The 57,671-nt window shown below is 37.1% G+C and carries 45 protein-coding genes and 1 other RNA gene (1 of these 46 cut by a window edge); 32 read left to right on the top strand and 14 right to left on the bottom strand.

Annotated features, from left to right (window positions below):
• Positions 1 to 164 precede the first annotated feature (164 nt).
• The 6 genes from rpsG (at position 165) to rimI (ending at position 7,220) form a co-directional block, all read left to right on the top strand.
• The gene (gene rpsG / locus MTO68_RS18720; RefSeq protein WP_004655203.1) at positions 165 to 635 is read left to right on the top strand and encodes a 30S ribosomal protein S7; all 471 of its coding nucleotides are present in this window, start codon (positions 165 to 167) and stop codon (positions 633 to 635) included.
• A gap of 187 nt (positions 636 to 822) precedes the next feature.
• Complete coding sequence (gene fusA / locus MTO68_RS18715; protein ID WP_004723654.1) at positions 823 to 2,961, top strand: elongation factor G; 2,139 nt, start codon at positions 823 to 825, stop codon at positions 2,959 to 2,961.
• A 93-nt stretch (positions 2,962 to 3,054) separates the two neighbouring features.
• Positions 3,055 to 4,245, top strand: coding sequence for an elongation factor Tu (tuf, locus tag MTO68_RS18710; protein WP_004723653.1), 1,191 nt, complete (start codon positions 3,055 to 3,057; stop codon positions 4,243 to 4,245).
• A 102-nt stretch (positions 4,246 to 4,347) separates the two neighbouring features.
• Positions 4,348 to 5,564 (top strand): IS3 family transposase gene (locus MTO68_RS18705; RefSeq protein WP_244013906.1). Its coding sequence is split into 2 segments (ribosomal slippage): positions 4,348 to 4,693 and positions 4,693 to 5,564, totalling 1,218 coding nucleotides; the frame shifts between segments, so codons are not numbered across the junction.
• 205 nt (positions 5,565 to 5,769) lie between these two features.
• Positions 5,770 to 6,651: a metal-dependent hydrolase gene (locus MTO68_RS18700; protein ID WP_224964184.1), complete on the top strand. Its 882-nt coding sequence runs from the start codon at positions 5,770 to 5,772 to the stop codon at positions 6,649 to 6,651.
• Between the two features lie 110 nt (positions 6,652 to 6,761).
• Positions 6,762 to 7,220: a ribosomal protein S18-alanine N-acetyltransferase gene (gene rimI, locus MTO68_RS18695; RefSeq protein ID WP_004723651.1), complete on the top strand. Its 459-nt coding sequence runs from the start codon at positions 6,762 to 6,764 to the stop codon at positions 7,218 to 7,220.
• A gap of 38 nt (positions 7,221 to 7,258) precedes the next feature.
• Here the strand turns inward: rimI and MTO68_RS18690 are convergent, their stop codons facing one another.
• The 4 genes from MTO68_RS18690 to trxB all read right to left on the bottom strand — a co-directional run bounded on the left by MTO68_RS18690 (position 7,259) and on the right by trxB (position 11,512).
• A complete protein-coding gene (locus tag MTO68_RS18690) occupies positions 7,259 to 8,074 on the bottom strand; it encodes an arginyltransferase (protein ID WP_244013904.1) in 816 nt (271 codons plus the stop codon).
• 23 nt (positions 8,075 to 8,097) lie between these two features.
• On the bottom strand, positions 8,098 to 8,829 hold the full coding sequence (aat, locus tag MTO68_RS18685) for a leucyl/phenylalanyl-tRNA--protein transferase (RefSeq protein ID WP_239045015.1): 732 nt from the start codon (positions 8,827 to 8,829) through the stop codon (positions 8,098 to 8,100).
• A gap of 68 nt (positions 8,830 to 8,897) precedes the next feature.
• Positions 8,898 to 10,448, bottom strand: coding sequence for a class I SAM-dependent methyltransferase (locus MTO68_RS18680; protein WP_234623079.1), 1,551 nt, complete (start codon positions 10,446 to 10,448; stop codon positions 8,898 to 8,900).
• A gap of 110 nt (positions 10,449 to 10,558) precedes the next feature.
• Positions 10,559 to 11,512, bottom strand: coding sequence for a thioredoxin-disulfide reductase (trxB, locus tag MTO68_RS18675; protein ID WP_244013902.1), 954 nt, complete (start codon positions 11,510 to 11,512; stop codon positions 10,559 to 10,561).
• Between the two features lie 312 nt (positions 11,513 to 11,824).
• Between trxB and MTO68_RS18670 the strand changes: the two genes are divergently transcribed.
• Positions 11,825 to 14,947: a DNA translocase FtsK gene (locus MTO68_RS18670; protein ID WP_244013900.1), complete on the top strand. Its 3,123-nt coding sequence runs from the start codon at positions 11,825 to 11,827 to the stop codon at positions 14,945 to 14,947.
• 46 nt (positions 14,948 to 14,993) lie between these two features.
• Here the strand turns inward: MTO68_RS18670 and MTO68_RS18665 are convergent, their stop codons facing one another.
• Positions 14,994 to 15,527, bottom strand: a complete 534-nt coding sequence (locus tag MTO68_RS18665) for a hypothetical protein (protein ID WP_244013898.1) — start codon at positions 15,525 to 15,527, stop codon at positions 14,994 to 14,996.
• 219 nt (positions 15,528 to 15,746) lie between these two features.
• Between MTO68_RS18665 and rhtC the strand changes: the two genes are divergently transcribed.
• Complete coding sequence (gene rhtC / locus MTO68_RS18660; protein ID WP_034614094.1) at positions 15,747 to 16,367, top strand: threonine export protein RhtC; 621 nt, start codon at positions 15,747 to 15,749, stop codon at positions 16,365 to 16,367.
• 71 nt (positions 16,368 to 16,438) lie between these two features.
• Here the strand turns inward: rhtC and MTO68_RS18655 are convergent, their stop codons facing one another.
• Positions 16,439 to 16,930 carry a copper resistance protein NlpE gene (locus MTO68_RS18655; protein WP_004817543.1) on the bottom strand — a complete coding sequence of 164 codons (492 nt, stop codon included), beginning with the start codon at positions 16,928 to 16,930 and terminating at the stop codon, positions 16,439 to 16,441.
• A 175-nt stretch (positions 16,931 to 17,105) separates the two neighbouring features.
• Here MTO68_RS18655 and MTO68_RS18650 point away from each other — a divergent pair, with 175 nt between their 5' ends.
• From MTO68_RS18650 to MTO68_RS18630, 5 genes are all read left to right on the top strand, one after another.
• Positions 17,106 to 17,459, top strand: a complete 354-nt coding sequence (locus tag MTO68_RS18650) for a hypothetical protein (RefSeq protein ID WP_244013897.1) — start codon at positions 17,106 to 17,108, stop codon at positions 17,457 to 17,459.
• Between the two features lie 176 nt (positions 17,460 to 17,635).
• A complete protein-coding gene (locus tag MTO68_RS18645) occupies positions 17,636 to 18,229 on the top strand; it encodes a 1-acyl-sn-glycerol-3-phosphate acyltransferase (RefSeq protein WP_004817539.1) in 594 nt (197 codons plus the stop codon).
• 354 nt (positions 18,230 to 18,583) lie between these two features.
• Positions 18,584 to 20,158 (top strand): amidohydrolase, encoded by a 1,575-nt coding sequence (locus tag MTO68_RS18640; RefSeq protein WP_244013895.1) that lies wholly within the window; start codon positions 18,584 to 18,586, stop codon positions 20,156 to 20,158.
• Between the two features lie 45 nt (positions 20,159 to 20,203).
• Positions 20,204 to 21,211: a GTP-binding protein gene (locus MTO68_RS18635; RefSeq protein WP_244013894.1), complete on the top strand. Its 1,008-nt coding sequence runs from the start codon at positions 20,204 to 20,206 to the stop codon at positions 21,209 to 21,211.
• A gap of 126 nt (positions 21,212 to 21,337) precedes the next feature.
• Positions 21,338 to 22,729: a cytosine permease gene (locus MTO68_RS18630; protein ID WP_244013892.1), complete on the top strand. Its 1,392-nt coding sequence runs from the start codon at positions 21,338 to 21,340 to the stop codon at positions 22,727 to 22,729.
• A gap of 302 nt (positions 22,730 to 23,031) precedes the next feature.
• Here the strand turns inward: MTO68_RS18630 and MTO68_RS18625 are convergent, their stop codons facing one another.
• The 4 genes from MTO68_RS18625 to MTO68_RS18610 all read right to left on the bottom strand — a co-directional run bounded on the left by MTO68_RS18625 (position 23,032) and on the right by MTO68_RS18610 (position 26,873).
• A complete protein-coding gene (locus MTO68_RS18625) occupies positions 23,032 to 23,370 on the bottom strand; it encodes a hypothetical protein (RefSeq protein WP_034614080.1) in 339 nt (112 codons plus the stop codon).
• A gap of 144 nt (positions 23,371 to 23,514) precedes the next feature.
• A complete protein-coding gene (locus MTO68_RS18620) occupies positions 23,515 to 24,246 on the bottom strand; it encodes a sulfite exporter TauE/SafE family protein (RefSeq protein ID WP_004817531.1) in 732 nt (243 codons plus the stop codon).
• Between the two features lie 245 nt (positions 24,247 to 24,491).
• Complete coding sequence (locus MTO68_RS18615) at positions 24,492 to 26,198, bottom strand: flotillin family protein (RefSeq protein ID WP_151803199.1); 1,707 nt, start codon at positions 26,196 to 26,198, stop codon at positions 24,492 to 24,494.
• 30 nt (positions 26,199 to 26,228) lie between these two features.
• Positions 26,229 to 26,873, bottom strand: a complete 645-nt coding sequence (locus MTO68_RS18610; RefSeq protein WP_004817527.1) for a YqiJ family protein — start codon at positions 26,871 to 26,873, stop codon at positions 26,229 to 26,231.
• Between the two features lie 964 nt (positions 26,874 to 27,837).
• On the opposite strand from MTO68_RS18610, the gene pnuC reads away from it, so the two are divergent.
• The 3 genes from pnuC (at position 27,838) to MTO68_RS18595 (ending at position 30,643) form a co-directional block, all read left to right on the top strand.
• Complete coding sequence (gene pnuC, locus MTO68_RS18605; protein WP_244013890.1) at positions 27,838 to 28,422, top strand: nicotinamide riboside transporter PnuC; 585 nt, start codon at positions 27,838 to 27,840, stop codon at positions 28,420 to 28,422.
• Positions 28,423 to 28,444: 22 nt separating this feature from the next.
• Positions 28,445 to 28,741 carry a hypothetical protein gene (locus MTO68_RS18600; protein WP_244013888.1) on the top strand — a complete coding sequence of 99 codons (297 nt, stop codon included), beginning with the start codon at positions 28,445 to 28,447 and terminating at the stop codon, positions 28,739 to 28,741.
• 759 nt (positions 28,742 to 29,500) lie between these two features.
• The gene (locus MTO68_RS18595) at positions 29,501 to 30,643 is read left to right on the top strand and encodes a GGDEF domain-containing protein (RefSeq protein ID WP_244016003.1); all 1,143 of its coding nucleotides are present in this window, start codon (positions 29,501 to 29,503) and stop codon (positions 30,641 to 30,643) included.
• Here MTO68_RS18595 and MTO68_RS18590 read toward each other — a convergent pair.
• Together MTO68_RS18590 and MTO68_RS18585 are read right to left on the bottom strand one after the other, a co-directional pair.
• Positions 30,640 to 31,914, bottom strand: a complete 1,275-nt coding sequence (locus MTO68_RS18590) for an MFS transporter (protein ID WP_244013886.1) — start codon at positions 31,912 to 31,914, stop codon at positions 30,640 to 30,642. The genes MTO68_RS18595 and MTO68_RS18590 overlap by 4 nt on opposite strands.
• A 194-nt stretch (positions 31,915 to 32,108) precedes the next feature.
• Positions 32,109 to 32,312, bottom strand: coding sequence for an amino acid transport protein (locus MTO68_RS18585; RefSeq protein WP_244013884.1), 204 nt, complete (start codon positions 32,310 to 32,312; stop codon positions 32,109 to 32,111).
• Between the two features lie 204 nt (positions 32,313 to 32,516).
• Here MTO68_RS18585 and def point away from each other — a divergent pair, with 204 nt between their 5' ends.
• A complete protein-coding gene (gene def, locus MTO68_RS18580) occupies positions 32,517 to 32,996 on the top strand; it encodes a peptide deformylase (RefSeq protein ID WP_004817516.1) in 480 nt (159 codons plus the stop codon).
• 74 nt (positions 32,997 to 33,070) lie between these two features.
• Here def and glpK read toward each other — a convergent pair whose 3' ends face one another.
• Positions 33,071 to 34,552: a glycerol kinase GlpK gene (gene glpK / locus MTO68_RS18575; protein ID WP_244013882.1), complete on the bottom strand. Its 1,482-nt coding sequence runs from the start codon at positions 34,550 to 34,552 to the stop codon at positions 33,071 to 33,073.
• 130 nt (positions 34,553 to 34,682) lie between these two features.
• On the opposite strand from glpK, the gene ssrA reads away from it, so the two are divergent.
• From ssrA to MTO68_RS18505, 14 genes are all read left to right on the top strand, one after another.
• Positions 34,683 to 35,041, top strand: a transfer-messenger RNA (tmRNA) gene (ssrA, locus tag MTO68_RS18570).
• 396 nt (positions 35,042 to 35,437) lie between these two features.
• Positions 35,438 to 38,902: a type I restriction-modification system endonuclease gene (hsdR, locus tag MTO68_RS18565; RefSeq protein WP_244013880.1), complete on the top strand. Its 3,465-nt coding sequence runs from the start codon at positions 35,438 to 35,440 to the stop codon at positions 38,900 to 38,902.
• Between the two features lie 61 nt (positions 38,903 to 38,963).
• Entirely contained in the window at positions 38,964 to 40,526 is a 1,563-nt protein-coding gene (locus MTO68_RS18560; RefSeq protein WP_004817391.1) for an N-6 DNA methylase, read from the top strand.
• Positions 40,523 to 41,881 (top strand): restriction endonuclease subunit S, encoded by a 1,359-nt coding sequence (locus tag MTO68_RS18555; RefSeq protein ID WP_244013878.1) that lies wholly within the window; start codon positions 40,523 to 40,525, stop codon positions 41,879 to 41,881. Before MTO68_RS18560 ends, MTO68_RS18555 begins: the two co-directional genes overlap by 4 nt.
• 79 nt (positions 41,882 to 41,960) lie before the next feature.
• Positions 41,961 to 44,279 carry an AAA family ATPase gene (locus MTO68_RS18550; protein ID WP_244013876.1) on the top strand — a complete coding sequence of 773 codons (2,319 nt, stop codon included), beginning with the start codon at positions 41,961 to 41,963 and terminating at the stop codon, positions 44,277 to 44,279.
• Between the two features lie 13 nt (positions 44,280 to 44,292).
• A complete protein-coding gene (locus MTO68_RS18545) occupies positions 44,293 to 45,624 on the top strand; it encodes an McrC family protein (protein WP_244013874.1) in 1,332 nt (443 codons plus the stop codon).
• A 483-nt stretch (positions 45,625 to 46,107) separates the two neighbouring features.
• Positions 46,108 to 47,007, top strand: coding sequence for a transcriptional regulator (locus MTO68_RS18540; RefSeq protein WP_244013872.1), 900 nt, complete (start codon positions 46,108 to 46,110; stop codon positions 47,005 to 47,007).
• Between the two features lie 9 nt (positions 47,008 to 47,016).
• Positions 47,017 to 47,214 (top strand): hypothetical protein, encoded by a 198-nt coding sequence (locus tag MTO68_RS18535; protein WP_244013870.1) that lies wholly within the window; start codon positions 47,017 to 47,019, stop codon positions 47,212 to 47,214.
• Positions 47,215 to 47,251: 37 nt separating this feature from the next.
• Complete coding sequence (locus MTO68_RS18530) at positions 47,252 to 49,717, top strand: dynamin family protein (protein WP_244013869.1); 2,466 nt, start codon at positions 47,252 to 47,254, stop codon at positions 49,715 to 49,717.
• Positions 49,714 to 50,625, top strand: a complete 912-nt coding sequence (locus MTO68_RS18525; protein WP_244013867.1) for a YjcZ-like family protein — start codon at positions 49,714 to 49,716, stop codon at positions 50,623 to 50,625. The genes MTO68_RS18530 and MTO68_RS18525 overlap by 4 nt, the downstream gene beginning before the upstream one ends.
• On the top strand, positions 50,618 to 51,718 hold the full coding sequence (locus tag MTO68_RS18520) for a patatin-like phospholipase family protein (RefSeq protein ID WP_244013865.1): 1,101 nt from the start codon (positions 50,618 to 50,620) through the stop codon (positions 51,716 to 51,718). The genes MTO68_RS18525 and MTO68_RS18520 overlap by 8 nt, the downstream gene beginning before the upstream one ends.
• Before the next feature lie 508 nt (positions 51,719 to 52,226).
• Positions 52,227 to 53,210 carry an amidohydrolase family protein gene (locus MTO68_RS18515; protein WP_244013863.1) on the top strand — a complete coding sequence of 328 codons (984 nt, stop codon included), beginning with the start codon at positions 52,227 to 52,229 and terminating at the stop codon, positions 53,208 to 53,210.
• A 63-nt stretch (positions 53,211 to 53,273) separates the two neighbouring features.
• Positions 53,274 to 54,620: an aromatic acid/H+ symport family MFS transporter gene (locus tag MTO68_RS18510; protein WP_244013861.1), complete on the top strand. Its 1,347-nt coding sequence runs from the start codon at positions 53,274 to 53,276 to the stop codon at positions 54,618 to 54,620.
• 87 nt (positions 54,621 to 54,707) lie between these two features.
• Positions 54,708 to 55,970: an OprD family outer membrane porin gene (locus MTO68_RS18505; protein ID WP_244013859.1), complete on the top strand. Its 1,263-nt coding sequence runs from the start codon at positions 54,708 to 54,710 to the stop codon at positions 55,968 to 55,970.
• Between the two features lie 52 nt (positions 55,971 to 56,022).
• Here the strand turns inward: MTO68_RS18505 and MTO68_RS18500 are convergent, their stop codons facing one another.
• Positions 56,023 to 56,910: a LysR family transcriptional regulator gene (locus MTO68_RS18500; RefSeq protein WP_244013857.1), complete on the bottom strand. Its 888-nt coding sequence runs from the start codon at positions 56,908 to 56,910 to the stop codon at positions 56,023 to 56,025.
• 684 nt (positions 56,911 to 57,594) lie between these two features.
• Here MTO68_RS18500 and MTO68_RS18495 point away from each other — a divergent pair.
• On the top strand, positions 57,595 to 57,671 hold the beginning of the coding sequence (locus tag MTO68_RS18495; protein WP_244013855.1) for a Fic family protein. 1,114 nt of this gene lie beyond the right edge of the window; 77 of the gene's 1,191 nt are visible here — the first part of the coding sequence; the start codon lies at positions 57,595 to 57,597; its stop codon lies off the right edge, out of view.

Here is a 57,671-nt window from a genome sequence, read left to right as displayed (position 1 = left end):
CTTCTTAAGAATATAGAGCCGCAATCCTTTATCGTCTCGCTTGTCTGATTTCTGCATTAATTTTGTGAAATTCAAGCGACGTGTAGTAAGGCCAGCGAATAGCACACGACACTTTGTGCTGATGCTGGATAAACCTGAAGTGTCATATTTATAGGTAGATTAAAATGCCAAGACGTCGCGTAGTCGCTGCTCGTGAAATCCTTCCGGATCCTAAGTTCAGTAGCCAAACAATCGCTAAATTCATGAACCACGTAATGCAAGATGGTAAAAAGTCTATTGCTGAAAGTATCGTTTACGGTGCTTTAGACCGCGTTCAAGAAAAAAATAAAGTAGACCCAGTTGAATTTTTCGAGACTACTCTTGAAAAAGTTCGTCCTATGGTCGAAGTAAAAGCACGCCGTGTTGGTGGTGCTACTTATCAGGTACCTATGGAAGTACGCCCATCCCGTCGTACTGCCCTAGCTATGCGTTGGTTGGTAGATGCTGCTGCTAAGCGTTCTGAAAAAACTATGGCGTTACGTCTTGCTGGTGAGTTGCTTGATGCAGCTGAAGGTAAAGGCGCAGCGATCAAAAAACGTGAAGATGTGCACCGTATGGCTGAAGCTAACAAAGCCTTCTCTCACTACCGCTTCTAAGCGGCTAAAACAGTCCCTAATCAGGAGAATACTCATGCGTACTGCAGCACGATTTAACATCGCCCTCTACCAAAGTGGGGGATTTGCGGGTATTTAAGTTGCCCATTACGTATCGAGTATCCGTACGCATCAATGCTTCATTGATGCGTCCTGTTTTAAACAACAAAATTTAGGAATGCAAGAAATCATGGCTCGTCAAACCCCAATTTCTCGTTATCGTAACATTGGTATTTCTGCGCACATTGATGCCGGTAAAACTACAACTACTGAACGTATTTTGTTCTACACAGGTGTATCTCACAAAATTGGTGAAGTACATGACGGTGCAGCAACAATGGACTGGATGGAACAAGAGCAAGAACGTGGTATTACAATCACTTCAGCTGCTACGACTTGTTTCTGGTCTGGTATGGGCAAGCAGTTCCCTGAACACCGTATCAACGTAATTGATACACCGGGACACGTAGACTTCACAATCGAAGTTGAACGTTCTATGCGTGTTCTTGACGGTGCGTGCATGGTTTACTGTGCTGTAGGTGGTGTTCAACCTCAGTCAGAAACTGTATGGCGTCAAGCAAATAAATATAAAGTGCCTCGTTTAGCATTCGTGAACAAGATGGACCGTACTGGTGCAAACTTCTTCCGTGTTGTTGAACAAATGCGTACTCGTTTAGGTGCTCATCCTGTACCTGTAGTGATTCCAATTGGTGCTGAAGAAAATTTCCAAGGTGTTGTTGACCTGATCGAAATGAAAGCAATCATTTGGGATGAAGCTTCTCAAGGTATGCAGTTCGAATATGGTGATATTCCTGCTGATCTTCAAGCATCTGCTGAAGAATGGCGCACCAATATGGTTGAAGCTGCTGCAGAAGCATCTGAAGAGTTGATGGACAAATACCTAGAAGAAGGTGATCTTTCTAAAGAAGACATCGTTGCAGGTATTCGTACGCAAACTTTGGCTGGCGAAATCCAACCAATGCTTTGTGGTACAGCATTCAAAAACAAAGGTGTTCAACGTATGTTGGATGCTGTAATTGAATTCTTACCATCGCCTACAGAAGTTAAGCCTATCGAAGGTATTCTTGACGACAAAGCTGAAACTAAAGCGATTCGTGAAGCATCTGATGAAGCGCCGTTCTCTGCATTAGCGTTCAAAATCATGAACGATAAGTTCGTAGGTAACTTGACTTTCGTACGTGTTTATTCTGGTGTTCTTAAACAAGGCGACCCAGTATATAACCCAGTTAAGTCTAAACGTGAACGTATTGGCCGTATCGTACAAATGCACGCAAATGATCGTCAAGACGTTGAAGAAATTCGCGCTGGTGACATCGCTGCATGTGTAGGTCTTAAAGACGTAACAACTGGTGATACGCTTTGTGATGAGAAAAACATCATTACACTAGAGCGTATGGAATTCCCAGAGCCAGTAATTTCTCTTGCTGTTGAGCCTAAAACTAAGGCTGACCAAGAAAAAATGTCTATCGCTCTTGGTCGTTTGGCTAAAGAAGATCCATCGTTCCGTGTACGCACAGACGAAGAATCTGGTCAAACGATTATTGCGGGTATGGGTGAGCTTCACCTTGACATCCTTGTTGACCGTATGAAGCGTGAATTTAACGTTGAAGCGAACATTGGTAAACCAATGGTTGCTTACCGCGAAACAATCAAAAAGAGTGTTGAGCAAGAAGGTAAATTCGTACGTCAAACAGGTGGTAAAGGTAAATTCGGTCATGTATATGTTCGTTTAGAGCCTATGGATGTTGAAGAAGCTGGTAAAGAATACCAATTCGCTGAAGAAGTTGTAGGTGGTGTAGTACCTAAAGAATTCTTCGGTGCGGTTGACAAAGGTATTCAAGAACGTATGAAGAATGGTGTATTGGCTGGTTACCCTGTTGTGGGTATCAAAGCGACATTATTTGATGGTTCTTACCATGATGTCGATTCTGACGAATTATCGTTCAAAATGGCAGGTTCTTACGCATTCCGTGATGGTTTCATGAAAGCAGATCCTATCTTGCTTGAACCAATCATGAAAGTTGAAGTAGAAACTCCAGAAGACTACATGGGCGATATCATGGGTGACTTAAACCGTCGTCGTGGTATGGTTCAGGGTATGGACGACTTACCTGGCGGTACTAAAGCAATTCGTGCTGAAGTTCCACTTGCTGAGATGTTTGGTTACGCGACTCAAATGCGTTCTATGTCTCAAGGTCGTGCGACATATTCTATGGAATTTGCTAAATATGCTGAAACTCCACGTAACGTGGCTGAAGGCATCATTTCTAAATTCCAGTCTGGCGGTAAAAAAGGTGACGACGAGTAATCTTTCGATTACTATAAGCCCAAACTAATTCATAGTTAAAAACCAAGTGCTCATGCAGTGACCCTGCATGAGTAGTTTAAAAAGGAAGCTCTCATGGCTAAGGCTAAGTTTGAACGTAATAAGCCACACGTAAACGTGGGTACAATTGGTCACGTCGACCATGGTAAAACAACTTTAACTGCTGCAATTGCAACAATTTGTGCAAAAACTTACGGCGGTGAAGCTAAAGACTACGCAGCAATCGATTCTGCACCAGAAGAAAAAGCACGTGGTATTACAATTAATACTTCACACGTAGAATACGATTCTCCAATTCGTCACTACGCTCACGTAGACTGCCCAGGTCACGCCGATTATGTTAAAAACATGATCACTGGTGCTGCTCAGATGGACGGTGCGATCCTTGTATGTGCTGCGACTGATGGTCCAATGCCACAAACTCGTGAACACATCCTTCTTTCTCGCCAAGTAGGTGTACCTTATATTCTTGTATTCCTTAACAAGTGTGACCTTGTTGATGATGAAGAATTACTTGAATTAGTAGAAATGGAAGTTCGTGAACTTCTTTCTACTTATGACTTCCCAGGTGATGACACTCCTATCATCCGTGGTTCAGCACTTGCTGCACTTAATGGTGATGCTGGTCAATATGGCGAATCAGCTGTACTTTCACTTGTTGAAGCGCTTGACTCTTATATCCCAGAACCAGAACGTGCTATCGATAAAGCATTCTTGATGCCAATCGAAGATGTATTCTCTATTTCTGGTCGTGGTACAGTGGTAACAGGTCGTGTAGAATCTGGTATCGTTAAAGTCGGCGAAGAAGTTGAAATCGTTGGTATCAAAGATACAGTTAAAACAACTGTAACTGGCGTAGAAATGTTCCGTAAACTTCTTGACGAAGGTCGTGCGGGCGAGAACTGTGGTGTTCTTTTACGTGGTACTAAGCGTGAAGACGTACAACGTGGTCAAGTACTTGCTAAACCAGGTACAATCAAGCCGCACACTAAATTCGACGCAGAAGTATATGTACTTTCTAAAGAAGAAGGTGGTCGTCATACTCCGTTCCTTAACGGTTACCGTCCACAGTTCTACTTCCGTACAACTGACGTAACTGGTGCAATCCAATTACAAGACGGCGTTGAAATGGTTATGCCAGGTGACAACGTTGAAATGTCAGTAGAACTAATTCACCCAATCGCAATGGACCCAGGTCTACGTTTTGCGATCCGTGAAGGTGGTCGTACAGTTGGTGCTGGTGTAGTTGCTAAAGTAACTGCATAATCGCTGATTGTGTAAAAAGAGCGCTCCTTTGGGGCGCTTTTTTTATGGATGTCCCGTCCTAGATAAGGTTGACACTTTCTAAACTTAAATTTGGAGAGTGTAATGAAAACAATAGTTAAAAGAACACAAAGAGATTACAGCTTAGCTTTTAAATTATCAGTCGTAGATCAAGTTGAAAAAGGTGAAATGACTTATAAACAAGCTCAGAGTAGATGTGGTATTCAAGGGCGTTCAACTGTTTTAGCTTGGTTAAGAAAGCATGGTAGATTAGATTGGAGTCAAGGCACCCCATTACGTCATGGAGAAAAACAAATGTCTGATCCTTTACCACTCATACCCGAACAAAGAATCAAAGAGCTTGAACAACAGTTATATGAAACAAAAAGAAAAGCAGAGTTATTTGAATCCATTATAAATATACTCGAACGAGATTACGGAGTAAGCACTACAAAAAAGCCACAAGGCAAGCCATTAAAGAAAAACAAGCGATAGGTTTTAGTATCACTGAATGTTGCCATTATCTTGATATCACTCGACAAGCTTATTACAAACAATGCCAGCAATCGAACCTAAGATATAGATATGAACAAAATGTATTAAAGCAAGTTCGACAAGAAAGAATGTTTCAGCCTCGTATTGGAACAAGGAAACTCCATTATTTACTGAATACGATAATAGGTATCACTATTGGTAGAGATCGATTGTTTGATTTACTCAGAGATCATCGTTTATTAGTACAACCTAAACGCGCATATCATAAGACAACAAATAGCCACCATCGTTTTCACAAGCATCCTAACTTGGTTAAGTTTGGAATTGGGCAAGTGATACCACAGAAACCAGAGCAACTTTGGGTTGCAGATATAACCTATCTTCCTATAGAAACAGGAGAAGCTTATCTGAGCCTAATCACTGATGCTTGGTCTAGAAAAATAGTGGGTTATCATGTGGATGACAATTTAGGTGCGGAAGCTGTTAGCCAAGCATATATCAAGGCATTAAAGGAACGTAAAGCACCACAATATTCACTAATTCATCATTCAGATCGAGGCATACAATATTGTTCAAAGAAATATCAGGAATTACATCAGAAACATAATATTCGATGTTCTATGACCGATGGATATGATTGTTATCAGAATGCTTTAGCTGAAAGGGTCAACGGTATATTGAAGAATGAATATTTACTTCATAAACCAAAGAATCTTGAAGAAGCTAGGCGAATGGTTGCAGAGTCTATAGAAATTTATAATGTCCGTAGACCGCATATGTCGCTAAAATACAAAACGCCCGATGAAATGCATCGAGCGTTTGTATGAAATAAGTGTCAACCTATTTCAGGACTAGACAGGATAAAATAAACCACCTATAAATTGTTAGACAATACCTATCAAAAGCTGTCCTTAACTGATATTTGTGTGACCTAATCTGCAATTATTAAACTTTCATAAAAACGTAATATAAAGAAAGAGAAAAACAAACATAAAGAATTTAAGTGAAACTCACTTAATAGGAGGAATCGCAATGAATGCAAAAGTGAATATTTCAAACCGTGCTGGTGCGTCTTTCCCTGTACGTCGTATGGATTTTAATTTTGACGATGTACCTGAATATTGGGCAAGTGGTTCAGCGGGTATTACACATTTCATGACTGCATTGTCAGCATTGTTCCCAGATGGTGAAAAACTTTTTATCGATTCTGTGCGTGCGGTACGTTATCACCCTGCGATCAAGGACAATGAAGCATTACAAAAAGAGATTAGTGCTTTCATCGGTCAAGAAGCTATGCACACCAAAGAGCATGAAAACTTTAATGCTTCAGCAAAAAAGTTTGGTCATGATGTTGAGAAATACGAGCGTGAAACAGGTATGTTAATTCAAGGCGCACGTAAATGGTTTGCACGTGTAGTCAAGCCTTTTGGTATGACTCAAGAAATGGTGGATTTAACCGCGACCACTGCATTAGAGCATTTTACTGCAACAATTGCTTCGCAACTGCTGGTCAATGGACATATTCAAAAGTTAATGACTGATCCAACCATGTCGTATATGTGGTATTGGCATGCTGTAGAAGAAAATGAACATAAAGCAGTGGCTTATGATGTTTATGAAGCAGTGTTTGGTAAAGGTATCAAAGCTTATGGCTTACGTACCACGGCTTTAGTTTTTGCAATGGTGCTCATCTTTATGGCGCAATCCTCTTTTGTGGTGCGTTTATTAAAAGAAGATGGCAAGCTCAATCTAAAAGAGCTCGGTATTATTTATAAATATGCTTATAGCCCATCTAAAGGCATTATCACAGGAATGACCAAAGAAATGTTGGCATACTTTAAGCCAGGTTTTCATCCAAATGATCTCGACACAGTGAGTTTGCTTGAGACATGGAAAGCGAAACTGGGGCTGTAACGATTAAAGTCAGCATTTTGGTTAAGGAGCAACAATTGTTGCTCTTTTTTATTAGACTTATTGGTTTAATTTCTTATAATTCATTTTTTATATTGAGTTGATGAACGCAGATGATTCGTTTAATGCAATCTTCAGATCTGCACGCTGTTTCTCAAATTGAAGACTTGGTACAAAGTCATCCTTGGAAAAAAAGTCAATTTGAAGAGTCTATAACAAGTTATCTAAGTACGGTGATTGAGCAAGACCATCAAGTGGTGGGCTTTTGTATTCTGCAACCTGTTTTAGATGAAGCCAATTTATTACTTATGGCGATTCATCCGAGCCAGCAGGGTAAAGGATTAGGCTATCAACTGTTAGATGAATCGATTGCATTATTAAAAAATAATCCAGTACAAATCTTTCTTGAAGTGCGTGAGTCAAATAAAGCCGCGATTGCGCTGTATGAGAAAGCCAACTTTCATCAAATTGATTTAAGAAAAAATTATTATCCAAATCAACAGGGTGGTCGTGAACATGCAATTATTATGGTCAAAGCCTGTAGTGATGATTTTTCAAAGTTATTTAAATAAGTCTAAGCAATATCGAGAATGCGAATAGCGAAAGCCGATTATTTAATAATCGGCTCATTCCATTCTGAGGGCAGGGTAGTCATCAACATATCGCCCAACTCTTGAATTTCTTTGGCTTCCAAGTGACGATTGATCCGTCGCCATTGTCCATCTAATAATAATTCAAATGGTGCATATTGAGATTTGTAATTCATTTTCTCGGCATGTGGAACCCAATACCCGAGGTAAACAAAATCTAGATTCAACGATTTTACATATTCAATTTGTTTGAGAATCGCAAAAACCCCCAGTGAACGCTTACTTTCATTTGGATCAAAGAAGGTATAGACCGCAGAAACGCCATCATCCAATTGATCACAGGTAGAGACACTAATTAAACGATCATCTTTCCACAGTTCAAGGAAAAAGCTGTTGGTACAACTGTGAATCAGGAATTTTTCAAATTGGTCATAACTGGGTGGGAACATATCACCATCGGCGTGTCTTTCAATAATATAACGCTCGTACAGATGATAATGCGTTTGTGTGGCCTCTTGGGTCGAAATAATTTTAACGGTTAAATCTTGATTGCGTTTCCAGGCTTTTTTCTGAGCACTGCTCATTTTAAATTCAGTCACTGGCACCCGACAAGATAAGCATTGGCGGCAAGGATGGCATTCAGGGCGATAAACAAAATCACCACTGCGTCTAAAACCTACACGCGATAATTCGGAAAGTGTGACAACATCAATACGATGTACAGGGTCGAGAAACACCATACGGGCAGATTTATTTTCTAGATAACTGCAATCATGCGGTGGTGTAATATAGTACTGTAAGTCGTTTAATAGGGACTTAGGATGATAAGAATTCATAAATCATGTCCCTCCTTTTATTTTCATTCCATTAAGCGCGATAAAATCGCTATTGTTTTACTTGAAAATACACGCTCTTGATAACTTTTCCAATCTATAGAGGGTTGTTTTATTACATCTTGTAACGATTTAAGGTATTCATGGCGAGAAAGTGTACAAGCACCGAGGCTGAGTAAGTGATCATTGACCAACTGACAGTCAATCCACGGTAAATTATTTTCTCGGCCCAATAACATCAGTGTGTAAAAAGCCATTTTGGAAACATCGGTTTGAGTGCTAAACATCGACTCACCAAAACAACCATGGCCAATCGCCACACCATACAGCCCACCTACAATTTTATCTTGATCCCAGACTTCAACACTATAGGCATAACCAGCTTCAAATAGTTGGCAATAACCGTGAATAATCTCCTCAGAAATCCACGTTTCATCCGCATAGCTACGTGGGAGCGAACAAGAACGGATGACCTGTTCAAAAGCATGATTGATGGTAATTTTATAATCAAACTTTTTCATATTTCGCAGTAGTGATTTACTTGGATGATAATCCTGAGGGCGAATGATGCAACGGGGCTCTGGACACCACCAACAAATTGGTTCACCTTCGGAAAACCATGGAAATAAACCATGCGTATAAGCTTCAAATAATGTAGAAGGCGCTAAGTCTGCGCCTATACAAATCAAGCCTTGTTCATCTGGATCAGCTTCTATTGGATCTGGAAAAATAAATTGTGAAAGGGGGAGTTGATTCACGAGAATTCATCAATAAAAAAGATCAGCTTTATCTTAGCTGATCATGTGATTAAATGTCTAAACAGACCTTATGCAAAAAGTTTCAAATGTTTTGCAATTTTGAGTTTGTCACTATCTAGAAAGAATTGGGCTTTCTCTTGAATAACTTCAAGGCTGGTTTTTGGATCTGAAACAGTGTTGCCTTGTTGGTCCAATACCAGCCAGCCTAATTGAGTCAGCACGTCCCAAACATATTGTGCAAATTGTGCGGCAGAGTCTAGCCCATCGATAAAGTGAGCGCGATAGAAGAGTTGGGTAAACTGATCGGCGGGAATACCAATCCCTGTGAGTGGGCAGGCCAAAACTTGATAATTGGTATGATAGCTGGCTTGCTCAAGGAAATAACGATTTAATTTTTGAGCATGTTCAACCATATCTGGATTTGAAGCTGCCTGACAAGGTTGTGCCAAACCTAAGTGACATAAAATCACCAAGGCATTGAGCAGCTTAGAATAGGTAATATTAGGGATGGCCTGTTCAAGCTCTGCAATCGTCTGTGGCTTATAGTCAGATTGTTTAAAATAAGCACCGAGGGGTTGATAAATCTCTTGGATTAAATCGAACTCACCTAAGTATCCTGAAATTGTTTTTGGTAATTTTTCTGGTGCCGTTAATAAGACAAAGGCTGTATTTCTCAAGCGATGCTGAATTTCTAATGCAGTTAAGGTGTTCTTCCCGCGGATATATAAGTCTTTTCTAAATTGTGTGTTGGCAAAATAATCACGGCATTGCTCTTTAAAAACTGGATGTTCAATGGTGTTTAAAAATTGCTGATGTTGCTCACTAAAATTAATGTTATCTAGATGCGAATTCAAATCTGTTGAACCCGCATAGGTCAGTTTAATTTCTTCTAAGATTCGTACCACTTGTTGAAAAGAAAAACACTGCCAATCTTGATTTAAGTATTCGTGGATCAAGTAGTTTGGATTTTGTTTTTTTAAATCTTGTACTTTATTGAGTGCATTTGGATTTCTTTGGGCAAAGAGGGGATTTTGCGCTAACAGCTCTTCACTAAAGTTAAGTGAATCATTTACTTTTTGTAGCGGGTTGGTACTGGTGCTATTAAATTTAAAATGACTGTGAAATAACTCGCGGACTGGCATATTGGCAGCCCAACCGGTCAAGCAGTTATAGCTGATATAGACAATCCCATTGGGACTTAAAAACTTTCGGATAAATTGCAAAATAATATGTTGGTTTTCGTGGCTAATCCAACTCCAGATCCCATGTAAACTAATCGAGTCAAACATCGGTAAGTCTTTGTTGAGTAACTCTTCAAAACTTGCATCATAGAAGTGATGCGGGACTTGATTTTGTTCAGCCAAGACATTGGCATGGGCAGCATGAGCAGGGTTAAAGTCTGTACCAAAAAATAAACCAAAACTGGATGCAGCATGAATATTTAGACTGACACCTTGACCAAAGCCGAGTTCACAATGTTTGTGACGTTCATTGGTAGGTGGGCAATCAACCCCATTGAGTAATAAGCAAAACTTTTGGTAATTCGGGCTTAAGTCTCTATAGTAACCATAGGTGTAATTTACTTCGGTCTGGTAGCCATCGGTCCACGCTGTTGTCATGTTTTTTCCTATAATTTGTATTCATTTAAACTCATTGTTCTTGTTTATTTATAAATCAAAAATAGACAAACCGCCATGTAGGCGGTTTGTTTTTACACAAAATAAATCAATTATTCTAAGCCATCTAAATAGCGGTCAGCGTCAAGTGCAGCCATACAGCCTGAACCTGCAGATGTGATTGCTTGGCGATAAACATCATCAGCAACATCACCCGCAGCAAATACACCCGCTACAGATGTCGCTGTGGCATTGCCCGCAGTACCGCTGCGTACTTGAATATAGCCATTACGCAGTTCAAGTTGATTTTCAAACATTGCGGTATTTGGTTTGTGACCAATCGCTACAAACATACCTGATACGTCAACCTCTTGAGTTGAATCATCTTGGGTAGACTTAATACGTACAGAGGTCACACCAGAATTGCTGTCACCTAAAACTTCATCAACTTGATGGTTCCAGATGATCGAAATTTTACCTTCTTTAACTTTTTCATTGAGATGGTCTTGAAGGATTTTTTCCGAACGTAATTTGTCACGACGGTGCACAAGGGTAACGTGTGAAGCGATATTGGAAAGATATAGTGCTTCTTCAACGGCAGTGTTACCACCACCCACAACCATGACTTTTTGGTTTTTATAGAAGAAACCATCACAAGTTGCGCAAGCACTTACACCTTGACCCATATAAGCCTGTTCAGACTCAAGCCCTAAATATTGTGCTGTTGCACCTGTTGCAATAATTAACGCATCACAGGTGTACTCGTCCATATCGCCTTTAAGCACGAAAGGGCGTACCTGAAGATCAACTTCATTGATATGATCGTATAAAATCTCAGTACCAAAACGTTCAGCATGCGCTTGCATACGATCCATTAATGCAGGACCAGTTAAACCTTCAGCATCACCAGGCCAGTTCTCAACATCAGTCGTGGTGGTTAATTGACCGCCGAGTTGCATACCTGCAATTAAGGTTGGTTTTAAATTTGCACGCGCTGCATAAACAGCAGCACTATAACCAGCAGGACCAGAACCTAAAATAATTAACCGAGAGTGACGAGCGCTCATGAGTCATCCTTTTTTATGAAAAATATAGAAATTGTTTGAATTATACGTGAAACTTTATCAAAGTTGTGTGGCTTCAATGTCGATAATATTGATCATCTAAATCGAATTGAGCTATATAGAATAATCAAATAATATTGTTTGGCATTTTTATAGAAATAAAAGCTTAAATTTCTAACAATGCTTTACAACACAAGTAAATAATAGTGCATCTTTTTTTTAAGAACAGGTGCATAATATAAAAATTTCTTCTCTCAAGAAAGCTGATCAAGCTTCAGAAAAGAGTAATTTGAACAATTGGTTACAGGATAGTATATGACTGCGGTGTCAAATGTTTATGCACAGCGCTTTTTAACAACAATATTCTTGATTTCATTTGGGATATATCTGTTCCTTGCAACAGTCACATATACTCCATTTGATCCAGGCTGGATGCATATTTCGAGTGATACACAACAGGTTTCAAATGCCAGTGGTGTAGCGGGTGCTTGGATTGCTGATTTGTTGTTTGGTTTTTTAGGTTGGGCAAGTTTACTCATTCCTGTATTTATTTTTATAGAAGCAGTGCAAGTGTGGTGGCCACGAAGTTTTGTGAGTCGCCCGTTTCGTTATGCTGCTCAATTTTTTATTTTGCTTGCGACCTCAAGCCTATTGTACTTGCTTTGGAATGTACCAGCAGACACATTAGCCAATGCTTCTGGTGGAATCATTGGTTATGAACTTGGTGAAAGCCTATCTCAACTGATGAGTATTTATGGGGCAGTTGTATTTATTTTGCTCTTGCTCGTTATTCTATTTACCTTAGCATTTGGTATTCAATGGAATAGAACGTGGGCAACACTAAAAGCCACGCCTGCTTATTTACAAGATTTGTTTTATAAAAATGTTCCTGAAAGTGAATCTGCTTTTGATTTGACCTCACCGCAGAAAAATAAAAACCATGCGCATACGCATAAAGCTGAACCAATAACAGCTCAAGCTGAATTTGTCGAAGCTGATGATCAGGCACCAGCAAAAGAGCATTTGATTGTTAAAAATAGCAAACACAATCAAACTGCAGAACGCTTATTTGATGACATGATTGAGCAAGAAAATAAAACTCAACATCATGTTCAATTTGATCAAGACGATATTGATGATTTGGAATTAGAGCGGACTTTAGAAAAAGCACATCGTCTAGAACAAGACAGTCAACGTACTGTTTCATCTGGTGAAGTATGGAAGGCCTTACATCAAGATCAAGACCATAATCGTGATATTGATGCCTTGATCAAAGCGTCAGAAGATCAAACTGAAGATAAATATGCAGATCATTTGCCACGCGCGCATCAACATGATGTAGATCATGTGCAGATCAATAAAAAATCTTCGCTTGATTGGGATGATGACCAAGTGTTTGATGAACTGTTGTCAGTTGTACCAAATGGACAAACTGCCACAGATATCCATAGCCCATTTAATACCGCTACAGCACAGACTCAAGCTGAAGCTGGTTATGTAGATACTGCTGTTCAGGGTGGGCTAAGCTTTGCGAGTGGTGTCGCAGTAGCGGCAACTTCAGGCGTGGCAATACAAAATTTAGCCAATGAATTAGATGAGCTGGCATCACTTGCAGATGAGGAGCTTACTGAAAGCCCAACTGCGTACCAACAAAATCAGCAATCTGTAGATGTTCGTACAACCAGTAATTATGCGCAATCTACGCCATTTACCCGTGCCAATATTCAAACCAATTTAAATGCTTCAACCTTGGTCAGTGAAGAAGAAAAGTCTTTAATTGCTGCAGATAAAGATGCATTTAGAGATGCTTGGCAAGAAACTGCGGGTAAACCTCAAGACGAATTGCAAAGTGAGTTTGCAGAACTTGAAGATGATTTCGACTTAGATGCACCATTAACAGATGCATTTGGTCGTCCGATGTCACGTGCAATGCAAGTTGCAAATAAGCGTCGAGACTTACCAACATTGCCAGGCTATGAACTGTTAGATAAAGTCGATCCAAATAAAAAAGTCAACTTTACCGCAGAACAATTGTCACGTTTATCTGAACTGTTAGAAATTAAACTTCAAGAGTTTAATGTCAAAGCTAAAGTCATCGAAGCCCAACCTGGGCCAGTGGTTACACGTTTTGAGTTAGATTTGGCACCCGGTGTAAAAGCCTCGAAAGTGACCAATATTTCCCGAGATTTGGCACGTTCTATGTCAATGGCATCTGTACGTGTGGTTGAAGTGATTCCCGGAAAGCCTTATATCGGGATTGAAGTACCGAATAGCAGTCGTGAAATGGTACGTCTGATAGAATTACTGGAAACCCCTGTTTTTAAAGATCCAAATGGTTTGCTTTCAATGGCAATGGGTAAGGATATTTCAGGTAATCCTGTGATCACTGACTTAGGTAAAGCGCCGCATATGTTGGTTGCGGGGACAACAGGTTCAGGTAAATCAGTTGCTGTAAACTCAATGATCCTGTCGATGTTGTTGAAATATACACCTGATCAATTGCGTTTGATTCTGATCGATCCAAAACAATTGGAATTAGCGAACTACAATGATATTCCTCATTTATTGACACCTGTTGTGACTGACATGAAAGATGCTGTCAGTGCATTGAATTGGTGTGTCAATGAAATGGAACGTCGTTATAAGCTGATGTCTTTTTTAAAGATCCGTAAATTAGCCGACTATAACCGTAAAGTGGAAGAAGCCATTGCAAATGGTGAGGATCTTATTGATCCGACTTGGAAACCAAGTGATTCTGCGACTCAAGACCGAGCGCCACGTTTGCAACCATTGCCTTCGATTGTGATTGTTGCCGATGAATTTGCCGATATGATCATGCAAGTAGGTAAAAAAGCAGAAGAAATGATTACCCGTCTGGCACAAAAGTCTCGTGCAGCAGGAATTCATTTGCTGTTAGCAACGCAACGTCCATCAGTAGATGTAATTACTGGTTTGATTAAAGCCAATATTCCAACCCGTGTGGCTTTGCGTGTAAACAGTAAAATTGACTCCCGTACCATCCTAGATGGTGGTGGTGCAGAAGATCTCTTGGGCCATGGTGATATGTTATTCCTCGGTCCGGGTAAAATTGATCCTGAACGTGTACATGGTGCGTTTATTTCCGATGATGAAGTCAACCGTATTTGTGACGCATGGCGTGAACGCGGTGAACCGAATTATGTCGATGAAATTCTCACACCGTTCGATGAAGAACCGACCACGCGTGGTTTTGAAGATGGTGATGGAGATCCGAACCGTGATGCACTCTATGACCAATGTGTTTCATTTGTCTTAGAAACACGTAAAGTGTCTGTATCTTCACTGCAACGTAAGTTTAGCTTAGGTTATAACCGTGCTGCCCGTATTGTTGATCAAATGCAGGAGCAGGGTATTGTCAGTGAACAAGGACCGAATGGTAAGCGAGATATTTTGGTCTAATTTAAACAGTTTGCAATGAGCTTAGGCTCATTGCAAACTGTTTAGGCTATAGAAATAGTCCGAGTAAATACAAGCACCAAAAAATAGAAAATAACACGATAAGTACCATTTGAGCTTTACTAAATTTCTTTTGTTCAATGACCACAAATTGATTGGATTGTTGTTTGGCAAAATTGAGAGCCTTAAATGCAGGTATTAGAAAAATGAAATTCAATACAGTAATCAGATCATAAGGTTCAGGCAGTTTAATCAGTACTGAAAAAACAATAAATCCTATAAACATCCAGCCTGATGAGAAATTTTCTGTATATCCTTGTTGCTTGGCATAGTTATTTATTTTTTTTAACAAGGGGTAAAGGAAAATAATATAAAGGACTGTCCGAAAAGCCGGCATGATGTCTAATTTGTCTTTTTGCATAAAGAAGCGCCATGCTTTAAACATCCACCAAATCAGATATAAACCCATCGTCAAAAAACATAAGAGCATAAATTTATTGATGCTGATGATCTTTTGCACTTCCATGGAATGATGTGGTGCTTGCTCAATGAGCGTGGTTGAATTTTTTTCTAAATTAAGCATGATTTATTTTTTAGTTAGGTTTTAGTTTTTGATTATAAAGATAAAATAATATTTTCTCCAATAATTAAAATCCGTCTTTTTAAAAGATCGTTAATTTTTATTTGTGATGTAGATTCATTGACGTTCAGCCTAAAGGATTTTATTGAAGTACAGATATCGATGGAAAAACATGAATTTTCACACTAATATAAATCTGTCTCGCTGAACGGAATCTAGTCCATGTTGATCGCATTATGTACGTTAATCTTTATTCATTTTTGTGCCCTGATTACGCCAGGCCCTGATTTCTTTCTGGTCTCGCAAACCGCAATTAGCCGTTCAAGAAAGCAATCTATTTTTGTGGTTTTGGGGATTACCGCAGGGGTGATGTTTTGGGCTTTTTTAGCTTTGGCGGGGTTGAATATCATTTTTGAAAAAATGGCATGGTTAAAGCAGGTGATGTTGGTTGTTGGTGGGATTTATCTGTGCTGGTTAGGCTACCAAATGCTTAGATCAGCTTTGAGTAAGAAAGAAAATGTATCACAGCATCATTTTGAGTTACCACAAAACAATCTACGTTTTTTTCTCAAAGGTTTCTTAACCAATTTATCAAACCCGAAAGCGGTGATTTATTTCGGTAGTGTATTTTCAGTGTTTTTAGCCAATCCACATTTAGATGGTGTGCATTCATTATTATTTATAATTGTTTCCGTGGAAACGCTGATCTGGTTTAGCTTTGTTGCCTTTGTATTTTCATTACCTAGCTTTAAAGCCGCTTACCAAAATGCCTCAAGATGGATTGATGGTATCTCAGGTGGAATCTTCACGCTCTTTGGTGCATATTTGATTGGTCATCGCTAAAAGCATGCTCCCAAATTTAAAAACCTGCTTGAAGCAGGTTTTTGTGCTCTTATTCGGAAATAATTTTTAAATTATTCCACGTCTTTGGTTAATTGATAAAGTTCAGCATTTGGACCCTCAATCTTTTCACCCGTTGCAAAACTACGTGCTTCTAAGATATTTTCGCCAACAAAGTATTTGCGGTTATCTGCATTTTTATCTAGACCGATAATCGATCCAGATTCATCAAAACTAAAATGACCTTGAGTTTTAAATTCTTTGCCTTCACCTTTAACCCCTTCATATTCTTCAGTCAGTTCATAAGTGTGATCTGATTTTAGGATGAGTTTGGTTTTGATTCCTGAGCAATCAGCACACGGAAGCAAACCTTTGTATTCACCAGCCCAATCCAAGCTATTTTGAGCATTATGTTCTGAATCAATCGTTGGGCTTGCTGCTTCATGCGATGCAGCAGCCTGTGTTTGTGCTGTCGCTTTGATATCCTCTGATGCATTATGAGTCGGTTTAGAACAAGCGCTTAATGACAGCGCTAAAATAGACATAACGAAGAGCGTTTTTTTCATAACATAACCCAAATGAATAAATAATTATATGTGAATGATTTTATCCAGAATATAAATTATCTCCCTGATATGAAATGTGAATTATGTAAGAAATTGCTGAGTAATGTAGTTCGATGTTAAAAAGTTAGGCTATTATAGGTGTTCTCTTAGTGTGCTATTTTAAGTATTCGAATCTATGTCTCATTTGGCTGAATATGTTGCTCGTATTTACAATGAAAAAAACGACAATCAAAAAAGCAATGATCAAATCAAAATTGAAAATGTCACTTTGCAATGCGAAAAAAATTATGAGCAAGATATAGAGATCACTCAGACCACCAAAATTTATACATTTTCAGATGGCACACAATTGAAACAAACCATAGAACAAGACAATCAGTTGTTTGAAGTGGAGTCTTGTCTAGAAAGCTGGATTGAATATCAGGTCATCCAGCAGTCAAATGCGAATATTCAGCCACAAAAAATTCATTTTGATAATCATTGTCGTGAATTACATTGGATTAACTATTTTAACCAAACGAAAAATTGATATATGCAAATTCATTGCAGAATTCAATCAAAACTGAATATTTACTGACAAGTTTTGCAATGAATTAATTTTATACATTTATATATTAATTGTTGTTTTTCTATACAAATTAGATTTTTATCTGATCTATTGGTTGTTACAATCCAGCGCGAATTCTTTATGTTTTGGTGTGCTGGGTGTTTGAAAAATTAGCTGAACAAAGTTTGGGCTGGATGGGATGGCAAATTGATAACCATTGGGATTTAAACATCGACCAATGTGTCATGATTGCAGCGCCGCATACCAGTAATTGGGATGCACTCTATGCACGTTTAGCACTGAAAGCTTTGGGTGTTCATGTGCGTATTACCATTAAAGATAGCTATATGAAATTGCCTTTTGGACCTTTTGTGCGTGCTATGGGTGGAATCGGGATTGATCGCCGTCCCAAGCAGGATGGCGAGGAACGTCCAAGTATGGTTCAACTGATGAGTGAGCTGTTTAAGACACATCCTAAATTGGTGATGCTGGTGACGCCAGAGGGAACGCGTGCAAAGCAAGAACAGTGGAAAACAGGCTTTTATCATGTTGCTACCAGTGCTGGCGTACCTATAGCACTGGCGTATATGGATTATAAAAACAAGAAAACTGGGATTGGTAAAATTGTTTATCCAACTGGAAATTATGAACAGGACATGGCTGAAATCATGGAGTTTTATGCTCAGATCAATCCGAAGCATCCAGATTTATTTAGTATAGATACCCGATTTATTCCAGAAGCTGAGTTTTGATTCGATAGCATCTTTGAAAACTCAAATACAATGAATTTAATTTTGATATGGGAAGGGTGATTTGGCACATTCCCATATTTTATTGAGGTTAAATATTTGCTGTTGTTCAGCTGATACAGCATCTGCACATTGACATATTATTTTATAAATAACCTATTTTTTAGCTCAATTAAAATACTACTTTAATAATTCAAAAGATCTACATCGTTATTTAAGAATTACTTAATTTTTTAAAATGTCGTATATAAATAAATTGTTGAAATTGGCTTTAAGTTGAAAACAACTTAAAGCCATGGTGTAAATAATTCTAAAAGTTAAATTCAACATTTATTGGGCATAGACAGGGATAACAAGATGAATAATAGCGTCTATTACAATGCAAAATTTCATACCGTGAATCAACTGCAACCTTGGGCAGAAGCCATGTGGGTAAAAGACGGTAAAATTTTAGCGATTGGCGATCAGAATGAAATTCTGAGTTTGGCAGCGGATGCTGAGAAATATGATTTAAAAGGGAAATTGGTGATGCCTGGCATCCATGATGCACACACGCATCTTTTAAAAGCGGCACTTCTTCGATTGGAATATTCTTGCCAATTAAATGATCCGCAAACCTTGCAAGAATTGGCACAGCAACTCAAAGCGTATTGGGAAAAATATGCCTCCAAACGAACATGGATTTTTGCCGGGCTCTATAACCCATTGATTTTTACTGCTGAGCTACTGACACGAGAATGGTTAGATCAAGTCATTCCAAACGTGCCGATTGTGATTCATGATTTTTCATTTCATAACGTTATGGCGAACAGCCAAGCACTACATCTTGCAGGTATCACGCGTGATACACCGAGTACGACCCGCGCAAAAATTGAAAAAGATCCTATAACAGGTGAACCCACTGGAATTTTGCGTGAAGGTGGATGGGTGAAATTATATATGGTCGCACCCACAGAGACAGATGAGGAAAATAAGTTCGCGCTTAAAATGGCGGCAAGTATATGTAATCAATATGGTATTACTTCAGCACAGGAGGCTTCAGCAACAAGGTCATTTCTGACAGCAGCTAAATCTTTGGATGATGACGATGAGCTTACATTGGATTTGATTTGTCATATTCCTTGGAAAGCAGAAATTATGTCATTGAGTGATCGTGAAGAAGATGAAAGGGTAATCGCAGAACGAGCGCAATATGCGTCAAAACGTGTCATGGTGAATGGAATCAAAGTGATGCTAGATGGTACATCTATGGCACCCACCTTTAGCCATGTGCCCTTAGATCCGATTTCAGATGAACCTATTACTTATAATTTACTTCTCGATTCCAATGAACTCACTAAAAAAATTCGTGAATGGACCGAAGAAGGTTTGATCGTTAAATCACATTGTACCGGTTATGGTTCTGTGCGTATTGGTTTAGACAATTATGAAAATGCCAACAATGTTGAACGTCAAACAGGGCAATTTCATGATATTGCACATGCTCATTATGTTTCTGCAAAAGATCGTAGCCGTTTTGCAGAATTAGACATTATTGCTGAAATGTCCCCCGCGATTTGGCATATCCCAGAATATCAGCAAGCGCTTGGCAAAGCCTATGATTTCCGAACTTTGTATGATGCTGGTGCAACCATGACGATTGGTACAGATTGGCTTTTGCCACCTACGCCAAATCTTTTTCCCGCACTGGCAGGTATTTTACAGCACGGAGATGAAAGTGTGCCTTTGGACGTGGCAGTCAGGATCATGACCTTGAATGGCGCAATTGCTGTTGGGCATAGTCATCGTACTGGGAGTTTAGAAGTGGGTAAGGAAGCAACATTTATTGTTTTGGATCGCAATATTTTTGAATCAAGCCCTGAAGAAATTGCTGAGACTCAAGTCATCACCACAGTATTACAAGGTCAGCATGTGTTTCAGCGTGCTAATTAATCTACTGGGTTAAATTATCGTTTATGTGCGTAAGGGAAGACATATATGAGCGGAATAAAACGTATTCCTGTGACCTTACTGACAGGTTTTCTGGGGAGTGGTAAAACAACATTGCTGCATCGTCTGTTGGCCGATGATCGCATGGCGCACACGGCAGTGATTATTAATGAAATAGGTGAGGTTGGCTTAGATCATTTATTGATAGGCCGACTTGACGATGACATTGTCTTGCTAAAAAGTGGTTGTGTCTGTTGTAGCATGAAAACAGAACTTTCAGAAACACTTAAACTTCTTTACTGTCGTGCTGAGGCAGGAGAAATTCCTGTTTTTGACCGTGTTATTGTCGAAACAACAGGTATGGCCGACCCAATTCCCTTGCTTAAACTTTTGCTAGCAGATGAAAGTGTTGCGACTCTATTTAGTGTGCAAACTGTGATTGCTACGGTTGATACGTTATTGTCCTTAAATGTCCCGCATCAGCGGACGGAGAGGCTACGTCAAATCGCTGTTGCAGATAAAATCATTTTAACTAAAACAGATTTGTCGCATGCCTTTACAACATTTACCAAGCGCATCCGTACTCTGAATGCGAGTGCTGAAATTATTGATGGTGCGGATGTGGCGGCTGTTGCTTTGGTTATTTTTGATCGTGAAAAGTATCCAGTTACACGTAATTTACCTGATTCGCAATGGTTTATGCATCAAACAAATCCTCAAAACGCTTTCAATAACGCACCGCATCATAATATTTTTACCTTGTGTTTATATGCCAACCAAGCTTTGTCTTGGGCGCGTGTGACCTATTTTCTTCAGAAGCTGGCACGACTTTATGGCGTGAACTTGCTCCGAATCAAAGGATTGATTCAGGTAAAAGAGTCGTTACGACCTGTGATATTACACGGTGTTCAACATTATCTATTTCCCGAATCTTATCTAAATGCGTGGCCTGATGATGACCTCAGATCAAGAATAGTGGTCATTTTTGAAGGGGAAATTCATCAACAGATCCAAGCATTATTTGATGCCATTGTGCTTGAGCCAATGACCACATAGCAGAACGCCTGCACCCATAATCCTCAGCATTTTCAATTGCGCAATTTAGGCGTAGGGGGATTTGCATCTTAAAAAAAAATTTGGTTGATCGTAATTTTTTAACGATTTCTCTATTAGGAGACACTCATGGAAGACAAATATGTTCACTCGATTGAACAACATACCATTCAGCAAATCCCATTAAATGCGCGATACGGTAAGGCTCGGGATCTATTCACACTTTGGTTTGGTGGAAATTTGATGCTACTGACGTTTGTGACAGGATCAGTTTCAGTCACCATTTTTCATCAATCTTTTGTCTCTGCTATTTTAAGTATTATTCTAGGGACGCTTATTGGTGGCATCTTTGCCGCACTCCATGCCGCTCAAGGACCGCATCTCGGTGTCCCTCAAATGATTCAAACCAAAGGGCAGTTTGGTGCATATGGTGCGCTTCCAATCCTTGGAATCGTGGTCATCATGTATGTCGGCTTCCTAGCTTCAAATGCGACGCTGGCTGGACAAGCCATGAATTTGCTTATTCCCTCATTCAGTCAGTCATCTGGCATATTATTTACTTGTGTCGTTGCAGTGATCGGCACAATCGTTGGTTATCGATTAATTCATCTATTTACAAAAATAACTTTTGTGATCTCTGGTTTGGCTTTTTTGGCAGCATATGTGTGGGTGTTTTTTATTCAAGGTTTACCTGCAGACTTTTTCGCGCGTAATTCTTTTTCAGCTACAGGTTTTCTCGCTACGCTTTCGATTGCTGCACTGTGGCAGATCGCATATGCACCCTATGTCTCTGATGCTACTCGTCATTTACCAAAAGAAACAGGGGCAAAGGCAGCGTTTTGGGCGACATATTGGGGATGTGGATTGGGTACCATCATTCCGATGTGTTTGGGGGTAACAATAGGATTGGTGACACCGAGTGGAGATGTTATCGCTGGGATGGTTGCTTATGTGCCTAAGATGGGGAGTGTGTTTATTTTGATTTTGGTCATTTCCATATCAGCGATCAATTCAATGAATTTATATTGTGGTGTACTGACTTTAATTTCTTTTATCCAGACATTTATTCCATCATTTATGCCATTGGCTAAGGGGCGAATTGTGATTTCATTTTTGTTGATTGCTATTGCGCTGTGGATTGGAATCAAAGCATCCAGCAACTTTCTGCCCATATTTATTAATTTTATTTTCTTGCTCATCTACGTACTTATCCCTTGGACGGCTGTGAATTTGGTTGATTATTACTGGGTTCGTCATGGGGAATATGATGTTGATTCGTTTTTTCATCAAGATGGAGGAATCTATGGAAAATTTAACCTCATGGCCGTTTCTGCGTATATTTTTGGTGTCATTGTTCAAGTGCCTTTTATTGCGACAGACTTGTATACAGGTCCTATTGCCAAGGCGCTTGATGGTGCAGATGTTTCATGGGTTATCGGTCTAATTTTAACCTCTATTTTTTATTTGATGGGGATCAAAATTTTTGGTATCAAAGACCATTCATACAAGACTAAAAACTAAACTATGGCATGGCAATTGTGATGGGGCAGAAATCATATCACTTTGCCTATATTCGGTTTGCTACAGCCACTATTTTTACTGCTTCTAAGGCTGTTTGATCATCAGATAAAATCTGGATATGAGATCGCTATATTTCACTAGGGGGCGTATTTAAAAATTCAGTAGCACAGGATGAGGGCCTAGGCAATTTTAAAAATGAACGCTGCTCATCATGATTTACGTTTATGATTTTAAAACACAATCATTTAAAACACGGTATTTTTAAGATCATAAACGTTTTGCAGTATTCAAAAATAATCGGCTTATTTAGCGTTGCTTGTTGTTGAGCGTTGCACACCGCCAAGGGATTCACAGGCTGTTTTATAAATATCGTATTGTTGTTGAACCACTTCATCGAGAGGAATTTTAAATAATTCATCTCCAGATTTATAGCGATCGACGTACTCAGTGGCTTTTTCTTTACTCACCGCAAGTGAGCGTTCATGATAAGTATTAATTGAACTGTGGGCCAATTCTGCTGTTTCAATATTATTACATTGAAATTGGCTGAGCAGTTTTTCCGCAGTTTTAATTTCACTAGATGTGCCAAGTACACATCCTGTTAAGAGAATACTGGCACTTAACAAAAATGAGTTTTTCATCACAGATATTTAAGAAAAATGAGTGGCGGAATTGTAGGATGAATCGGTTATTAAAAATAGAGCCGCTCGGATATTGTTTTCATTTTAGCAACCAAATGCTGAATAAATAGCCAGCGAAATTTATTCAATTTTCTCTCTATTTTGCTAAAGCAACGATGTCAGCAATAAGAAACAACCTGAGGCAAATAATAAACTCAGCACCAATTGTTTAAATTGTTTTTCTGATATTTTATAAAACATTTGCGCACCAATCAGCGCAGGAATACTCACTGTAAGAATGATCAGTGCAAAATAGGGGAGATGGACCTTGTGGATGGTTCCTTGGCAGAGATAAATAATAATCGTAAACAACTGAATCGCAAAATTAAAATGTCTTAAAATATAACGCTGTTGTTGTTTAGGCAGATTTTTAAGCATCACCCAAGCTGATGGTGCTGCGCCACAAAAACCACCAAGACCACCTAAAATACCGCCAATAAAACCAATGCTTCCATCTGCAAGTTTTCCCAATGCTTGAATACGAGGAAACACAGGGGCAAAGAACATGGTCGGACACCAAATCACTAAAAATAATCCAAGGATGGTCTTAAAGGTATTTCCATCAATGAGGTGTAAAAGATAGGTACCGAGAGGTACACCGATTAATCCTGCAATGATATAAGGAAGCACTAGAGAAAACGGGAGTTGATGTTTTTGTTCTTTTCCCAATGCAATGATATGGCTCCATAGAGAAGCAAACACCACTAATGGCGCTGCCAGTTGTGGCGGTAATACCCAAATCCAAAAAGACATCGCAATCAAGGCAAAGGCAAAACCAGTTAAACCTTGGACAAAGCCTGCAATCATGGCACCGAGAATAAAAATAAACCAAGTCATTTTAAACTAAACAGAACTGGATAGGATTTGAGCATAGCATTGAGATAAGCAATATTGGTTGAATCAGCTGATTTTAAAAGAAATCGTGAGTTTCCATCATGACTTATTGAGATAAGCATATCTGTATCGTTAACATCTATACCATTAAAAACGATCAGGTCTATTAGATCATGAATAAAAATCCATCCAATAAAAAGCCTCTGATGACAGAGGCTGGTAATTAAGGGATTATGAGGTCAGTTCTATTAGTCATTGCTTGGTTTTAAGGATTGCGTTAAACCATTAATATCTCCGCCTTTAATGCCTAACTCATTCATTAAGCTATCAATCAGTGGGGCTTGAGAACGATAGCGCAGCGCACTATTGACCACTTGATCAGACAAAGCGATTTGATTTTGTTCACCAGATTCACTTGTTGTATTGGAACCTGCCATAGCGCCTAAACCATTGACTTGAAGAATCTTGATATCATCAATATTTTCCATTGGTTTAACACTTTCACGAATGATTTCAGGCAAATATTTCAATAAAGCTAAACGAATTTGCATCTCAACTTGTTCTGTTGAAAGCACGTTATTGGCTTCATTGACTGCACGCGTACCTTCAGCATCAACTTGATATTGCTTTTCTTGTGCCGCAGCAAGCAACATTTTTGCATCTGCTTCACCTTTGGCTTTTAAACGTATTTTTTCAGCATCCGCTTGTGCTGCAATACGCACTGCTTCAGCATCATCTGCAGCTGCTTGCTTAGCGGCTTCTGCTGCTACGGTAATCGCAATCGCATCTGTTTCCGCGACTTGCTTTGCAGCCACCAATTCAACGGCTTTTAAACGCTCTGCACGCTGAGTTTCACGAACAGTTGTCACTTCTTCTTCCGCTTTTACCGCTTGTGCACGTGCTTGGTCAGCCAACGCTTTGGCTTCAGATTCAGCACGTGATTTTTCAGCAATTGCAATCGCACGATCTTGCTCGGCCAATTCAATGGTTTTCTTCTGTTCGACTTGGGCTTTTTGGATCAACTGCGCTTTTTGAATATTTTCATTTTCAACATCACGTGCAGACGCAATACGCTTTAATTCTACTTCACGTTCAGCAGCAATTTGAGCTTCTTCTGCTTCACGTTTTTTTGCGGCTTCTTGTGTTGCAATTTCTGCCGATTGCTCAGCTTTACGAATGGCGATTTCTCGCTCTTGTTGAAGTTTTGCATATTCTTCTTCGCGTAGAATTTGCAAGCGCGCTTGTTCTGTTTCTAAGTTTTTTGCTTTAATGGCTAAGTCATTGTCTTGTTCAATGTCATTGCGTTTTTTACGGCGGTCTTCAATGGTTTCAGTCAGTTTGGTTAAACCTTCTGCATCGAAAGCATTTTGTGGGTTAAAATATTCAAAACTGGTTTGGTCTAAACCTGTTAGTGAAACCGTTTCTAATTCTAAGCCATTTTTAAACAGATCTTCAGAAACTACTTGTTGAACTTTTTGAACAAAATCAACGCGTTTTTCATGTAGCTCTTCCATTGCCATTTCAGCGGCAACAGCACGCAGTGAGTCTACAAATTTACCTTCCACCAAATCTTTGAGTTCTTGTGGTGACATGGTTTTTTTACCCAAGGTTTGGGCAGCTGTTGCAATAGATTCAGCTGTTGGTTTAACCCGTACATAAAATTCAGCCATCACATCTACACGCATACGGTCACGAGTAATTAACGCTTGATCTGTGGCACGTTTGACTTCAAGACGAAGGGTATTCATATTGACGGGAATCACTTCATGTAAAACTGGCAATACAATTGCACCGCCATTTAAAATGACTTTTTCACCGCCAAAACCAGTACGGACAAAAGAAACTTCTTTACTTGAGCGTTTATACAGGCGGGCGATAATAACCCCGATGACAATCAGTGCCACCAATATAATACCTGCTAAAACAAGGATTTGATATAAGTTTGAATTCAACATTTTATTATACCCAGGTTTGTTATTGAAAAATTAAAGTGGCGTTGCTTGAAAGCCTAGTTTTGTTCTTTGTGTCAAAATCACACTTTGACCTTGTTGAAAGATTTCATCTAATTCTGGTTCAACCAAAATATAATGTGTCTGTCCAAATTGATCGATGACTTTGGCTTGTGCAGGGTAGTTTTGTTTTGCTTCACCTAAAATAATTTGAGCTGTACGCCCAATCAGTTCATCACTGTGAATCGCAGTGGTTTCATCTTTCGGTAAAATTTTTGCAACGAGTGCTGCACACACTCGGACAATTGGCATAGATAAAAAAAGACTGGCTGGCGCAATCAGCCAAATAGAAAAATAATTTCCAGTGAAATTGAAAAATATACTTTGCACAATAAAACCAAATAGCGCATAAACAGTCAGAAAAATGATCAACCAAACCAAGACCGGGACACGGCCAAGATAGAGCCAATCTAACAGTTGCACTAAAAGGTTGTGATCTGTATGGATGTCTAGATCCGCATGATGGGTTTCTAACAGTTGATCTGGAATAAATTGGTCTAAAAAACCTTGTGAGGTTGAACCAATAATAAGGAGTAAACACTCCACAATACCCAATAAAAACATCAGGCACAGACTGACACTAAACAGTAAGTTGGATGAGTGTGTAAATAATTCCCACATATTGTTCTACTCAAAATTATTGTTGCGCGTTTTTATAAATAAAATTTTTAATTTGAACTGAATAATTAAATGATCATCAGTTAATTCAATTAATAAATTAAGTTTATCGGTTTTGTCGTAGTATTGCAACAAAATATTTTATTATATTAATTAAAATCAATATCTTATAATTTAATATATTCTTTTATATTTTGAAAATTGCTTGAAAAGTAATGCTTGCATTTTAGCCAACTATTCCTTATAACTGATTGAGTTTACAGAGGGAACTGAAGACAAAAAAATACGCAATGATTGGGGTGATCACTGCGTAGAACAACGAATCTGCTTTCACAGTTCGGTTAAGGAGAAATGTTATGAACTTTGGGGATTGTTCATAACTTAAGTTTGATAGTAGAGGTTCCCCTCTGTAAATTCATTGGTATTCACGTAAACAAGTGTTAAATCTCGTAAACATGATTAAAATGTGAACAATATCAACTAAAAACAAGATGTTAATCAATGTTTTTAAACATATTATTTAAAATAAATAAATTTTGCGCTGCATTTTCCCGATTAATCTTTTCTCTGCTTTTTCATGCAAATGAGACAGTTTTTATCAGCTATTTTAGTTAAATTTGCTATCGTTCAAAGCTTAAATTGCAGCTTTCAAAAGTGCTGATTAGTCTATGCTATTGAACTCAATTTGCTATATCGCATCATGTTTGAGTATGCTGATTGAGACTTAGAAATACGATTTTAAAAATCGATACGCTATAAACTGTGATTTAAGGCTAATTATTTACTTTTTAAGGAATTTATATTGTTATCGTAACGATTATACAAAAAACAAAACAACAGCATTTTTTGTGAATTTTAATTCAAAAATTATATTAAAGATTTCGTTCTCAATTTTAGTTCTGGTTTTGCTTGCAATCATGCCGTATTTTTTCATAATAGCCTTTCCTGTCTTGATTAGCTTTTTACCATGTCACCATTAGAAATATTCGCGGTTATTATCAGTATTATTGGTGTCACATTGACGATTAAGCGAAATATGTGGTGTTGGGTATTTAACTTCTTTGCCTTTGTTTTATATGCCTATTTATTCTTTGAATTTAAATTGTATGGTGAAACAATCTTACAAGTGTTCTTTATGGTGGTGAATTTTTATGGTTTTTATCACTGGCTAAAAGGCAAGCAGCAAGATCAAGAGATTCAAATAGAGCCCATTGCTGTACAAACAGTGATTCTGCAAATGATCATCGCTGCTGTTGGAGGGGGAGTATTTGGGTTATCGCTGCACTATTTTACTGATGCTGCTTTGCCTATGTTAGATTCCCAACTGGCTGCATTTAGTTTATTGGCAACCTATTGGACCAGCCGTAAACATATTGCGACTTGGGTGCTTTGGGTTTTTGTTGATATCGTCTATGTAGGGATGTTTATGTACAAAGAATTATTCCTAACAGCTGCTTTATATGCAGCGTTTGTTGGACTGGCTGCATTTGGATGGTGGCAATGGGAACAGGTTAAAAAGAAACAATCGGCGAGCATGTATAAAGGAATTTAACATCATTATTTAAGGGGCTGCCATGATTATTGATTTTGTTCAAATACAAAAACAAAAGTTTGAAGAAATTGTTGAAAGAATCATGGCTCAACCTGAGCAATATCTCGACTTTGATTCAGTCTCTGATTTTTACAAAGCCCCATGGTTAGATCAGTTCCCACAGGGCACAATGTGGAGCACTTCTGGTTTGGATGATGGCGCAGAAGAATTTTGTATTCAGATCAAATATAGAGCGCTGATTTTTAATATAGAAATTCAATCAACGTCTATCGGTTTAAAATTTAACAGTAAAACTATCAGAGTTTATAAAAAAATATAAAGCCAAGTTTTTTGGTTAAGCCTTTGAAAAAATATTTTATTTAAATCAAGCTTAAAACTGAATTCAAATGATTTTTGGGTGGTGCTGACACATTGATGTGTGCACTGAATTTAAATGACCATATTGATGGTGTGCAGTTTAAAACAGTATGACAATCAATACAGTGATTCAGGCCAATCTCATTGGATATTTCCAGTTTTGATTCTGCTAAAATGATGTTTCAAATTGTGAGCTTTAAAATTGATTTTTTGAGTATGTTTAAATATAGGTTAAAAATAAATTAGGATAAATTAACAAGAAAACCGATTAAGGCGACATATCTTATTTTAAAAGTGCTTGTATCCAGCTATGCGTATATGTCCAAATAGGCTAAAGGTTGACGGATATCACCAGTAAAAGAAAAATAATTCCATTCGGCCAAAGCATGTAAGTGGAATCCTTTTTTTTATTGAAATATTAGGAAAAATTTAAAGTTAAAATTGATAAAATAAGCGTGATAAAATGATTGTTATTTGGAAAATATTTACAAATAACATAAAGGATTAATATCCTAAGCTTCAGGTTTATTTAGAATAAAAATCTATATTTTTGAAATACACTTACATAAAATTACTAGAGTGTTATATTTAAGTGATCAATACAGATAAATAAAACAACGGATAGAAATTCACAATTTTATGGAATAGTTATTATATGGAACAAAAACATAGAGCGGCGATACAGTCCTCAACGGAACACTTCACACATGACGTCATGATCATGAATTGGAGTAATCTTAAGAAGTGTAGCCTTGTGCTCCTCTTGGGAGGTATTGCTGTTTTATCGTGGATTGTCTGGTGGTTTTTTAGCAACAGTCAAGTTGAATTACAAGCTTGGATTAATCAAGATTTTTATCCAACCTATATGAAATTATTATCTTTAGCCGCACTGGGTTTTTTTGCACTTATTTTTATTATTCGTGCTTTAAGTAAAATTTCTATTTTTGAAATCATAATACCGTATATAACCGTCGCATATTTTGGTCTTATCTTTGTTTTTGGCGCACATTGCATCGGGATTTTTAGCCCAGCATCAAGTGCAGGTTATGTCAGCTTAGTCACGGTGGCACTGGTATTATTTGAACGAAAAGTGGTGTATCTAATCGTCATTCCAATCACTTGTTTTATGTTGATCAGTCTTGGATTAAGCCTGACGAATAAAATGACTTATGCACCAATTTTTAGTGAACACTTACAATCCATGTCGCTATATAAAAATACATTTTGGGTATTTTGCATGTTGTATTTTTATATTCCAATTTTTTTTGCAAGTCTGGTTTTATTCGAGGTTCTTTTAATTCAATGGCGCAAAAGAGAGCAAATGATCCAGCAAATTAGCGTTCTAGATCCACTTACAGGCATTTATAACCGAAGGCGGATTGGTGAGAATATTGATCTATTAAAACAGCAGCAAAGTTCTTTTGCGATCGTGTTGTTAGATTTAGATTATTTTAAGAGTGTTAATGACCAGTATGGACACGATATTGGGGATGCAGTTTTAAAACAGGTTGCAAAAATTTTGACTGAAAATATTCGTGAACAGGATGTTGTTGGACGATTTGGGGGTGAAGAGTTTATTATTCTCATAAGTAATGGTGCATTAGAAAGTGCACTGAGACTTGCTGAGAGATGCCGTCAAGCAATTGAAAAAGAAGAAATACGATTAGATCATCAACAGACGCTCAAAGTGACGGCAAGTTTTGGTGTTGCAGTATCAACGAATCCTTTTTTAACAACAAAAGAGGAGTTGATTCGTCAGGCTGATCAAGCCTTATATCTGGCAAAAAACAATGGGCGTAATCAGGTTTGTCATTTCTTTGAAATAGAGCTTACCCATTCATTTGGATACAAACAACGCGGTTAAACCGTTTCAAATTTTTTGCGATAAACTACACTTGTGATAAGGGTAATTAGACAAAGCACAACAATATAGTACACAGCACCAATATCGCGATATAAACTCAACCACTGTACCAATGGTAGGGTTAAGCCACCTGCAATTGCGTATGCAACATTATATGAGAATGAAATTCCTGAAAAACGAATTGGGGCGGGAAACATCTTGACCAAGCTATAGGAAACCACACCGACTGTGCCAGAAAATAGCCCCAGCAACATGTATAACCCGAAGATCGTTGAATGAGCGGCATGCCCTAAACTGTAATAAAAAAGACCTGCAGTGATTGCCACACTAAGAGATCCTAAACAAATTACGCGCCCAGCACCAAAACGATCAGCCAGCAGACCTGCCAATATACAACCCAACATTTGCATCAGAATTGCCATGCTTTGCATTTGAAATGCATCCGCACGTGGAAAGTTAAAGGTGGTGGTCAGTAAATTTGGGGTAGATAGGATAATCACCACAACACAACCGGTCAAAAACCAAGTAAACAGCATTCCAATGACAACGGCAGATTTATGGGATGCCAAAACTTGCTTGATGGGTAGATCTTTTGAGAGTTCTTTACGCGCTTGCATTGCTTTAAATACAGGGGTTTCTTTCAGATAACTTCTTAGATATAAGGCAATTAATCCAAAAACTCCGCCGACTATAAATGGGAGACGCCAAGCCCAAGCATGGATTTCTGCTTCGCTAAACTTAAGTGAAATAAACAGCGACATCAAAGCGCCCAGTAAGATCCCCAATGACAAACCAGCGGTAAGCAAACCATTGGCAAAACCAATTTTCTTTGTTGGTACATGCTCTGAAACAAATGTCCATGCTGCGGGGATTTCTCCACCAATCGCAATGCCTTGAACCACGCGCATCAACAACAGTAGCAGTGGAGCAGCTAAACCAATGTCTGCATAAGTTGGCATTAGACCGATGAACAAAGTAGGAAGTGCCATCAGTAATATGGATAAACTAAACAGGCGTTTACGTCCGACGAGATCACCAAAATGTGCCATGATCACTCCACCTAACGGACGGAAGAAATATCCTGCGGCAAAAATTCCGTAAGTATTCAGCATTGCCCAAAAAGGACTTAAAGAGCTGGGAAAAAATAGTTCAGCAATGATTTTTGCGTAAAATACATAAATGACGAAATCATAAAATTCGAGCGCACCGCCCAGAGAAGACAATGCAAGGGTTCTTTTTGCTTCCTTATTGAGGCCCAATTTTTCGTCCATGATGATGCTATGCCTTAAAAGAGATATTGAATGTGAATGTAATCATTTTAATTGACTATTTTTTACTTAAAAAATCAATATTTATTTTTACGCATTATACTTATTTTTATAGGTGATCGAGGCGATTTAAAAATCATTTTTGCTTTAAAAGCATTGCGATAAGCTAGATTCTAATAGATTTAAATATTGATCACTTACAGGCGAATCAGCCACGGGATAACACTCAGAATAAGACCGCATACAGACATAATCATTGTATTTTCAAGAAAATAAGGAAAAATCATCAAAGTGATGCCACAGATAAAAGGCATGTTCATTCGCTGTCTTTTTCCATAGATAAAATAGCCTAAGCCAATTGAGCTAAAGATCAAGCCTAAGAGTAGGGGTGCTGTATTCATTATTTTCAACGATAGACTGGACGCTTGTTATTTACACGATCATGATTAAAAATGGCTTAAAAGACAAGCTGTCATTTGGCTTTGGTAAATAGAAATTCATTTGTACATAACCTACATACTTTTGCACAATAATTGAATTAGAAAGCGCATTTCAAATGCTACACTCATCTTTATTTAATTTACATTTGATCAAGGTACAAGATAATGAGTGCCGTGTTACCTGTCGCCCAACGTGGTGAAGACGTTTTAAAATTAATCGCAGCGCCTGTGGCTGAAGCTGAGTTTTCAAGTACTTGGCTAAACGAATTATCCAAGGCCCTACAGGCCACCATGTTAGAGCGTAATGGTGTAGGGATCGCGGCACCACAAGTCTATGTTTCTAAACGGGTGATTATTGTTGCTTCAAGAGCGAACCCTCGCTATCCAGACGCTCCTGAAATGGATGCAATCACAATGATTAATCCTGAAATCTTAGAGCAGTCTGAACAGACAATCTTGGGTGAGGAAGGATGTTTAAGTGTGCCGAATGAAAGAGGGCAAGTGGCTCGTGCTGAAGCGGTTACTGTGCAATTTTTCACGCTGACTGGCGAAAAGATTATTCAACAGTTTCATGGTTTTCCTGCACGCATTGTGCAACATGAAATTGACCATTTAAATGGGATACTGTTTGTTGAAAGACTTTAAACTGAGAAAGCTTGGCTAAAATTTCACTTTGAATTTTATCTTGAATTCTAGCCAAGCTTTTCTACGTAGAATTGCTAATTGGACTTCGCGCGCTGCAAAGCACCATTCCATAAGCTTAAATGATATTGTCTTTGGTCTGCGCTCATCTTCGGCTCAAAAGCACGATCTAATTGCCAAGATTCGGAAATTTCACCGAGATTATTAAAAACACCTGCCTTTAATCCTGCCAATGCAGCAGCACCCCAAGCGGTAGATTCCAAAAGTTTAGGGCGTAGCACAGGTACATTTAAAATATCTGCCTGAAATTGCATCAGCATATCATTTTGGCTTGCGCCACCATCCACACGTAATTGTTTTAAGGGTTGTGCAATATCCGATTGCATCGCAGTCAACACATCAGAAACTTGGAAGGCAATGGATTCTAAGGCTGCTCTGGCAATATGTGATTTATTGGTTCCACGTGACATTCCACAGAGTAAAGCGCGTGCTTCACTGTCCCAATGTGGCGCTCCCAAACCTGTAAAGGCTGGAACCAGAACGACACCATCTGTAGTGTCAACTTGGCAAGCTAACTTTTCAACTTCAGCACTATTTTTGATAATTCCTAAACCATCTCTTAACCATTGCACAATCGCACCAGCCATAAATACACTGCCTTCTAAGGCATAATGAGATTGGTCTTGGCATTTCCATGCTAAGGTGGTGAGTAATTTATTTTTGCTATATTGAATATCTGTTCCAGTATTGAACAGCATAAAACAGCCTGTTCCATAGGTATTTTTGGCTGTTCCAGCTTCAAAGCATGATTGTCCAAAGAGAGCAGACTGTTGATCACCTAATACGCCACAAATGGGAATTTCCGCACCAAGAAGCCCTGTGGCGGTATTGGCAATATAACAATCGGATTGAATGATTTTAGGCAGAACACTCGCTGGGATATTAAATAATTCAATTAATTCAGTATCCCATTGCTGCGTTTTTAAATCCATCAACATGGTACGTGAAGCATTACTTGCCTCGATGACGTGCTCGGAACCTTGGGTTAAATTCCAAATCAACCAACTGTCGACTGTACCGAATGCTACATGATTTTGTTCAGCCAGTGCTCTTAAGCCTTGCACATTTTCCAATAACCAAACCAGTTTTCCAGCACTAAAATAAGGATCGATTCTTAATCCTGTTTTTTTGTGAATTTTTTCAGATAAATTGTTTTGAACTAACTGATTGCACCAGTCTGTAGCGCGGCGGTCTTGCCAAACGATGGCAGGGGCAAGTGGTTTACCTGTTCGCTTATCCCAAACTACAGTGGTTTCACGTTGGTTGGTTAAACCAAGTGCTTTAATGTCTTTGGCCAATAGTCTTGCCGATGCGATTGCTTGCTGTACGACGGTGATTTGTGTGGTCCAAATCTCCATGGCATCTTGCTCAACCCAGCCCGAATGTGGGGTTTTAATTTGGGTTTCCCGTTGAGCAGAGGCATATACCTTTCCGTGCTCATCGAAGATAATTGCTCTGCTAGAGGTCGTTCCTTGATCAAGTGAGAGTAAATAGCTCATCTTTTTTATATTTGTCCCTTGAAAAATAGTGATAGTAGCGCAATTATAGAACTAGGCGCATCATTTGATATAAATGTAGTGAATTATCTGCTTAATTTGCAACAATTATGTTATGATGGCCGTGTTATCTGGGGATGTTATTGGCTTCGACGCCGATGATGAAGCTCATAGATGCATGCCGAGAGCGCATTTTCTCTCGTAAATCAAATTTGCATATTTTAGTCGCAAACGACGAATCTTACGCTCTAGCTGCCTAAGGGCAGCTTGTCCGCTTCACTGAATACTTGTGGTCAGTGGACCCGACTGTAGCGCACGCACACAAGTCCGTATAAAGTCAAGCCTCGGGGCTTTATACTAAACTTAGAGGATCGCGTTTTGTACCCTGTTCGTCGGGTCACTTAATGTTAAAATAATTGACGATATCTAAGCATGTAGTATTCTCGAGTGTAGTGTTGGCGGACGCGGGTTCAACTCCCGCCATCTCCACCAAATTTGTAAATCATGATCTGTCACTTAGTTGTACGATGTATCATGAAACTTAATAAAGCCTTGAAATTTAACAGTTTCAGGGCTTTTTTATCGCCTAAATATCTATCATGATTGCTTGAAGTAGAGTAAACACCATTACAAAAGAGTGTTGAGATTGTGAATCTACAGGATACTCATTTACAGCTGTAATGGCTGTGGGAGGTCTTACTGATAATTAGTAGAATTTGCAAGTATGTTAAATTTAATAAAAGTTAGCAGTTACCCACAATAATTTTTGGGATCTAATTTATGTGAAAAATATTTTTCTTAATTTATTAGATGGTAAATGATATGCTATAGAATAAATGTAGGGTCGCTTAAAAAAGCACAATAAAATACAGATAGTTGCATATAATCATGAATGATTTAGTTGAGTCTCAATTTGAGTTTGTAAAAGAAATAGATCCTTTAATGCATGCCTTATTGGTCAGTGCAGAAGCTTCCTATTATTCTGCCCCAGCACATACGTTAGTGCAAACACGTAAGTTTGCAGAAAGTCTGGTGAATCGTTTAGCATTTGCAAATAAAATTGAGTTTACTGAGCAAACAGACTTTGTAACTCGTATCCGTCGTCTTGAAAATGAAATAGAGATAAAAGCAGACTTAATCTCTGTTCTGCATACTTTGCGTAAAAATGGCAATAAAGGTGCACATGAATTAAATACAAATCATAGTGATGCACTTTCATCTCTCTCACTTTCTTATAAAGTGGCCCAATGGTTGTATTTGGTTACACAAAAGAAATCAATAGTATTTAGACCATATCAAGCACCAGAAGATCCAACTGTTGAAACGCGTCGTATGCGTGTTGAACTTATGGAACTTCAGCAACAATTACGTACAGCATATGATAAACAAGCCGTTAATCAAGAAATTCAGCAAAAAAATGCTGAATTGGCAGCTGAAAATCAAAAGCTAAAACAGCAACAATATACTGAAGCTAAAGAGCTAAAACAGCAGCTCGCTCAGCTCGAACAAAAAGTTAAAGAATTAGAACAACAACCTAGACCTAATGTTGAGGTGATCGATCCATCACAACTTAAAGAAGCGAATCAAAGTTTTGAACTTTCTGAAGCAGAAACACGTTTATTGATTGATCAACAGTTGAATCAAGCGGGTTGGATTACAGATACTGAATTGTTGACGTATGCAAAAGGTGTGCGTCCACAAGAGGGTTTAAACCTTGCAATTGCTGAATACCCGACTTTACTTGATGAAGAGAGCGGTGAAGCTGATTATGTGCTATTTGCAGGATTGATACCTGTAGCTGTTGTTGAAGCAAAGAAACAAAACAAAACGGTGAGTAGTTTTATTTCTCAAGCTGAACGTTATTCACAAGGTTTCCAGTTTACTAATGAAATAAAATCTGCATATAGCTTAGGTGATCATCAAAAGCCTTGGCAGATTGAAGATAAGACTTTCCATATTCCTTTTGTTTATTCCTGCAATGGTCAACCCTATTCACAACGCCTAATTGATGAAGGGGGGATTTGGTTTCGCGATGTTCGTGAACCTTCAAATCTACGCCGAGCATTATATGGTTTCCACTCACCTCATGGTTTATTAAATAAACTGAAATATGATGTCCAAATTGCTGATGAGTATTTAGAAAAAACAGAGATCCTCCCATTTAATGATCGTCTATACCAACGTGAAGGAATTAAAGCAGTTGAACGTGCGCTTGCGAAAGGCAAGGATCGCTGTTTATTAGCAATGGCAACGGGTACAGGGAAAACACGTTTAGCGACAGGTTTAATGTATCGTTTATTGGAGAGTAATCGTTTTCAACGTGTTTTATTTTTAGTCGATCGTTCGTCATTAGGAACGCAGGCATTTAAAGCATTTGAATCAGAAGTGATTGATCAAAGTCAGACACTTACTCAAATTTACACGATTTCTGATTTGGGTATTGAGTACGACATAGATATAGATGTACAGGTCGCTACAGTACAAAGTTTAGTGCATCGATTATTTAACAGTCGTGATCCATTACCTATTGATTATTTCGACTGCATTATCATTGATGAAGCACATCGAGGTTATACCTTAGATAAGGAAATGACTGAAGGTGAAGATAGTATTCGTGATGAGGCGCAGTACCTGTCAACATATAAACGGGTACTGGAATATTTTGATGCCGTTTTGATTGGCTTAACTGCAACTCCAGCACTACATACGACGGAAATTTTTGGCAATCCTGTCTTTACCTATAGTTTTACTCGCGCAGTCGAAGAAGGTTATTTGGTTAATTATGACCAGCCAATTCGTTATATTACTAAACTGAGCCAGGCCGGAATTGAAATACCTGAGGGTGAAATTGTTGATGTAGTAACAAATAAAATTGGGCAGAAAAGTACAGCACAGCTGCAAGATAATATGGCTTTTGATGTAGCTGACTTTAATCGTCGTGTGATAGCTCCTGAATTTAATCAAGTTATTTGCCAAGCTTTGGTTGACGATTTAGATCCGCTTGGCGAGGCAAAGACAATGATCTTCTGTGTAACTGATCGTCATGCCGATCAGGTGGTCTTACTACTTAATGAAATGTTCAAGGAAAAATATGCAAAAGCCTGGAATGCTGATGCTGTCGCTAAAATTACAGGGGCTGCAGAGCAACCCGATAAGCTGATTGAAAGCTTTAAAAAGAATAAATTTCCAAATATTGCAGTGACCGTAGACTTACTGACTACTGGGATTGATGTTCCAAAAATCAGTAATTTAGTATTTATGCGTAAAGTGCGTTCTCGTGTGTTGTTTGAACAGATGTTGGGGCGAGCGACACGGTTATGTTCAGAGATTGGTAAAACAGAATTTCGTGTCTTTGATGCTGTAGATATCTTTACCACATTGAAAGATGTTAACACAATGAAGCCGATTGTGGTGCGTCCAAATATTAGTATTGACCAGCTTATAAATGAGTTGTGTGATGCTGATCTTATGCAGAAAGCTAAAGCTGTTTCAATTTCTTCCAATGATGAGGTGGAGCGTACGCAAGCAGATTTAGTTTTGGATGAATTTATTCAAAAAATTACACGGATTTTAGGTAAGGCTGAAAAGTTTAAGCATCATCCTGATCAAACTCAATTACGTGAAGCAATGGGTAAAATTAAAGAAAATTTTGGAGTGGAATCTAATCAACTGCCACAGTTGTTACGGGCAAAAGGTATAGATGGTTTGGGGGATTGGCTCAAACAAAACAGCGCTATTTTAGAGGCGCGTTTAACTGAGGTTCGCCATTCGTTGGGAAGTTTGGAATTACCCATTATTTCTAATGAAGAAGATGAGTTAGTAGAGCGTTTTATTGATACAACGCATCAACGACCAGAAGATTATTTACAGCAATTTGATCACTTTATTCAAAATGAGGTGAACGACAATGCTGCCATTAAAGCTGTCGTTACACGGCCTTCAGATTTAACTCGTGAGCAGTTACGAGAGCTGGAAAATCTTTTGACCAGTAAAGGCTTTACTCAAACTAAGCTCTCTCAGGCTTTGGGAAACAATGAAACTAATCAAACCTATGCTTCGCAGATTATTTCTATGATCCGTCGTGCAACCTTGGGTGAGGATATTTCCTCTGTAGAGGAGCGTTATAAACGTGGTTTAGATAAAATTCTAAAACTACGTGACTGGACACCTGATCAACAACAATGGTTAGAGCGTTTAACGCTATTTATTGCCAAAGAAGTTATTGTGGATAAGACCATGATTCACCATCAGTTTGTGAGTGCTGGTGGCGTAAAACGCTTGACTCAGCTTTTGGAGACTGATGTTGAAAAACTGGTCGATGATATTAGTGATGGTGTTTGGAAGGCATCTTAAAAGTTCGCTAACTGTTACAATGTGACAAACTTATTTTAAATTTTTTGATGAAGTACACAACATGACCCAAAACGATATCGTACAAAAGCTCTGGAATCTTTGTGATGTTTTAAAGGATGACGGGATTAACTATAGCGATTATGTCTCTGAGTTGGTGATGTTACTGTTTGTCAAAATGGTGGATGAGTTGGATGACGAGTTTTCAACGCTTTCCAAAATTTATCCTGAAAAATATAAATGGGAACATTTAAAAGAACATAATGGACTTAATTTATTGACATTCTATAAGCAAATGCTGTTGGACTTGTCACAAAGTCAGCATGAATTGATTTCCTCAATTTATGCCAATGCACAAACACGGCTACGTGAGCCACGCCATTTACAGCAATTGATCAATGCTTTTGATCAATTGGATTGGTTTAGTATTAAAGCTGATGGTTTGGGTGATTTATACGAAGGCCTGCTTGAGAAAAATGCGACTGAAACCAAGTCAGGCGCAGGTCAGTATTTTACCCCACGACCTTTGATTAACAGCATTGTACGTTGTGTACAACCACAGCCGAATGAAGTGATTCAAGACCCTGCATGTGGTACAGCAGGTTTTTTAATTTCATCGGATGCTTATATAAAACAGCATAATGATCTTTATGCTTTAACAGAAGCTGAAACTCAGTTTTATACACTGAAAGCATTTACAGGGGTTGAACTTGTTCCAAATACCCGCCGTCTAGCACAAATGAACTGCTTGCTGCATGATATTGGTGGTGAGCAAGGTGCAATTAAACTCGGTAACTCGTTAGGACCTGTCGGAGAAAACTTAGCAAAAGCAGATGTGATTTTAGCCAATCCTCCATTTGGCACATCTAAAGGTGGTGAAGCCAGTATTACCCGTGATGATTTGCCATTTAATACTTCGAATAAGCAATTGGCATTCTTACAGCATATTTATAAGAATTTAAAACCGGGTGGTCGTGCTGCTGTGGTATTGCCAGATAACGTATTGTTTGAAGCTGGGCAAGGCACGTCAATTCGCAAAGATCTGATGAACAAGTGTAATGTGCATACTATTCTGCGTTTACCGACAGGGATTTTCTATGCACAAGGCGTAAAAACCAATGTGTTGTTCTTTACCAAAGGTACTGAAGTTAATCCTTTGCAAGATGAAAACTGTACCACTGAGACGTGGGTGTATGACCTACGTACCAATATGCCAAGTTTTGGTAAGCGTACGCCATTTACTGAAAATTATTTAAAAGGTTTTGAAGCAGTTTATGGCACTGATGCTAAAGGTCTTTCACCACGTATGGAAGGTGAATGGTCGTTAACGGAAGAGAGCCAAGAGCAAACGCTTGAAAATAGCCGTTGGCGTAAATTTAGCCGTGAATGGATTAAGGAACAAAAAGGCGATTCCTTAGATATTTCATGGTTAAAAGACAATGACGCTGTGGATGCTGCGAATTTGCCTGAACCGCATGTGTTGGCAAGTGAGGCAATGTCGGAACTGACTCAAGCATTGGTTGAGCTGGATGCATTGATGCAGGCGTTGGGGCAAGCAGATGAAGCCAATATACAAAAACAGCTTTTGGCTGATGTGTTGGGTTTTGCAAATGGTGAACAGGCATGAGTTTAAATAATTTGCCTGTTGAGTGGTTTGAAACTACTTTAGATCAAATTGCTGAGTGGGGATCAGGCGGTACACCTTCACGAAAAAATGCTAGTTATTATGGTGGTGATGTGCCATGGATTAAAACAGGGGATTTGGGTGATAAATATGTTACTCAAGCAACTGAGTTTATTACAGAAGATGCTATTAAAAACTCTAGTGCAAAATTCTTCAAAAAAGGCTCTGTCATTATGGCAATGTACGGAGCAACCATTGGTAAAACATCAATATTGGGAATTGATGCAACTACAAACCAAGCCTGTGCAGTTGGTACACCTATAGCCACTCCCACAGAATATTTATATTACTTTTTAAAAAATGAAAAAGATTCATTTATTGCAAAGGGTAAAGGTGGTGCTCAACCAAATATTTCTCAGCAGATTATTAAAGCTCACACAATTTATTTACCATCTCTAAACGAACAACAAGAAATTGTTCGTCAGCTTGATATGATGCTTGCGCAAGTGGAGCAGATAAAAGCCCGTTTAGATGCGATACCTGCCATTCTTAAAAAATTCCGTCAGTCAGTTTTGGCGGATGCGGTGAGTGGGAAATTGACGGAGGAGTGGCGGGATACTTTTGAAACAAATAATTGGATGCATAAAACCTTAAATGATATTGCAGTTGTAAAGACAGGGAAAACACCATCCAGAAAAGAATCAAAATATTGGGACAATGCTTCAATTCCTTGGTTAACAAGTTCAGCTACTGGAAATACTTTTAGTGATAAAGCTGATGAATTTATTTCTGAAATAGCTTCCAAGGAATGTAATTTGATCCCTTTTCCTAAAGGTACTCTACTCTTAGCTATGTATGGCGAAGGTAAAACAAGGGGACAAGTGACCGAGTTATTAATTGAGGCTACTTGTAATCAAGCATGTGCAGCTATTTTGGTGAATTATGAAATTGCTTATACATCATTTGTAAAAATAAGATTGCAAGAAAATTACGAAAATATTCGTAAGGCAGCGTCTGGTGGTAATCAGCCTAATTTAAACTTAAATAAGGTTAGAGAAATTGATATAGCCCTTCCACCGTTAGATGAACAAGTTGAAATTTCTCATAAAGTAGCAAAACTATTTACTTACGCAGATAAGATTGCAGAAACGATTCAATCAGCCCAAAAAAAAGTGAATTTACTGACACAATCTATTTTGGCTAAAGCTTTTAGCGGTGAACTGACTGCGGAGTGGCGTATGCAGCATCAAGACCTGATTACAGGTGTAAATAGTGCGGAAGCTTTACTTGCCAAAATTCAGTCAGAAAGAGAAGCAAGTAAACCTGTAAAAAATACATGCAAAAAGAAAGAAGTTTAAAACAATAAAAACCAGCTCAAGGGGTTGGGTTGGTTTTTATTGTGGTATATACAATAATAGAATATTAAATGAGGGTGTGGTGAATATAGTTGTATTAAAGCAGTGGCTTAAGGATTATCTTGAATCTGGTGATGGAAAATCATGGCGAGAAAGTTATCAAAGTACCTTTGATAAAGTTCAGATTATACGGAAAAAACTAGAAAGTGGGCATAAGCTAAGTTTTGAAAAAGATAGAGCCTTTTTAAACGAGCTTTTAAAAGATAGTACTAATGGTATTGCATCTAAAGGGCAATCTAATATTGCAAATGATATTTTTGAACAAATTATCAAAGATGCAGAATTTCTTAATGTAGTAGAAAAACTAATATTAGATCCAACTGAACATAGTTATAGTGCTTTAAATATTTATGGCAGCCAGTTGTTAAATCAATTCGGTAGTACTAAAAGACCACTGTTATTTAATAGGGCATGTGCATCTTGTACATTAGATGTATCGACAATTGTAGATAGAAAGAAATTCAATGAGTTTATCAATTATATTAATGAACAAAATATTATTGAATTTCCACCAGAGATTAGAGAAAAAAACTGGTATCAGCAGAATATATATTTAGTAAAAAAAATAAGAGAAGCATTTAAAGAAGAACTTGAGTCGCATACTACAGACATCTTTTGGCTGAATATGTTTTTGTGGGATATTTATGCCGAGAAAGTCGCAACAGGTTTTAATGCAAAGAGGGCCGTTAGTTATTTGCAAGACAGATATCCAAATACATATTCAGGTACTGTTCACATAGCTACTTTCAAAACACCATTAGGGCGAGAATTTGCTTTAGATCCAAAATCAAAAACGCCAGTGATAATTTGTGATGCTCAGCCACCTGAAGAACTTAAGTTATCCATCAAGAAAGAATACTTAGAAACTGATACACGTCACCACCATCTATCTACACATGCCAAATCATTAGATATTGGTAATCGTGTGTTTTCTATTCTTATTAGCAATTTAGATGAGTTAGAAAAGTTCTGTGATTGGTATGAAAATAATCTACATAATGATCAAGCGAACACTTTAGAAAATTCAAAAAATGGAAAAAAGATAATGGAAAAAGCTTTAAACCGTATTTTATTTGGCGCAGCAGGTACAGGTAAAACTTACCATACGATTAGCCATGCTTTATCAATTATTGACACGCAGGAATTATCTGCACTTGAAAAGATTGATCGTGAAAAATTAAAGAATAGATTTGATCAACTAAAGAAAGAAGGACGAATCAAATTTGTCACGTTCCATCAAAGTTTCAGTTATGAAGATTTTGTAGAAGGAATTCGAGCTGAAACTAATGATATTGGTCAGTTAACTTATGATGTTAAATCTGGTGTATTTAAGGAACTTTGTGAAGATGCAGAAGCTGAAATTGAATCAAAACAAATTGATGAATTAGCTCCAACAGAAATCAGCATTCACAGAGCAATCGATAATCTAATTAATCGAGCTAAAACTGAAGAAATTATTTTTCATACCAAGCGTGGTGTTGAGTTTCGAGTGAGTAGTAATACATCTGGTACTTTATTTGCCCTCACCTCTACAGGTAGTAATGTCTCACTATCAATTCGATATATCCGTAACTATCTCAAGACAAAATCAAACACTATTATTAGCAAAACCAGTTATGAGTGGGCAATTGCAAATACCTTACATTCTAAGCTTGAATATGAAACAGTGGTTGAAAAGCCTAAGCCATATATATTAATTATCGATGAAATCAACCGCGGTAATATTTCCCGGATTTTTGGTGAACTTATTACGCTGATAGAGGATTCAAAGCGTGAAGGTGCTGAAGAAGCTTTATCAGTGACTTTGTCATATTCAAAAGAAGAATTTTCTGTACCTGAAAACGTCTACATTATTGGTACCATGAACTCCTCAGATCGCTCTTTAACAGGTTTGGATATTGCTTTACGCCGTCGTTTTACCTTTATTGAAATGCCGCCAAAGCCTGAACTATTAAACGGTGTGATTGTGGAGGGGCTAGACATTGAAGAGCTGTTGAAAGTAATCAATCAACGGATCGAAGTTTTACTAGATCGTGATCATTGTATCGGTCATGCTAATTTTATGTCTTTAAAAGAACAGGCAACACGAGACAATTTAGCGCATATTTTTAAACACAAAATTATCCCTCAACTTCAAGAATACTTCTTTGATGATTGGGGGAAAATCAATTTAGTATTATTTCAAAATGATATGATCACTGAAGATAAAGAGATCAATATATCAAGTTTATTCCCAGCAGATGCTCAATTAGATACCGACTATTCCGAGCGAAAGAAAGTTTGGAGAATAAACGATGACGCATTTAAAACGATTGACGCATTTAAAAAGATATTAGGTTAATAAGAATAAAAATATGTCTGACTTTACAGTACGAGAATATGCATTTATCAGTGTTCAATATAAGGGGTGTCCACAATCTAGCATTGATCATGCTTATATTCCGGAAAGCGCCTTTGAGCATTTATGTGATTTGTCTGCATCATTTTCAAAACATGGCGCGAAAGTTTTTGAGCTAGCTGGCCGTAGGAAACTGAAGCTTGATCAACATGTGGGTATAATTGAAACGTCGTGTGGTACACGCATTGAAATTTTACCTAAGCATGTGGAATTTGGTATAGGCGATGAGCAAAGTGTGATCCAGCAAGAGCGCAGACTATTGCAAAAAATGCTTAGCGTTTCATTACATTTACCCTATCGAAAGGCTGGAGCTGCAGATTTAAAAAAGTTCAGACAGCCACTACATGAGTGGATCATTAGCCAGTTTTTAAGATGCTTTGAGCAATTGATTCAGCGTGGTTTACGTTTTGATTATAACCGTGTTCAAGAACAACAGAAGTATCTAAGAGGACAATTACAGCATGTCAAATATATGCGTCAGCCCCCATCCCAAAAGCATGTATTTCCAATTGAACATGATGTATATGAAGTCAATCGGCCAGAAAATCGGTTAATTAAAACAGCATTAGAAGTTGTTTGTAAAAAGACTAAAGATGCTGGAAATTGGAAGCTTGCACAAGAATTACGTTTAATGACTGGTGAGATTCCAAAAAGTATTAATATCAAACAAGATTTTAAACAGTGGCAATCTGGGCGGCTATTGGCACTTTATGCAGAGATAAAGCCATGGACGGAGTTGATATTAGGTGAATACATGCCAGTTTCTACCCAAGGAGATTGGCGAGGTATGAGCTTATTGTTCCCTATGGAAAAACTATTTGAATATTATGTTGCGTATTTTTTAAGAAATTCGCAAAAAGAGTGGGAGATTCATACTCAGCATAGTACCGCACATATGTGTCTACAAAGAAATAAATCAATATTTAGACTAAGACCAGATATATTTATGAAGCAGCTAAATACTGAGACTAATGCAATTAAAGTTGTTGATACTAAATGGAAATTACTCAACCCAATGGATCAAGGTGGTCGCTATGGGCTTAAGGACAGTGATATTCAGCAAATGTTTGCTTATAGTGCTTTTTATTTGAATCATACCCATGAAGTGTTGATGGTTTATCCTGCTCGGGGAGATATTTTTCATCAACCTTTACAGGATTTTAAGTTTAAATTTGGTGAGTCAATTTTACGGATTTTACCCTTTGACTTAGATATTGAAGTGGGATGTGAAAAGGGGGAAAGATTTATAGATTGGGTATCAAATAGTACGAGTGTTCAACAGATCTAATTACTATGTGATTTCATTTTAGTTTCTCGAAGACTTAATTTTTTGCTTTAGTTTGTAAGGCATCTAAAAATAAATAAATTTTAAAGTACTATGACATAACCTGTCATTTGAGTTTCCTATCTTTAGCTTATTCACTTGATTGATTGTTTTGAGCAATCACTTGAATGTAAAAGCCAGATATTGAAAGGAACTAATGATGAAGATATGTCTTACCCCATTTACATGTAAACATAGCGTTAATGCTTTAAGACGTATCTTCAAAGAGTTCATACTTGGAAAGATAAAGCCATCTAAGTTAATAGTGTTTTACTTGGCGATGTTGCATTTAGAGCGTTATTTAGAAAGATTAAACCATATCTCAATTAAATTTGAATAATAATTTTATGTGATTTGGTGTGATTTTTTGTGTTTTAATGTGTTATATTTCAATCGTATAAATAAACCAAACTTTATAACATTGTTTAAATCTTCTGAGAAAATTTTATGCAACGTGATGATTCTATTCATGAGCGTTTAGCCGATCGGTTAGCCAATATTTTAACAAAATTAAATATGGGGTATCAACTGAGTATAAAAGAATTAGCATCTGAATTTGGAGTAAGTACACGTACTATTTCGCGAGACTTTGATCGCCTAAATGCGTATTTACCATTATTACAAGATGAAGCAAATAAAAAATATTATTTGGAAGCCACCTATTTAGGAAAAATTAGTACAAAAGATATTCGTAATTTTGCTCAGCTTTCAGGCATTAGTGATTTATATCCATCATTGGATATGTCTTTTTTACGTGAGCTTTTAGACAGTCGTGCACAACAGATTTATAGCGCTAAAGGTTACTCGTTTGAAGATGTAAGCCAATTTACAGAATTATTTAAAGTATTTGGTAAAGCAATTCAGGAACATCAGCAAATAGGTTTTTTATATAAGGGTGAACCAAGATTAGTTCAGCCTTATCGTTTAATTCATCACCACGGTAGTTGGTATTTGGCGGCAGTTAGAAAGGATCAACTGCGTACTTATCGTATTTCGCATATTCAACTCACTCCCTCCCCACATGAGTATTCTCAATTTATTCCAGATCAAAATATTGTAAAACTTGTGGAAGATGATGACAGTATTTGGTTCGGGCAGGAAAAGAAAGAAGTGATTTTATCTGTACATCCTGATGCAGTCAGTTATTTTAAACAGCGCCGCTTATTACCAGAGCAAAAAATCGTTGATGAATTGGGTGATGGAAGACTGATAGTTTCTAGCCTAATTAGCCATAATATGCAGTTGTTACCTTTAGTGAAATTCTGGATTCCACATGTTCGAATTGTCAGCCCAGAACACTTGCAATACGAGCTGGACAGAGAACTGAAATATTATTTGACAGGTTAGGTGAATATCATGGCATGGAAACCTGCACCAATGAAAGTCATATGTCCTAAATGCAAAAGAACAGAAATTTTTGCGCCGAAAAGTGATGTAATTATTTTCTTTCCAGTATGTAAAAAATGTCAAATTCAAATGGTTGTTGTGGAAAAGGCGGAGTCATTAGATTGGGTAAAAGAGTCATTACAATTAATTCATAAATTTTTTAATTGAAGTATTTTTAGTTTAATAAACTTATATTGAGGGTCGTATGATGGGGCAGAGTGTTTCAAATGTAGCTTTACTTGGTGGGTTGAAAAAGCAGCTTCAAAAAGTTCTGTTTAATCAGCAGCAACTTTTAGCTGAGTTGGAAAAGAATAGTTTGGTTCCTGAACACAATTCAGAAAAACCTTTAGTGTTCGACAGCAAAACTATTCCAGAAATGAAAAGTGTATTACAAGGTGAATATACAAAATTAGAAAATTTTGAGGTGGTTTTAGCCGTTGTAGGAACAATGAAAGCGGGTAAATCTACGACAATTAATGCAATTGTAGGACGGGAAATTTTACCAAATCGTAATCGTCCAATGACCTCTCTACCAACGCTAATTGCACATTCAAAAGGTCAAAAGGAACCAACATTAACATGTAATGTTAAATCAATTAATGACTATATTTCTAAATTAAAAAAACTTCAGTTGATGCAATATGCTCAAGATGAGAGAGTATCAAGTTATAAGGAAATTGTCGGATTAATTAAAAATATTCAGGCTGGATATAAGTTTAAAAACAACTATAAGGGTGAAGAAGCCATTTTTAGTTTTTTAGCAAGCTTGAATGATTTGGTTCGACTGTCCAGAATTATTGTGGATGATTATCCTGAATTTAGTTTTCCATTCTCAGCATATAAAGAAATTAACTCGTTACCTCGCATTAATGTTGAATTCACAGAGCTAGCTCAACAAGATGAACAATTAGGAAATTTAGTATTATTAGATACTCCAGGGCCAAATGAAGCCAATTTACCTGAGTTAAAAGAAATCTTTGAGCAGCAACTAAAACGCAGTTCTGCTGTAATGGTAGTAATGGACTATACTCAGCTTAAATCACAAGCTGATGCTGATATTCGTGAAGAGTTAGATAAATTACCAAAAATAGAAAAAGATCGATTATTTGCTTTAGTAAATAAATTTGACCAAAAAAATGCAAATGGTGATGATCAAGATACGACAAAAAGCATTGTTCATAATGATTTATTGAAAGATAAAATTCATTCCCAGAATATTTATTGTATTTCTGCACAAGATGCTTTTTTAGCAACTCGAATTGAGAACTATATTAATTTATATCAAGAAAAACCTAATTTTGATGAAATGGAATGGGTACAAGATTTTGCTAAAAAAGCTTTTGGTACGAGAGCAAAGCGTATGTGGGAAAGTTCAGAGCTTCATGAAATCTTAGAAGATAGCCAAAGTTTGGCTACTGATAGCCAAATGGCATTGCCTTTGGAAAATGTTATTCAAGAAAGTTATAAAAATGCTCCTCAAATTGCAATGCAATCTGCACTACGTGATGTGGATAATATTTTTACTAATATTGCCAATTATTTTAGTGTTCATGGGTATTTCAATAAAGAATATCAGATGACGGAGGAGGAGTTAAATAAACTTAAAGAGTCTTTATCAAAGTTAGATAAAGATAGAAAGTTATTAAAAGAACATGCCGATACTTCCTTAGTAAAGGTAAATAAAACAATAAAAAAGTCATCAGAGGAAATATCTGAAAAATTTAAAAAATTTGAAGAAGATAGTCCATCTGTTATTAAAAGTGAAATTTATAGGACGATAAAACTATTTACAGAGAGAAAAGAGGAAGAATATGATAATAGAGTAGGTAGATCAAATCTCGGTAAGGTGTATAAGTTTCTAATTTTAAATGAAAATTATGCAAAAGATAAGAGTAAGTTAAAAGCAGAGTTGGACGATTTACAAAAAGCCTTTGTAGGTGGGGTAATTAAATTAAAGAAAAATGAAATGGAGCAATTGAATCTTCAAATAGAACAAAAGACTCAATTGTTGGAGTTGGATTTTAAACAATCCTTAGAGGCAATGTTAAATCCTATTTTGAAAGACTTTAATTTTGCTATTCAGAAAATTAATACTGAAATCATTGGAGATATATCAAAGATTAGTCAAGAATTTGGTAAAGCTGGTATTGAAATTAAACTCAGCCCTTTAGATATTAATTTCACGTCCACTCAAGCTTCTATGAAAATAAACTTTTCTGAGTTATCTACGGAAAAAATGGAAATTAGACGTATCGAATCTACCTCAACTTTTGCTGGTGCAAGAAGATGGGCTGGTAAATTTTTTAATACAGATTGGGGGTATGAAACTATTGAGACAGTTTATAAGGAGTTAAGTTTTAATCAGCTTAATCAAGAATTAGAAAAAATGCTTTTAAATTTTCTAGTTGGACCAATCCAAGTGCATTTAGAGAAATGTTTCAAAGAGTTTAATGCTCAATTAGAAATAGATTTAAATATAGTTACTAAGCAGGTAGAAGAGCTTATCAATGAGCTTCAAGTTGCATATGAGGCTGAACAACTACCATATGAGCAAAAGAAAATGCGTAAAGATATGATGAATGATATAGATAAAACTAATAAATCTATTCAAATTGAAATTAACACAGTCAAAAAGTATTTACCTGTCATACTTGCTGGGGACGTATTATGAGTTCATTTGAAAACTTGTTAATACAAGATCAATCTTCTGAATTTAAATTCTTAAATGAAAAATTAATTGTTGATTTTGTGAATGGTATTAGTATTTCCCAAGATTTACAAAGTGTTATTAAAAAGCGTTCATCGCACAGTAACCGTTTTTTTGATGCTGTTTCAGGTAAAGCATATTTACGACAAGCGCATTTAAATGATCATGTACTTACAGGATTACGTGCGTGTGAAGGATGGTTGAATTCTTTATCGCATAATATAAATGAACATTCTGTTGCTATTTCACAGATTTCAAACTCTTTAAGTAAAACTCAACAACATTTAGCAAAAGTCGCAAATGTTGTAATTGATATTCGCGATCAAGTTGGAATTCTAAGCCAGCATACACAGGAGTTAATGCAAGATGTTCAGGTATTGAAAACAACGGATGCTGCTAAAACACAATTAGATTTAGTTTTTACATCTTGGGAAGCGGGGGATTTAAAAAATTATTCGATAATGGCGAAATCTTATATTACCTTGGATAACTTGTATTGGGGAAATTTTTCTAAAGTTGCTAGTTTTCCGAACAGAGATGATTATTTAAAATTGTTAAGAAATAAATTAGTCATTCAGCTGAAAAATGAATTTGGAGCAACAAAAGAAGATCAGATTTTTTTACGTGAAGATTGGTTATACAGTGAAAAGCAAGGCCAAAGCCAGTATGAGCTTCTAGAATATATAGGAGATTGGAGTTTGGCTAAACCTACAATTGTACCAAACACTTTTTTAGCGACTCAGTGGAATACTTTGGACGAACTGGAAATAAAAAAACCTGAAATTTATCATTTACCTTTTCATGTTGCTGATATCAATACAGTTGCAGATAGTATGATTAATGAATTTTTTAAGGTGCGAAAAAATGGCTAAATTAGGATTAGTACTTTCGGGAGGTGGTGCAAAAGGTGCTTATCATGTAGGGGTAATTAAAGCCTTACAAGAGTTAGGTATTCAAATTGATATGCTATCTGGTGCAAGTATTGGTGCTTTAAATGGAGCGGTATTACTTTCGGCAAAAGATCAGTCATTAGGGCTAGTTCATCTTGAAAAACTTTGGGATAAGCTTCCAGATATACAACCAATCCAATTTAAAGGAAAAGAGTCTTTATCTGACTTTTTTGGTTTGAAAAAGAATATTGATATATCAACTTATATTAGCCTTTTACTAGCTTCAGGTCTAAGACTTGCTACCCCAGTAGGAGTCCCTGCAACATTATTGGCACTTGCTTTTGAGCGTTTGGATCTTAAAAACTTAGAGGGTGTTTGTAAACAAGAGCCTTTGTCAGAAATGATGGAACAGTTTTTAAACCTTGAGTGTTTGAATGATTCAATTCCTTTCTATATATCAACTTATAAAATTAAAGATTATGAAGATGCAATTGATAGATTAAAGGAAACTTTAGCTGCAACTGTGAGTTTTTTAAAAGCAGAATTTCTGGGAGTGGATAATCAATTTTCTGAGTTTTACAAAATTCAAGATTTAACTAAAGATGAGCAGAAAAGTTATATTCTTGCTTCTGCAGCTTTACCACTTATTTTCCTACCTCAGAAAGATGGGAAGGGAAATAGATTTATAGATGGTGGTTTGGGAGGAGCTCTAAAGTCGCAAGGGAATACACCAATTACTCCTTTAATTGAGGCTGGATGTACTCATATTATTGTTTCACATTTAGATCATGGCTCACTTTGGCATAGACATGATTATCCAGATATTAATATTTTAGAAATTAGACCAAGTCAAGATATAGATTTATCATTTTCTAAACTTTTAGATTTTTCAAAAGAAAATATAGAGTTGCTGAGAAAACAAGGTTATATCGATGCCAAAAAAGAAATAGTCAAAGTGATGCATGTTTTATCAAGTATTAGTGATATGAAGAAAAATAGTGAGGTTCTCAATAATAGGCTTGATGTATTGCATAAAACTGAAGCTCAGTTGGATGAAGTTATGAAGCAACTTTAATTAAACATAATAATTAGAGAGAATATTTTTAAGGATTTTATAGTTATTAAATTATATTCTCTACCAAAGTTATTCAATTTTTAAAATATTCATAAGTTTCTCAGGGCACCAAATATAATTTGGAGAAAGAATAATATTTATTCATAAAAATGGCTTTTAAATGAATTACTTAGATTTTGAGTTCAACTCCCGCCATCTCCACCAAATTTGTAAATCATGATCTATCACTTAGTTATACGATGTATCATGAAACTTAATAAAGCCTTGAAATTTAATGGTTTCAGGGCTTTTTTAATGCCTAAACATCTATCATGGACATGGACAGGCATTATTTGAAAATCACGCACTATCACTAATCGCTTAAATTAATATTTGCAAGCGATGTCCAAGTCGATCAAAATAATTTAGCTTTCATAAAATGAAAGTTAAGTTTCCATAATTAATGTTCTCGTATTTTTTTAATCCACCTAAGCTACGTCTATACCTTTAATAAGTTATGGAGTGGTAAATGAAAGGGAAGATTGCTTTAGAAGAACATTTTGCAATTCAAGAGACACTTGGTGATTCGGAACGATTCTTTGTACCAGATGTTTGGAGAACTAAGCGGAGTCAATTACTAGATATAACTGGTGAACGTTTACGCCGTATGAATGAAACGGGTATTGAATACTCAATCATTTCTTTAAATGCACCAGCGATTCAAGCGATACCAGATCCCAAAAGAGCTGTTGAAGTTGCAAAAATTGCAAACGACACCTTAGCGGAATTAATCGCTAAACATCCTGATCGTTTTGGAGCTTTTGCTGCATTACCATTACAAGATCCAGAAGCAGCGACAAAAGAACTCAATCGCTGCATAACAGAACTCGGTTTTGCGGGTGCTCTAGTAAATGGCTTCTCAAATTTAAATAATGATGAAACAGCAAAATATTATGATGCTGAGGAATATTTAGATTTTTGGAGTGAGCTTGCTAAACTCGATGTACCATTTTATTTACACCCGCGTAATCCACTTTTAAGTCAGCAATTGGGTATCAAAGATCATCCTTGGTTAATGGGTCCTGCATGGTCATTCTCAGTTGAAACAGGTGTACATGCGCTACGTTTAATTGGTTCAGGTTTATTTGATAAGTATCCAAATATTAATATTATTTTAGGACATCTAGGCGAGTTAATTCAAAATAATATTTGGCGTACATCGCATTGGGCATCGGCGAATGGTCGTAATCCACTCGGTGTAAAAGCAGAAAAACCATTTATTGATTATTTCCGTAAGAATTTTTATTTAACAACAAGTGGTAACTTTCGAACAATTACCATGAAAAATGCAATTGATGAAATTGGATCTGATCGTGTTTTATTCTCAAGTGATTATCCATTTGAAGACATGGAAGAAGCGACACATTGGTTTGATCATGCCGAAATTGGTGAGAATGATCGAGAAAAAATAGGCCGTCATAATGCACACAAATTATTCAAGTTAAGCATTTAAAGTAGCTCAAGCCAATAACAATGATTGTTATTGGCATTTTTAATGCAGTAAAAGGATTTTATGATGAAAATAATACTAGATATACAGCAAGCCGTTGATACTAGAAAATTATCTCTGCAACAGTGGATAATATTTATACTTTGTTTTTTGGTGATTCTAGCAGACGGTATTGATACGGGGGTAGTTGGGTTTATCGCTCCTGCATTGTTAGATGATTGGGGGATCACTAAAAATGATCTACGCCCAGTGATGAGTGTTGCCTTAATAGGAATGGCGATTGGAGCAATATTTGCAGGAATATTAGCAGATAAGATTGGAAGAAAATGGGTCATCATTGGTTCGGCATTTATTTTTGGCGTTTTAACCATACTGACAGGTACTTCAAATAACACGACTGAAATGGTGATATATCGATTCCTAACGGGATTAGGACTTGGCGCTGCAATGCCAAATGCTGCAACACTTGTATCTGAATATATGCCAGCACATCGCCGTGCATGGATGGTGAATTTATTATTTTGTGCACTACCGCTTGGTATTACGATTGGTGGTGTTTTATCAGCAGGACTTTTATCAAATCATGGTTGGAAAATGGTGCTATATATAGGCGGGGCTATTCCTGTAGTGGTTGCCGTTGTATCAATTTTTCTTTTAAAAGAATCGCTACATTTTTTGATTAAAAAACAAGGACAAGTCGAAGCATTAGAAATTGTAAAAAATATACAGGGTAAATTTATCGATGCAAAATTAGTTCCTGTTACACCTCTAGATGCTGAATTAAATGAAAAAAATACCAATCCCGTTGGTCTTGTCGTCGGCAAGTTTATTGTACCCTCTGCAATGATGTGGCTCTGCTGCTTTATGAGTTTATTGGTATTTTATGTACTTACAAGCTGGATGCCCACGCTACTTAAGGAATCAGGATTTACACCAGAACAGTTTAGTTTAGTCACAGCAGTTTTCCCATTTGGTGGCGTTGCAGGAACAATTCTCATTGGTTGGTTTATGAGTAAGTATGACATGAATAAAACCATCACTTTTGCATATTTTATATCAGCCGTATTATTCGTTATAACAGGATTTCTTACCCAAAATATTTATTTACTCGCATTATTTATTTTCTTGGCTGGCGCTGGTTTGGTTGGTGCACAATCCTCATTGCCATCTTTAGCTGCGATATTTTATCCTGCAGAATGCCGTGGAGTTGGTGTTTCATGGATGCACGGATTAGGCCGTTTTGGTGCTATTTTCGGGGCATTTTTCGGCGCTTATATTTTCACATTTAATCTCGGTATGAGTGGTATTTTCTTCGTACTTGCAGTGCCTATTTTAATTTCGGCGCTAGCGCTTTATTTGAAAGGGCGTTATTCAACTTCTAACGTGACAATTCCTCAAACTTCAAAAGTTTAAATAAAAAACAATAACGACTACCTCAATTATTTTCAGGTAGTCAGGATTTTTACACCTTAAAGATTTAAGTAAAAATAGGTACATATCATGAAGAATATATTTTTTCTTGGATTAGTCGGCTTCACGACTACGCTTCCCACAATTACAAATGCTGAATTTATCAAAGATCGTAAAATATCGTTAACGACAAAAAATTATTACTTTGATAGAGATTACATAAATAATGTTCCATATCCTGCAGCAAGAGATTGGGCTCAAGGTTTTATCCTAAATGCTAAATCTGGATATACCAGCGGAAATGTAGGCTTTGGCTTGGATGTTCTTGCTTTAGCAGGTTTTAATCTTATGGGAAATAATAAAGATTATGCTGCTTCAGGTTTATTGCCTGTAGATAGAAACAATGAGCGTCCTGATCAAACAGGAGAGTTGCGTTGGACCCTGAAAACCAAGGTAAATGATTCGACAGTTCATATCGGGACACTTTCGCCGATGTTTCCAGTAATTTTTTCAAGTCCTGCACGGTTATTCCAACAGAATTACCGCGGTGTACACTTGCAGTTTAATCAAGTAAAAGATCTTAAGCTTCATGGATTATATGTCGATCGAGTCAATCATAGGGACTCAACGAACTATGAAAAAATTCGTATAGGAAATATCAATGGCCGATTTAAAATAGCTGCTGAGTCTTCAGGCTTATATATGCTTGGTGCTGAATATCAATTTAGTGAAGGCGTTAAAGCAGATCTATATCACGTAAATTTGCATGATGTATATTCTCAAAATTTTATTGGTGTCAAAACCAAACATAATGTCGGAATCGGTCATGTTCTTGGTGATTTTAGAGCGTTTCTTAGTGAAGATGCTGGAAAAGAATTAGCAGGGAAAATTGACAATCAGCATTTAAGTGGGATCGTCGGTTTAAATATTCATAATCATACCTTGAGTTTAGGATATATGCACTCTTTAGGCGATACCGCAATGCCGACATTGGGGCATGCGGAACCCGCAGTATTTATGGATAGTATAAGTGCTGATTTTACCAATCAAAATGAAAAAGTTATCAGTGTTCGATATGACTATGATTTTAAAGATACTGCTTTAGATGGTTTAAAATTTATGGCGAGATATAGTCAAGGAACTGATATTGAAATTCCTTGGTTAAAGGGTGAGTTACTTGAAGAAGATTCTTATGATTTTGATCTAAATTATCGTATACCTCGTGGAATGCTCAAGGGCGTTGGTATCCGTGCTCGCTATACGCGTTATCGTAATGATTTACCTAATGAGAGAATCGTATTCAGACCCGCCAATGAGACGAGAGTCAATGTTGATTACACATGGCAATTTTAAAGCATAAAATAAATGGAATGTTATCGGTGGTTCACTTATAACATTCCAAAATTCAATAATTAATATTATCTTTGGTAAAGTTAATAAAATCTTTAACAACCTCTCTCTTTTTTAATTTTGAATACACCATGTAAAGAGATAATTCAGATGAATGATTGTCTTTAAAACACTCAATTAATATACCTTCTTCTAATTCTTGTTTGACCTCGTGATATAAACGATATCCGATACCAAATCCTTGAATCATCCATTGGTGTGTAACTTCGGCATTATTACTCTTTAAATAAGGGTGTACATGAACCTCAAATATTTCGTCATTTATACTGTATTTCCAATCTTGATATATGTGACGATTTCTTATTAGGCAAATGCAGCGATGATTGAGTAAGTCTAAGGGATGTGTAGGATAGCCAAATTTATTAAAATATTTGGGTGAAGCACAGAATATACGTCTAGTATCGAGTAAAACCTCTGAGTTGTAGATTACATTATTGGGTTGTTCGAGTTGAAAAAGGATATCAAGTTCATTTTCCACAAGATCCATTTTCGAGTCAGAAAGAATGAGTTCGATTTCTAGATTTGGATGCGGTACGCTGAATTTTGCTATTAAATCACCTAACTTACTACGCCCAAGATAATTTAAGCTACCAATACGTAATTTACCTGCAAAAGAATTCACATTTTGAGAAACCTCTTCATGAACTTGTTTCATTAAAGATGATATGTAAATACTGCGATCTAATAATAGTTTCCCAGCCTCGGTTAAATCAAATTGTCTAGCAGATCTGTTAATAAGTCTCTTACCATAAAAATATTCAAGTTTTGCTAACTTTCTGCTTACTGTCGGCAGGGGAATATCCATTTCAATGGAAGCACGCGTCATTGATTTTGATGAGGCTAATGTTATAAAAAAATCTAAATCACTAATTTCATCTTGCATAATTTGCTTTCCGTAGCATAAATCAATTTAATTTTTGCATAGCACACCTTTGTCCAAAATATAATTGATGCTTTTAAAAATTAAATTTGAAGTGTTTGATGAGTTGCTAACTTTTTATTTTTTTCAAAAATCCCAATTTTATTAAAATTTAAAAATAGCGATTTGACTTACAATGGTCATTATAACAGTAGTTAGGATGGTTGTGAGAAAAATTAATATTTTGAAAAATATAAGTTTAATTTAAAAACTGTAAATAAAATTGAATAAAAAGTGTTATAGCTAAATATGCCATAGAAAAATATGATTCTTTTAAAACTAAATCAAAGAACTTCTGTATTGAGCAGTATGGTAAGTATTTTTCATTAAATACTCAGCCTGTAAAGCAAAAAAAAGAGGAGTGCGCACAAATAACATTCAATAAATTAGCAAGAAGGTTAGATAAATACTGCGTGACCAGTTTCAACACATTAAAAACGGTGTAATAAGTACGATGTATTTTAGATAATTTCTCAATGCGACTAAGTTTATGATATTTATATATTTTAGTTAAAACTTTTCTTTTTGACATTTTTTCTGACACTTTCTTTGACATTTTTTTGATATTTTTTATTAAAAAATTGACTAAATAACTGAAATACAATAATAATGATTTGACATTTTCTTTGACATTTTTTCTGACAAAATATGCCTGAACAAAGTAAAACATGGATAGATGAAACGACGTTAAAAGTCATGACATATAAATCAGGCTTTTTTACTTT

It is taken from the genome of Acinetobacter sp. NyZ410 (assembly GCF_022828975.1).
In the GTDB taxonomy this organism is placed as follows: Bacteria; Pseudomonadota; Gammaproteobacteria; order Pseudomonadales; family Moraxellaceae; genus Acinetobacter; species Acinetobacter guillouiae.
The sequence above is the reverse complement of the archived record's forward strand: the minus strand, read 5'-3'. Positions and strand labels throughout refer to the sequence as shown.

What these genes read in the sequence shown, in the direction of transcription:
- rpsG (WP_004655203.1), top strand. Translation starts at nt 165, where the DNA reads ATGCCAAGACGTCGCGTAGTCGCTGCTCGTGAAATCCTTCCGGATCCT.
- fusA (WP_004723654.1), top strand. Translation starts at nt 823, where the DNA reads ATGGCTCGTCAAACCCCAATTTCTCGTTATCGTAACATTGGTATTTCT.
- tuf (WP_004723653.1), top strand. Translation starts at nt 3,055, where the DNA reads ATGGCTAAGGCTAAGTTTGAACGTAATAAGCCACACGTAAACGTGGGT.
- MTO68_RS18700 (WP_224964184.1), top strand. Translation starts at nt 5,770, where the DNA reads ATGAATGCAAAAGTGAATATTTCAAACCGTGCTGGTGCGTCTTTCCCT.
- rimI (WP_004723651.1), top strand. Translation starts at nt 6,762, where the DNA reads ATGATTCGTTTAATGCAATCTTCAGATCTGCACGCTGTTTCTCAAATT.
- MTO68_RS18690 (WP_244013904.1), bottom strand. Translation starts at nt 8,074, where the DNA reads ATGAATTCTTATCATCCTAAGTCCCTATTAAACGACTTACAGTACTAT.
- MTO68_RS18680 (WP_234623079.1), bottom strand. Translation starts at nt 10,448, where the DNA reads ATGACAACAGCGTGGACCGATGGCTACCAGACCGAAGTAAATTACACC.
- trxB (WP_244013902.1), bottom strand. Translation starts at nt 11,512, where the DNA reads ATGAGCGCTCGTCACTCTCGGTTAATTATTTTAGGTTCTGGTCCTGCT.
- MTO68_RS18670 (WP_244013900.1), top strand. Translation starts at nt 11,825, where the DNA reads ATGACTGCGGTGTCAAATGTTTATGCACAGCGCTTTTTAACAACAATA.
- MTO68_RS18665 (WP_244013898.1), bottom strand. Translation starts at nt 15,527, where the DNA reads ATGCTTAATTTAGAAAAAAATTCAACCACGCTCATTGAGCAAGCACCA.
- rhtC (WP_034614094.1), top strand. Translation starts at nt 15,747, where the DNA reads ATGTTGATCGCATTATGTACGTTAATCTTTATTCATTTTTGTGCCCTG.
- MTO68_RS18655 (WP_004817543.1), bottom strand. Translation starts at nt 16,930, where the DNA reads ATGAAAAAAACGCTCTTCGTTATGTCTATTTTAGCGCTGTCATTAAGC.
- MTO68_RS18650 (WP_244013897.1), top strand. Translation starts at nt 17,106, where the DNA reads ATGTCTCATTTGGCTGAATATGTTGCTCGTATTTACAATGAAAAAAAC.
- MTO68_RS18640 (WP_244013895.1), top strand. Translation starts at nt 18,584, where the DNA reads ATGAATAATAGCGTCTATTACAATGCAAAATTTCATACCGTGAATCAA.
- MTO68_RS18635 (WP_244013894.1), top strand. Translation starts at nt 20,204, where the DNA reads ATGAGCGGAATAAAACGTATTCCTGTGACCTTACTGACAGGTTTTCTG.
- MTO68_RS18630 (WP_244013892.1), top strand. Translation starts at nt 21,338, where the DNA reads ATGGAAGACAAATATGTTCACTCGATTGAACAACATACCATTCAGCAA.
- MTO68_RS18625 (WP_034614080.1), bottom strand. Translation starts at nt 23,370, where the DNA reads ATGAAAAACTCATTTTTGTTAAGTGCCAGTATTCTCTTAACAGGATGT.
- MTO68_RS18620 (WP_004817531.1), bottom strand. Translation starts at nt 24,246, where the DNA reads ATGACTTGGTTTATTTTTATTCTCGGTGCCATGATTGCAGGCTTTGTC.
- MTO68_RS18615 (WP_151803199.1), bottom strand. Translation starts at nt 26,198, where the DNA reads ATGTTGAATTCAAACTTATATCAAATCCTTGTTTTAGCAGGTATTATA.
- MTO68_RS18610 (WP_004817527.1), bottom strand. Translation starts at nt 26,873, where the DNA reads ATGTGGGAATTATTTACACACTCATCCAACTTACTGTTTAGTGTCAGT.
- pnuC (WP_244013890.1), top strand. Translation starts at nt 27,838, where the DNA reads ATGTCACCATTAGAAATATTCGCGGTTATTATCAGTATTATTGGTGTC.
- MTO68_RS18600 (WP_244013888.1), top strand. Translation starts at nt 28,445, where the DNA reads ATGATTATTGATTTTGTTCAAATACAAAAACAAAAGTTTGAAGAAATT.
- MTO68_RS18595 (WP_244016003.1), top strand. Translation starts at nt 29,501, where the DNA reads ATGAATTGGAGTAATCTTAAGAAGTGTAGCCTTGTGCTCCTCTTGGGA.
- MTO68_RS18590 (WP_244013886.1), bottom strand. Translation starts at nt 31,914, where the DNA reads ATGGACGAAAAATTGGGCCTCAATAAGGAAGCAAAAAGAACCCTTGCA.
- MTO68_RS18585 (WP_244013884.1), bottom strand. Translation starts at nt 32,312, where the DNA reads ATGAATACAGCACCCCTACTCTTAGGCTTGATCTTTAGCTCAATTGGC.
- def (WP_004817516.1), top strand. Translation starts at nt 32,517, where the DNA reads ATGAGTGCCGTGTTACCTGTCGCCCAACGTGGTGAAGACGTTTTAAAA.
- glpK (WP_244013882.1), bottom strand. Translation starts at nt 34,552, where the DNA reads ATGAGCTATTTACTCTCACTTGATCAAGGAACGACCTCTAGCAGAGCA.
- hsdR (WP_244013880.1), top strand. Translation starts at nt 35,438, where the DNA reads ATGAATGATTTAGTTGAGTCTCAATTTGAGTTTGTAAAAGAAATAGAT.
- MTO68_RS18560 (WP_004817391.1), top strand. Translation starts at nt 38,964, where the DNA reads ATGACCCAAAACGATATCGTACAAAAGCTCTGGAATCTTTGTGATGTT.
- MTO68_RS18555 (WP_244013878.1), top strand. Translation starts at nt 40,523, where the DNA reads ATGAGTTTAAATAATTTGCCTGTTGAGTGGTTTGAAACTACTTTAGAT.
- MTO68_RS18545 (WP_244013874.1), top strand. Translation starts at nt 44,293, where the DNA reads ATGTCTGACTTTACAGTACGAGAATATGCATTTATCAGTGTTCAATAT.
- MTO68_RS18540 (WP_244013872.1), top strand. Translation starts at nt 46,108, where the DNA reads ATGCAACGTGATGATTCTATTCATGAGCGTTTAGCCGATCGGTTAGCC.
- MTO68_RS18535 (WP_244013870.1), top strand. Translation starts at nt 47,017, where the DNA reads ATGGCATGGAAACCTGCACCAATGAAAGTCATATGTCCTAAATGCAAA.
- MTO68_RS18530 (WP_244013869.1), top strand. Translation starts at nt 47,252, where the DNA reads ATGATGGGGCAGAGTGTTTCAAATGTAGCTTTACTTGGTGGGTTGAAA.
- MTO68_RS18525 (WP_244013867.1), top strand. Translation starts at nt 49,714, where the DNA reads ATGAGTTCATTTGAAAACTTGTTAATACAAGATCAATCTTCTGAATTT.
- MTO68_RS18520 (WP_244013865.1), top strand. Translation starts at nt 50,618, where the DNA reads ATGGCTAAATTAGGATTAGTACTTTCGGGAGGTGGTGCAAAAGGTGCT.
- MTO68_RS18515 (WP_244013863.1), top strand. Translation starts at nt 52,227, where the DNA reads ATGAAAGGGAAGATTGCTTTAGAAGAACATTTTGCAATTCAAGAGACA.
- MTO68_RS18510 (WP_244013861.1), top strand. Translation starts at nt 53,274, where the DNA reads ATGAAAATAATACTAGATATACAGCAAGCCGTTGATACTAGAAAATTA.
- MTO68_RS18505 (WP_244013859.1), top strand. Translation starts at nt 54,708, where the DNA reads ATGAAGAATATATTTTTTCTTGGATTAGTCGGCTTCACGACTACGCTT.
- MTO68_RS18500 (WP_244013857.1), bottom strand. Translation starts at nt 56,910, where the DNA reads ATGCAAGATGAAATTAGTGATTTAGATTTTTTTATAACATTAGCCTCA.